The organism is Rhodococcus sp. 1163 (assembly GCF_002091985.1).
Classification (GTDB): Bacteria; Actinomycetota; Actinomycetes; order Mycobacteriales; family Mycobacteriaceae; genus Rhodococcoides.
Genome location: NZ_MKKX01000028.1, coordinates 57,672 through 114,617 on the forward strand (window position 1 = coordinate 57,672; position 56,946 = coordinate 114,617).

Consider the following 56,946-nt stretch of genomic DNA (forward strand, 5'->3'; position numbering starts at 1 on the left):
GGATGCATTGGTAGAGCTTGAAATCGGTGGACATATCAGTCTGCTTTCTGTTCGAAGTCGATCTTCTCTCGCACGCCGCAGTCCGGGCACGGCCAGTCTTCGGCAATGTCGGTCCACGGGGTGCCGGCCGGAAATCCTTCACGCGGTGCGCCGACGGTCTCGTCGTAGACGAAGTTGCACACGGGGCATTGGTAACTGGCCATCACTGCGCCTCTGGAGTCGCACCGTAGCGAGCAAGGATCTTCGCGCGCTTGCTCGGTTCGATGTTGACGTTGGTGATGTCACCGAGGTAGTGCTCCATCACCCTGTGGTCCATCACCTTTCGCCAGATGGGCGGGAAGTAGGCGAGGGCGATCATGCTTGCGTAACCGCTCGGGAGGTTCGGTGCGCCTTCCATGCTGCGCAAGGTCTGGTACCTGCGGGTCGGGTTCGCGTGGTGATCGCTGTGCCGCTGAAGGTGATAAAGGAAGATATTGGTGACGATGTGATCGGAGTTCCAACTGTGCTCCGGCGCGCACCGCTCGTATCGGCCGGAGGCCGTCTTACCGCGTAGCAGCCCGTAATGTTCCAGGTAGTTGACGGTTTCGAGGAGCGCGAATCCGTAGACGGCCTGCAGAATCAGGTAGGGCGCGATACCGATGCCGAACACGGCGATGAGTCCGCCGAACAACACGACCGACATCAACCATGCGTTGAGGACATCGTTGCGGATGTTCCACGTGGACTTACCGAGTCGATCCATGCGCGTCTTCTCCAGCTCCCACGACGAGCGCAGGCTTCCCCACACGCTGCGGGGGAGGAAGCGCCAGAAGCTTTCGCCGAACTTCGAGCTCGCCGGGTCTTCCGGTGTTGCGACCCGAACGTGGTGACCGCGGTTGTGCTCGATGAAGAAGTGCCCGTAGAACGTTTGCGCCAGTGTGACTTTGGACAGCCAGCGTTCGAGGCTCGGCTTCTTGTGTCCCATTTCGTGTGCCGTGTTGATTCCGACGCCGCCCACGACGCCGATGCTGATGGCGAGTCCGATCTTGGAGGCGAGTCCGAGGCCGCCGTCGATCCCGAGCCAGCTGAGGTTCTCTGCTGTCCACAGGTAGCAGGCGAAGACGAGGCTCGCGAGCTGGAAGGGGATGTAGATGTACGTGCAGTAGCGGTAGTACTTGTCGTTCTCCAGGCGCTCCATGACCTCGTCGGGCGGATTCTGACCGTCCGGACCGAAGAACAGATCGAGCACCGGCAAGAGTCCGTAGACGAGGATCGGCCCGATCCACCACAGCACGGGGGAGACCGCGGACCAGCCGAGTTGGTTGAAGACCCAGATCATCGCGGTGGCGAAGAAGACGGCGGTGGGCGGGACGAGTCCCATCAGCCATAGGTAACGCTTCTTGTCGTGCCACTCCTCCATGGGGGTGCTCGACTGGGGACTCATCTGGGTTGCCACGACGCAAACTCCTCATCTGACGCGGATCGCAAGTGGTGCATGTCACTTAGTAGATGACAATACAGCAGATATGTAAACCCGGTGGACAAATGGGGAGATTTGTCGACGCAGCGAAATTCTCGTCTCAGTCCTCGATCGGCACTCCGAGATGCCGGGCGAGCTTGCGCATCGTGTCGACGATCTGCTCCTCCTTCACTCGCGGAAACCCGGCAACCCTGCGGAACTCCGGATCGGTGACGCGTGACCAGTCGTAGACCTGGGTGAGCGCGGTCCGATCGTCGGTAACAGCGTCGAGCTCCCACGACCAGCGGGTTCCGCGTGGCTCCATGCCCTTCCGGTTGGGGATCCACCCGATCCGGCGATCCTGCTCGAAGACGAACACGGTGTTTTCCATGACGTACTCACCGATCGCAGGCTGATACATCTCCATGGCGAACATCTCGCCCACAGCAGTCAGGGGCATCGGGTCGATTGCGCCCTGCAACATCTCCGATCCATCCAGCTCGGCCTGTAGTTCCGGATTCGCCAGGGCCGCGAAAATCGATGCTGCGGGGGCGTCGATCACGCGTCGGACCGTCAGTTGTTCGGTCAAAGGGAGCTCGCTTCCAGTCTTGTGGCGTTACCTCTCGCGCACGTATGTACCCGAAGCGATCGAGCATATTCCTCTCAGGCCGATTTCAGCCCTGCAACAGCGTTGGAGTTTTCCGGCCTGGGGAGTCCGTAATGCCCGCGCAGAGTGTCCGCGGTGTACTCGGTACGGAACAAACCCCGAGCCTGCAGGATCGGCACGACGTGGTCGACGAAGAGGTCCAGCCCCGACGGCAGGACGGGCGGCATGATGTTGAAACCGTCTGCAGCGCCGCTGACGAACCACGACTCGAGTGCATCGGCGACCTGGTCGGGAGTCCCGGTGAACGTACGGTGACCACGTCCACCACCGAGCCGGCCGATCAGTTGGCGGACGGTCAGCTTCTCGCGACGAGCGAGATCGACGATCAAGGTGTAGCGACTCTTGGCACCCTCGATAGCGTCCTCGGGTAGCAGGTCGGACGGTAGTTGCTCGTCGAGAGGCAAGTCTGCGATCGGGACCTTCAGCAGATCCGCGAGTTGGCCATGGGCGAATTCGTGGACGATGTAGCTCTCCAATTCAGCAGCCTTGGCCTCGGCTTCTGCTTCGGTGCTCCCGAGTACCGGGACGATGCCGGGGAGCACCTTGATGGCGTCCGGATCGCGTCCGAAAGTCGCCGTCTGCGCTTTGATGTCGGCGTAGAACTCCTGCGCGTCGGCGAGCGTCTGTTGAGCGGTGAAGATGGCCTCGGCGTACTGCGCGGCGAAGGCACGTCCATCGGCGGAAGATCCCGCTTGCACGAGCAGCGGATAGCCCTGTGGGCTACGAGCGACGTTGAGCGCACCGTCCACGGAATAGAATTCACCGTGGTGGTGTGGTGGGTGGATCTTCGTTGCGTCACCCCAGATGCCCGACGCCTTGTCGGCCACCTGCACGTCGTCTTCCCAACTGTCCCAGAGCTTTTGGGCTATCTCGACGAATTCTCTTGCGCGACGATAGCGTTCGGCGTGCGAAGGTTGGTCCGCGAGACCGAAATTACGAGCTGCGTCGCCGCCGGCAGTGGTGACGATGTTCCATCCCGCGCGTCCACCGCTGAGATGATCGATGGAGGCGAACCTGCGCGCCAGGTTGTACGGGCTGTTGTACGACGTCGACGCCGTCGCAATGAGACCGATCTTGTCGCTGACCACGGCCAATGCCGACAGCAGGGTCAGCGGTTCGAAACCGCCGGATGGGCGGCGGCCGACATCGGCATACAGGACCGGGCCGTCTGCGAAGAATATGGAATCGAACAGGCCACGCTCGGCCGTCCGCGTCAGTCGAACGTAATGCTCGAGGCTTCCGTTGGCGTCGGGATCGCTCTCGGGTAGACGCCACGAGGCCTCGTGATGGCCGGTGGACATCAGAAATGCGTTCAGATGCAGCTGCTTGGTCATGCGGACACCTCGATGGAATCGACGACACCCAGGGCAGCGAGCAGCTCGTCGCGATAGGTGCCGAACAGCGGATTTTTTCGGTCACGGGGGCGGTCGAGTTCGATGGCGAGATCGAGTCCGATTCGGCCGTCTTCGAGCACCAGTACGCGGTCGGCGAGCGATACTGCCTCGTCGACATCGTGGGTGACGAGGAGAACGGTGGGGCGGTGTCGTTGGCACAGTTCTCGGATCAATTTGTGCATCCGGATGCGGGTCAGGGCGTCGAGTGCTCCGAAAGGTTCGTCGGCGAGCAGGAGCTGGGGGTCCCACACCAGTGATCGTGCCAGCGCAGCGCGTTGGGCCTCGCCGCCGGACAGCTCCGACGGCCATGTGCGCTCCCGCCCGCCGAGTCCGACCTCGGAGAGGGCGGCGACTCCGCGTGCACGAACCCCGCTCCCGGGTGCGCCGAGCAGCACGTTGTCGAGGACACGCTTCCAGGGCAGAAGCCGAGAGTCTTGAAACACCATGGAGATTCGATCAGGGGTGGTGATGGTGCCGGAACCGAGAACATCGTCGTCCAGTTCGGCGACTGCGCGGAGTAGCGTGCTCTTTCCTGATCCGCTACGGCCTAGCAGGGCGACGAATTGCCCTGCCGGAATGTCGATGTCGAGGTGGTCGAGCACGGTCCGAGTGCCGAACTCTCGCACCAATCCTCTGATCTTCAATCCGAGTTGCCCAGTTTCGAGTTGCCCAGGGGTCTCTAGTGCAGTCCGCGACGCCATGACAGTGCCTTCCTTTCGATCGTTCGAATGATGGTGTCGGTGACGAATCCGAACACTCCGTAGATGACGAGCCCGACCACGATGACGTCCATCTGGCCGTAGTTCTGCGCTTGGAACATCATGTAGCCGAGTCCGCTCGTGGCATTGATCTGTTCGAGTACGACGAGCGAGAGCCAGGAGATGTTGACCGCCAATCGAAGTCCGATGAACAACCCTGGAAGCGCGCCGGGGAATACCACCTGCCGAACGAACTGGGTTCGGTTCAGTCGAAGAACCTGCGCGAGTTCGACATAGCGGTGATCGATACCCTGCAGTGCTGCAACGAGATTGATGTAGATCGGCACGAACACGCTCAACGCGATGATGACGATCTTGAAGCTTTCACCGATTCCGAGCCACAGGATGAGCAGCGGAATGAGGCCGAGCGTGGGAATCGCGCGCTTGAGCTGGACCGTGCCGTCGATCAAGGTGTCGCCGACTCGGGTGAGACCGGCCAGCAACGACAGCACCAGCGCGAATGCGAGACCGAGACCGAACCCGATCGCTGCCCGTTGCAACGAGGTCGCGATGTCACCCACGAGGGTGCCGGTCGTCCACAGGTCGAGAAAGGTTCCGGCGATGGTCCACGGGGCAGGCAACATACGAGTGTCGATCAACTCGTAGGTCGAGGAGATGCTCCAGAGCCCGAGAATCAGGACCGGGCCGGCAATCGGTGCCCACCGCGGGGATCGTCTCGGCACCAGTCGTTTTCGGCGAGCGGTCGGGGGCGTAGGGATGGCGGTCGGAGCAGCTTGTTCGGTGGTGGCGCGGGTGGGGCGTAGCGAAAGTGTTGTCATATCAGCTCCGGTACTCGGTGTCGATCGCGTCGGCGAGGATGTTCTCGAATCGCCGGTCGAACAGTGTCTCGGCGTCGAACGAATCGACGAAGCCCGCAGCGGAGAGCAGTTCGATGTTCTTCTGCTGCCATTCGATGGCCTCGTCCCAGGTGGGCGGGTAGATGGGCCGGTTGGCCAGCGCGACCACTGCTCGAGCGTCGGCCGGCCCCAGATTCTGAGTTTCGACGTAGAACTTCTGAGCCCAGATCTCCGGGTTCTCCCAGATCCAGATGTTCGCGCGCGCCCAGATGGGGATGTAGGACGTGAGTGCCGCCGCCTTGTCGCCGTCTTCGAGCACGGTGGTCGGTGCCCACAGGATGCTGAGCAGATCGACCACGTCCGTTGTGATGACCCTGGCGCCGTCGGCTCGGTACTGCTCCAGATACTTGGGCACCTGGGAGTTGCCCAGCACTGCCACGTCGACCTGTCCGGACTGCAATGCGGTGAGAAACTGATTGCTGGTCAGATTTGTCAGCGTCACATCCGACTGGGCGATCCCGGCTTCTTCCAAAGCACGCAGCAGGACTGCGCCTTGGGCTTGTCCCTGTGAGAACGCTAGCGTCTTTCCGGCGAAGTCCTTCACGGTCTCGATGTCGGACCCCGGCTTGGTTGCAAAGGCGTAGTTGGGAGTTCGCGTCAACTGCACGGCCACGATTTTCGCATCGAGTCCCTGATACTCGGCTTGGATCGGAGGTAGTCCGGCATTGGTTGCGACATCGAGGGACTTGGAGCGGAAGGCATTGATGACGTCGGGTCCTGCAGTGATGTTGGGCCACTCCGGAACCTGGAAGCGCAGTTCGTCTTTCAGCGAAGACAAGCCCAACGCCAGGGCCACCGAACCCAGCGGGGACGAGATCTTCAACGCGGTATCGGGCGCGAAATCGGTGGGGATGGTGCTTTCGCTCGTGAGAACTGTTGCAGGGCGGGCAGTTCCAGTGCAACCCGCGAGTCCGAGTGCGGCGGCACCACCGATCAGCCCACGAATGAACAATCGTCTGTCGAGCGTTGCCGAAGAATGGGTATGGAGAGACATGAGAAGTCCTTACTGGTTTTCCGGACATGGCCGGACAACTGGCGATAGGCGCCGAACGAGAATCAGCGAGAGTGGATGACGGGAATCGACCCGAGACAACACTCGGCCCTAGCGGAGCATCCGGCGGCGCACACTGCGCTGCGTCCGTACCTGAGCGTCTTCACCGAATCGAGAGTAGGGGGAGGGCGCAGGCGCAGGAAGCTATGAAATCGCGGTGATCGAAAGTCTGGAGCTCGTTCCCGATCTGGCATTCGAATGGGCCAGGTACGATCGGATAAACCACCCCGCCCACAAGCAGAGGATTCATGGACAGCGATAGACCCGGGCCGGACGCGGCTCCACGCACGATGTCGACAATGTGCGAGGCGGTGTCCGGCGAATGAGCGAAGTGCTCACCCTCCTGCTCGGTATCCTCGTCGTCTTCCTCATCACGGTCGTCACCGGCTATTTCGTGGCGCAGGAATTCGCTTACATGACGGTCGACCGCTCTCGACTCAAAGCTCGCGCCGAGGCCGGCGACACGGGCGCGCGGCGCACGCTCGAGGTCACCAAACGCACGTCGTTCATGCTTTCCGGCGCGCAACTCGGGATCACGGTGACCGGACTTCTCGTCGGTTACGTGGCAGAGCCGCTCATCGGACAATCCCTGGGCGCAATGCTCGGAGGGGTCGGTATTCCGACCGCGGTCGGAATAGGTATCGGTGCCGTAGTAGCGCTGCTCTTCTCGACGTTCGTCCAGATGTTGTTCGGCGAGCTGTTTCCCAAGAACTTCGCGATCGCCCGGCCCGAGCCGGTCGCACGCTGGCTGTCCTTGTCGACAACGATGTATCTCAAGCTTTTCGGATGGCTGATCACCATCTTCGACCAGGCATCGAATCTGCTGCTGAAAGCGCTGAAGATCGAGCCGGTGCACGACGTCGAACACTCTGCGACGCTTCGTGACCTCGAACATATCGTTGCCGAGTCGCGAGGTTCCGGTGATCTGCCCGACGAACTGTCAGATCTCCTCGATCGCATCCTCGACTTCCCGACGCGAACCGTCGAGCATGCGATGATTCCGCGATCGCGTGCTGCGACCGTGCGTGCCCACGATTCGCTGGCAAGTGTCACGGCATCGATGGGTCACGAACATTCTCGCTATCCAGTGCTGGACGAGGACGACGGCATCGTGGGTGTGGTGCATCTGCAGGACATTCTGATCGCCGTCGATCGGCCGGACGCCGAAGTCCGCGAGTTCGTTCGCCCGGCCTTGATTCTGCCGGAGACACAGTCACTTCCCGACGCTGTGCTCGAATTACAGTCTTCGAACAACGAGCTCGCCTGTGTGATCGATGAATACGGCGGTTTGACCGGTGTCATCACCATCGAGGACCTGGCCGAGGAGCTCGTCGGGGAGATCACCGACGAGCACGACAGTGATGAGGTCGATCCGACTCCGATTGCAGCCGAGGACGGTACTTGGACGATGAGCGGTGAGGTTCACATCGACGAGGTCGAACGCTCCATCGATCACGATCTGCCCGGCGGTGACTACGAGACCATCGCCGGTTTGATCATCTCCCATCATGGAGCTTTGCCCAGCGTCGGAACCATAGTGGAGGTCGAGTTGCCAGCCGATTCGGCCGACCTGGTGAACGACGACGACGAAGTGCCCGAGCGATACGTGGTGCTCGAGGTGCGCAAGATCGACAACTACGTCCCATCGGTGGTCAGCCTTCAGCTGAGACAACGTGATTCGCGTAGCGGCGATGCCGACTGCTTCGATGACAGAGAAAAGGATTCCCACCGATGAGTGATCCGTGGATCGTACTGGCGGTCACTGTCGGTCTGATCGCTGCAAGTGCCTTCTTCGTCGCCGTCGAGTTCGCGCTGCTTGCGGCAAAACGCCACCGGCTCGAGGATGCGGCGAGCACCAGCAGGTCGGCACGTGCGGCCCTGCGTAGTTCGAGTGAACTGACGGTGCTGCTGGCAGGTTCACAGCTCGGCATCACCCTGTGCACGTTGGCACTCGGCGCCACCACCAAACCAGCCGTTCACCATTGGCTCACACCAGCTTTCGAGTCCTGGGGAATCGCGTACTGGGTGTCGGACGTGGCCGGTTTCGTGCTTGCGCTCATCATCGTCACCTTTCTTCATCTGGTGGTCGGCGAAATGGCCCCGAAGTCGTGGGCCATCGCGCATCCGGAACGGTCCGCGACGTTGCTGGCAATTCCGATGCGAGGATTCATGTGGCTGACTCGCCCGATGCTTCTCGCTCTCAACGGTATGGCGAACTGGTGCCTGCGCAAGGTCGGCGTCGAACCATCGGGACAGCTCGCCTCGGGACAGAACGCCGAGGACCTGCGCCAGTTGGTGGAACACTCCGTCAACGTCGGAGCGCTGGACAGCAGTTACTCGGCGCAGATTTCCGGCGCGCTGGATCTGCAGAAGCTGGTGGTTCGTGACCTTCTGATGTCGCCGGGTCTGCCCGTGTCGGTGTCCTCGGCAGCGACGATCGCGGACGTCCGAGCAGCGTCGATCGAGTCGGGACACCTCCGCATTCTCGTGCGCGACAGTGAGATCGTCAGCGGAGTGGTTCATGTTCGCGACACTCTCAACGGCGATGTCACCCTCTCCGAAATCACTCGCCCGGTACTCACCTTGCAGGTCGACACTCCGGTGTACGTCGCACTGGCTTCGATGCGCGAAACGAGCAATCATCTTGCGCTCGTCGTCGAAGGAGGGCAGACACTAGGGGTGGTGACGCTCTCCGATGTCCTCTCTCGGCTGTTGCCGACTGCTACTTCGCCCGTCTGAAGACGACTCCCGAAGGCATGAGAACACAAAAGAACTCGGCCCTCGCTGGAATATCTCCCGCGAGGGCCGAGTGGTTGTTTCTCGAGCGTGTCAGATTGGATTGATGACCAGCAGCGTTGCCCAATAGGTTGCAACGTCGTGGCCGACCTGGGGGAGTAACAGGTCATACAGAAGGTAGGACATCATCTCGCTCGAGCTCCTCGTTGTTCGCGGCACAGGCGCCACTTCAGGGGTTAACGCTCTACATGGTTCACGAGCCTCGCCGGAAGGTCAATCACCCCGGTGGAATCCGCCCGTCGGGCGAGTTTCCAGAGGATGGGAGCCGATAGATGAAGGACGTCGCGTTCGAGCTGAGTGAGCTCCCCGTCCATCGCGTCGGCGAGCCACTTGTCGCGCTGGGCACGGTCCGCTGCGACGAGGGTCGTTCCTGCGGCGGTCATGACGATCAACAATCTTCGCCGATCGGTGGTGTCCGGGGTGCGGGTCACCAAACCCTCGGCTTCGAGGGCGTTGAGATTACTCGTCAGCGACTGGATACGCACGCCCTGCATCGCAGCGAGGTCGACGGGGGCGCTCGATCCGCCGCTTCGCTCGACGTCGCCGAGAATCTGCATCTGACTCGGCGTCAGGTAATGCACCGGCCGCTGCTTGCGCAACCTTCTCGTCAAAGCGAGCATCGCCTCGCTGAACTCCGAGGTGCTCATCTATCCGCCTGCTGCACGCAATCGGTACGCATGTCGGTAGCTTAATCGCCGCTGGACCTGCGTGAATACAACTACGTTCTCGCGCTCGGGTGCCGAGCGCGAGAACGTAGCGTTCATCGTGAAACCTGTGCTGAGATCAGGTCAGCCGATGCAGCCCTGCAGGGTGGTGAAGCTCCCGGCGATGCCGGGTCCCTGGCATACGGCCCCGGTGGGGGTCAGTGTGATGGTGGCACCCGGGCCGGCAATCGCGATGGACAGCCCCAGCCCGGCGGCCGAGTTGTCCGCGACGCTGCCCGGTCCGAATGCGATCGCGGCCGGTCCTCCGCCTGCCGCGCCGTCCGCCACCGCGGTGCCGCCGTTGAATCCGAGAGCGAGTGCTGCTGCGTTCGCCATGGCGGTGGCAGATCCCCAGCCCTCGAAACCGTATCCGGCTGCCGCGCTGGTGGCGTCGGCCTGACTGTCGCACTGGGAGTTTCCGACCAGCGACGCTTCAGCATTGCCACCCGGTGCGGTCGTACATCCGACCGGTGCGGCGGACGCCGTCGCGGGAACGAGTGCGGCGAACGCCAGTGCTGTGCCGATGGCTGCTACGCCGCCCAGACTTCTCTTCACTGCTGTCATGCTGGCTGTGGACATGTCGAGCCTCCCGATAGGTCGTTGGTAAAGGCGGGCTGCGTGGAACTGGTGTCCTCGCAGCACCTCCCTCTACGGTCCTCTCTCTGGGACACAGCCAACCCAAGCGACCATTACGTATCGGTCACGCAATGGTCACGAAAAGGTCACGACGGCAGGATCTCGAAGTCTGCAGAGGTCCCCGTGAACGGTCTGAGCCGGCCATCGATCGAGCGGGAATCACCGAAATACACGATGCGGTAGCGCCCGGTCTGCTGCGAAGCCGGAACATCCCACGCGATCGTGGTCTCGGTGATCGGCCCGGAGTTGTCGAAAACGATGGTGGTGTACCAGTCGCTGTCGTCGTACTCTCGAACCCAGTTCGCGCCGTCGGCTCGCTCCACGGCCAAGTAGGTGTCGTCGCGTCGCAAGTTCGAGTTGGGGTTCGCACCGCAAAACCGCACTGCGACATGTGCGCCGACGTCGTACTGCGGGGCCGGCTGACTCAGGACGTCACCGAATGCCCTGCCAGGGGCCGGAAGGTCGACGAACGCGATTCCGCTGGGAGAGTTCGGTATCGCGCCGGTCAGGTCCGGCTGCGAAGTGCCGTTGTCGACGGCCCGCCCATCGCGCATGGCGGCTGCGAGGTCGACGGCGATTTGGACGGTTGCCGGCAATTGCCAACGACCGAACGGTGTCGCGCCGCCTTCGTAATCCTGCTGGTCGTATTCCTCGGGCGTGGTCAGATAGTGGCCGTAGCCGTTGGTGTATCCCTGCACGACGATCTGCCCGGAGTCGATGTTGAGTGTGTCGGCCAGGGCTGTCCGCAAGCGTGAGCCTGCGACGATGGTCGGCTCGAACGGGCACGAGAACAGGAAGAACCCGCCCAGCCGCGCGAGATGAAAAGGAAGCTGCTGCTGCACGATTCCCGGTATCAATCCGACTGGGAGAAGGATGTCCTTCGGAGCATGAGCATCGCGTAGCCACTGCGGCATCACCACCGCACTGAGAGCTGCCAGTGCGGGATTGCCGCCGCGTTCGCCCTCTTGAAGGCCGAGCTCCGGTAGTCCGCCGCCATCTTCCTGGCTCGACGCCGCGAAGGCGGCACCGAGCGCTGCGGGGCTGGTGGTGTGGGTGCGGCCATCGCCGGTGAACTCCGGCCGGACGGTGAAACCTGAGAAGTCTGCATACATCCACCGGACATCGATGCCGTTGCCGACGGCGCTCGCAGAGGACTCGGTTTGCGCACGCGCAGTATCGAATTGGCGCAGGCCGATGATGCGGGTGTTCTCGAACTCATCCGTTGTCGGACCGGTGCCGGGCTGTCTGTCCAGGTTGGGTGTGATGTCGCCGGGGGTGCTTTGGCAGAAGGCAGCGACGAAGGTGGGGTTGCGGTAGTCGACCTTCTCGACCTCACGCTCCCAGTGCCAGGCCGCGTATCCCTTGTTGTCGGTGCTGACCAATGTGTTCGTGGCCTTCATCGACGTGCCGTGGGTAGCGAACCAGTTGATGACGCCCGCCAGTTCGCCGTCCCGCATCACCTGAAGGTTGACCGATCGCGGATCGATCTTGCCCGGGAATCGAGAGGTGTCGGAGATCGGATCTCGGTCGAACGCCTTGGGAGAGCGATTGACTCCGGCATCGGTCAAGGACCCGGTGGTGATCGAGACCTGGCCGGGTTGCACGTCTTCGTGCGCTCGCGCGATCGCGTCCACGATGCCCGCGACGTTGGACTCGAAGGTGATCGGCCGGAAGCCCAGCGTGGTGATGTCCACCAAGAGGTGGCCGTCGGTTCCCCCGGGGGCGGCATGAGTGTGCGTAGCCGAGAGCAAGACGTTCCCTCGGTGGTAGAGATCGCCGAATCGAGCGGAAAGCCGCCGGAGCACTTCTTCGAGGATGCTTTCGAACATGAGGCCGACCTCGCACGTCACATGCACGAGTCGCTGCGCGGAGGCAGCGTCGACGAACACGAACGCCCGCGCACGCTGCCGCAGGTGTAGGCCTGCCGATGACTGCTCCAGCACTGCGTACCCGTTCATTCCGGCACCGAGCGGTTCACCCGTCATGTCACCGATGCCTCGGCCGACCTCGAGACCCCCCGGTGCCGCCCACGCCCGCCCCGCAGTCCCGAGGGTCGCACTACCGAAGGTCGCAGCACCGAGGGCCGCGACCCCGGTGGCAGCGAGAAACGATCGTCTACCGAGTCCTGAATTCACTACGATTGCCCCCATGCTCGTCGATTCGAACTGCACGGTAACACCGTCTCAGCGGATGGAGCGTCGCTCTGGGCGAGTGAGTTGTCGTGCTGACTTGTCTCCGCTTCCGATGGTGAGGGCCGCGACGAGGATCCCGATCAGGACACCGATGAGGGTGTCGCCGATGCGACTGATCGCGACGGCGGGGGACAGCTGTCCGGCTATCCCGGTCAGGAGCAACGCCATCGGGGTGATGGCGATCGTGGTGAGGGCGTAGTTCCTCATGACGAGGAGTTCGGCAACGATCTGCAGAGCGATGATGGTCACCGTTGTCGGCCAGTATCCGAGCGCACCTGCAATCAAGGCGGCGGCGATCACCGCGCCGCCGACATTGCCGAGTAACCGCTGAATACCGCGCTCGACCGTCGTGTGAAAAGTGATGCCCTGCATGGCGGCCATTGCGCCCATGGTCGCCCACAACGGATGCTCGAAGCCGAAAGCAGTTGCGCACCATGCTGCCAGCAACGAGGCGAGAACGATGCGGGCCGCGTTGACCACCAGGGCGCGTGATGTCAACGAGCGCACGCCGACGGCAAAGAAGTTCTCAGGCGTAGCGGCGAGCTCGGCAGCGCGCATCGGCAACGTGTCGTACCTGCGCATCTTTCGCAGTGCGCGCTCGTGAGCGAGGAGTTCGGCTGCATGAGAGGGATCTTCGCCACGTGCCCAGGCATCGAGCAGGTTCTCGGCGTCGTCGAGGAGAGTGGTCAGCCCGAGGCTGTGTGCACGCGGCCCCTGCCGTGCGTTGAGTGCAACGATCAGGCGAGCGCGTTCGAGCGCTGCTCGGGCGGTGCCGTCTTGCCTCGAGTCGGTGGCCGCGAGAGCGCGGGCGACCGCGAGTTGCGCGGGCCCGACCGGATGCAGCAAGGCCGGGAGCATTGCTGCCACCCATCCGATGGCAGCGCCGATGGACACCGAAACGAACACTTCGGCCACGTCCCCGGCGGCATCCGCGAACCCGACGGCAGCGGTCGACGCGAACACGAGGATGACCGGGCCCGGTCCGGTTATCGAGAAGGCCGACAGGACAAGTGCCGCGATGCCGGCCGTCAGGGAGATTGCGACTATCTCGAGGGCAGAGGAGTCCGTCATCGTGCCGAGCGCGGCGCCCACTGTCGCCCAGAGAACTATCGAGCCACCGACCAGCGCCAACTTTCCTGCGCGCCGTGGGTACGGCTCGTGTCGCGCGAAGGCGCTGCACAGGGCACCCAGCGCAGCGAAGCCGGCGAGTTCGGGCCTGCCGAGAATGCCTCCACCGATGAGAACGACGGCGATGGCTGCGCCGACCCGCAGGGCCGGCGCGATAGTCGCATCGGCCTGCCCGAGCGTCATCGCCTGGCGCCAGGCCGCTCGCGAAGCGGCGTGGGCGAGCGCAGAACGGGTGCGGGCGATTCGGGTAATGGAAACAGGCACCCCGATACTTTATAAGTATTTTACTAGTGAAGTAAATACTGCCGCCCGTGACCAGGGCCGTAAGGTGGATGTCATGACCTCGGTGCAGAAATCTGGCGGAGACTTCGTCGATCAGGTCCGCCGCGAGTGGGTCGCCCTTTTTCCGGACACCGACACTTCGCCGATCGAAGTTCTCGCGCGAATCGGCAGGATCGCTGCCCAGGCCAACCACCTACTCGATTCCACCCTCGCGCCGAGCGGAGTGTCGCGGGCCGAGTTCGACGTTTTGAGCGCGCTGCGCCGAGCCGGAAGACCACTACGAGCGAGCGAAGTGACCTCGGTGACGATGCTCAGTGGGGCATCCACCACCAAGATCTCGGAACGTCTGGTGAAGGAAGGGTTGGTCGAGCGACTCCGCCTGGACCGCGACGCGCGAGTTGTGCTGTTGCAACTCACCGCTACCGGAATCGAATTGGTCGACACCGTCTTTCCGCTGCGACTCGCACGTGATCGCGAACTGCTCGTCGGGCTGAGTCAGGATGAAACCGAGGCATTGGCACACCTACTACGAAAGGTCGCGCTCGAGGTCGAGTAGCGCGACTCTTCGCATGTGAGTGGAAAGCCCTCGCCGAGAGCTGATTCCACTCACATGCGAATTCCTAGACGGTGCAGAGGGGCTGTATGCCCGCCGCTCCGCCCGGTGTCGGCGAGGTGAGTATCAGGCACGAGTTGTAGCCGAGCGATTCGGCGACGGCACGGATTTCACGGAACTTCTCCGGGCTCGCTTCGGATGAGCGGGAGAGGACGAAACCCGAAGTCCGGAACGGATCTCCGACGAATGCCCAGGAGTAGTCGTCCGCGATGTAGGCGACGATGTAGTTGGTCGGCCCTTCGGGGTTCTCCTGGGTCGGTACGCCCGGAAAGCTCACGTGCAGCTGGGCATTCGTCACCGTGTCGTTGACGCGGGCGTTGCCGAGAATGTAGTTCTGCTCCCCGTTCCAGGTGGTACACGTGTTCTCCACGCGCACGTTCGCCGGATCGATCAGCGTGTACTTGGCTTGTGTGTCGCGCGCGCATTCGAGGTTGAACGGCTGCGGTACGGCGGCAATTTGATTCCAGGTGCCCTGGTATTCAGCGACATCGAGGGATGGGATGGGGGCGAGGGGTTCGAATCCAGCCGAACCCGACGGGGCAGGTGCTGCCTGCGCGATTCCGCCGGCGAGCAGCATCCCCGTGGCGCACGCACCGGCAACGAGTGCGCGTGTGAGCATCGAATGTACCTTCATGGATTTCACTCCTTTTGTCCCACCAGTTCGATACTGCTGGAATCGAATGTGTTCGGCCACCATATCCCCGGGCCGATGAGGGTGAACAGGGCTGGAATGACCAACGTGCGCACCACGAAGGTGTCCAGCAGAATGCCGAGGCCGACGATGATGCCGAGCTGAGTCAGTGTGATGAGCGGAAGGACGCCGAGCACGCAGAACACTGCGGCCAGCACGATGCCTGCACTCGTGATGACACCACCCGTTGCTCCCACCGCGCGCACGATGGCCGCCCGAGTGCCGTGGCCGGGCGTCTCCTCCCTGGTACGCGTGACGAGGAAGATCGTGTAATCGACGCCGAGGGCGACCAGGAACAGGAAGGCGAACAGCGGAACGTTGTCGTCGAGAGCCGGGAACCCGAAGATGTGCAGGCTCACCCAGCTACCGATGCCCAGGGCCGCGAGCGCGCTGAGAACCGTAGTGCCGACGAGTACCAGCGGCGCGACGACGGCACGAAGCAGCACGAGCAGCACGGCGAGAACGACGATCAGGATGGCGGGCACGACGACGAGCCGGTCCCTGGCGGCGGCGTCACTGGTGTCGAGGGCTTGGGCGTCACTGCCGCCGACGAGCGCCTCGGCATCGGGAAGGTCCTTCAGCGAACCGCGTAGGTCCTCGATGACGGCGAATGCTTCCTCGGATGCGGGCGGCGAGTCGGATACGACGGACCATCGAGTCAGGCCGGTACCGGAGTCGGCGCCACGGGTGAACGAGGTGACGGCGTCGTTTGCTGCCAGTACGGACTCGATCTCGGCAGCCGAATCGGTCTTCCCGATCACTGTCGTCGGATCTGCCAGACCTGCGGGGAAGTGCTCGGAGAGTGTTTCGAAGCCTTCGACGGATTCGGCGGATACCCGGAACTGCTCGGTCTGCGACAGGCCGATTCCGGTTCCGAAAAGCGCGCCGGCACAGGCGAGGAGCGCAACGATCGTGATCGATGCCGTGCGGGCAGGATGTCGTGACACTGCTGCCGCGATCGAGAACCACGCCCCGGAGGTGGCGGTGTCGCGATCGTCAGGGCCTGGGATGAAGGGCCAGAACAACTTCCGTCCGAACAGTGCCAGTAGGGGAGGGAGGACGAGGAGGACGAACACGGCTGCGACGACGAGGCCTGCGGCTGCGAGTGCACCCAGGCTGCGGGTACTGGGCAGGATTGCCAGTAGAAGCGTCAGCAATGCCAGCACGACGGTGGCGTTGCTGGCGAGAATTGCAGGCCCGGCGTGACGGACGGCCCTGGCAAGTGCGCGTCGATGGTCGGGCTCGGCGCGCAACTCTTCCCGATATCTCGAAATCAACAGCAACGCGTAATTCGTACCCGCTCCGAAGACCAGAACGCTGGTGATTCCGGAGGTGGAACCGTCGAACGACAGGCCGGTCACCTCGGCTAGTGCTGTTCCGACGGAGGTGGCGACGCGATCGCCGAAGCCGATGACGAGGAGCGGAACCAGCCACAGGACAGGCGATCTGTACGTCACGATGAGAAGGATCGCGACCACGAGTGCGGTGACCGCGAGAAGGGTGAAGTTGGCGCCGGAGAACGAGTTCGCAATGTCGGCGCCGAATGCCGGCCCGCCGGTCACCTGCGCGTCGAGGCCGTCGGGAAGGCCGTCGACGGCAGCGGTGCGAAGCGAGGTGACGAGGTCGTCGAGTGTGAACCCGGACAGCGAACTGTCTATCGGAACCAGGCCGAGCGTTGCCTTGCCGTCGGGTGCCGGCACGAGCGGAGGCGAACCGGTGTCGGTGCCTGCGGCGGCCGCGGTCCGATCGAGGGCTTGTTGTGCGGCCGCCAGGTCGGCTTCGGACAACGCTTCGCCATCGGATCGACTGACAACGAGTATCGCCGGTGCGGTGTCTGCGCCGGGGAATTGGGTCAGCAACTCGGTGACCTGGGCGGACTCAGCTGCGGGTGGCACCGAGGACGGTGCGCTCCCGGCCGAGTCGTTCTCGCCGACGAGGGCCATGAACCCTAGCGAGAGCACCAGGACGGCAAGCGCGACTGCCCACGACCGGCGTGAGGTGACAATCCGGGCGAATCCGATCCAGAAGCCGTCGTCACGGCGTGAGCTGTCCACAGGCAAACAATCTCACTAACTGAGACATTAATCAACCGGCAAGATCAGCCGTCGGGCGTGCGGATAGTCTGAGCGCATCTTCGAAGAGAGAGGACCGCAGTGGCCGATCGAAGCGAGTTGGAATCGAAAATCTCCTCCGACGTACGTGCGCTGTCCGCTGTCTCCGAGGAGATCGGGCGGGCCTTCGGAGCGCAACACGAACTGCGACACAACGATTTTCGTGCACTGCTCCTGATCATGGTCGCCGACGTCGAAGGCACGCCGCTGACGACGGGCGAACTCGGCGCTCGGCTCGGGTTGTCGTCCGCAGCCATGACGTACTTGGTCGAGCGGATGATCGAGTCGGGTCATATACGACGAGAAAAAGACGAACGTGACCGTCGAAAAGTGATTCTCCGCTATGCCGACCACGGCATGGCCGTCGCACGTGAATTCTTCGGTCCACTCGGTATGCGTACCAATTCCGCGCTTGCCGATGTGCCCGACTCGGATCTTGCTGCGGCTCATCGAGTTTTCGTCGCTTTGATCGGCTCGATGCGTGCGCATCACGAGGAACTGCTTCCGCGAATCACCTGAGATCTCGGTGTTCGATTCGCCTTCACTATGCGGGACGGCCCGAGTAACGTAGGGTTGATCGAGGTTGAGCTAACAGCCGTTGTCGGGGGAGACGCCCTGGCTGTCTCAGCCGTTAGCGGAACTGATGTTCACATTCGACTGTCACCGCTCTCGTACCGTTTCCCTCCCGATCGAAAAGACGATGGGATGGCTATGACTGTTACTCCACGCGGTGTCGAAGACGACGCAACCGCACACAACCAGGCCGCAATGAATACTCATGCCACAGCAGACACCTCGGTATCCGTGGCTGCTACCGCCGCAATCTTTCGAGCCGTACCGTTCGGCTCGGCTGCGCTCGTTGTCAGCGTGCACGGCGACATCGATATCCGTAGTGCACCGATGCTGACCGAGTTCGCATCCACCCGCATCGACGCTCACCGGCATCTCGTACTCGACCTGTCCGATGTCGGCTTCTTCGGCATCGCCGGCCTTACCGTCTTCAGTGCGCTCGACAGTGCGACCGAAGAAGCAGGGTCGAGCTGGTCGCTCGTAGAAGGACACCCGGTACATCGGTTGTTGGAGGCTGCGTCTCTTCAACCTGCCGTGCAGGTCTTCGATCGAGTTGCCGACGCCGTCGAAGCAGCATCGAAGCGCTAACGTTCCTCTCGATCTCGGGTGACCAGCTCCAGTAAGGAGCTGGTCACCTTTTTTCGTATCCGGCCTAGCGGGCCCTGCTGACCCAATGCCGCTCGCGCAGCGTTCATCCCAGCTGCTCCGTGAACTCCTCCTCCAGGATGCGCAGAAGAGCTACCGAGGAACAGTCCCTCGACGACGGTTTCCGAACGTCCGAGTCCGGGTGTCGGGCGAAAGATCAACTGCTGCTGCAACTGTGCGGTTCCGCCGTTGACCGCGCCGCCGTAGAGATTGCCGTTCTCGGCCATCAGATCGGACGGACGCTGGACCACCTCGGCGATGATCGACCCACTGAACCCTGGTGCGTGTTCTTCGAGCACATCGCGTACCCGGTCGGCGACCGTATCGGCCGACGCGTCGTCGCTCACTCCGCGCGGCAAATGCGTGTACGCCCAGGCGCTCTCGGTGCCCGCCGGCGATCTGGAGGCGTCTGCCGTGGTCATCTGCCCGAACAGCATGAACGGACGTTCCGGGAGCACCCCGGTGGTCAGATCGGCCAACCATCGGACCAGGCCGTCGTCGTCGGCGCCCAGATGCACGGTCCCGGCACCCGAGAGGCTTGCCGAGCGCCACGGGATGGGTCGGTCGAGGGCGTAGTTGACCTTCACCACCGGGGTGTCCCATTCGAAGTTGCGGAGATCCTCGTGCACCCGCCGGGGTACCGCGTCGGCCGGAAGCAAGGAACCGTAGAGCATCGGTGCGGAGACGTCGGCGATCACGGCCCGACGGACGAACACCGTGTCTCCACCCTTCGTATGAACCGCTGACACACGTCCGCCCGCGACATCGATGCGATCGACCGGGCTGCCGCAACGCAGTTCCGCCTTGCCTGCACGGCTCACGAGCGCGCCGGCGAGCTTGCTCGCGCCACCCGTCGGCACTGGATATCCGACGTCCTGGGCCAACATCGTCAGCAGATACCCCATCGCACCGCTGACGGGCGCGTCGGAAGGGGCGTCACCGTGCATGGCATTGCCCAGCAAGAGGCACCTGGCGGCCTCACTCCGGAAGAGTTCGTGCGCCATGATGCGTGCTGGTAGAGCCATGAACCGCCCGAACCGCAGTGTGTCCGCGGCACCCAAGGTTCTCGCCAACGACGCAGCGGCGCGCACCGGCGGAAATGGTCCGAAGAAGGCATCGAGCATCGGTTTTCGGATCTTCGTCCACTGATCGAACAGGTCGAACCAGGCATCACCGTCGCGACGGTCGTATTCGGCCAGAGCTGCGGCGGTATCGGCGACGTCGTTGTGGACGACGGGGGCGGACTCGTCCATCGAGGAGCGTGCGTGGCCGTAGACGGTGGGCGAACGCGACCACCGCAGGCCGTGATGCTCGAGGTCGAGTGAGGTCATCACGGGCGACGCGGCCCCCAACGGATAGAAGGCACTGAAGAGATCACTGCTGAATCCTGGTATGAGCTCGGCACTGCGGACAGCGCCACCGGCTTCGGGGCCTGCCTCCAGAATCACTACGTCCCAGCCTGCGTCTGCCAGCGCAGCCGCGGCTACGAGTCCGTTGTGTCCGGCGCCGATCACCACGGCGTCCGCGGAGCGAAGTGTCATGAGTCCTACGGTACGTCTCGGTGCAGACACTACGGTCGTGATGTTTGGCGCTCGGAGACCTGGGCACCCCCTTCAGATGTCGACGAGCAGTGAGCGCGAGCATATGCAGACGGATTCGGTGAACGATGCGGTATCCGCAGGGGCGCCTGTCGAGGCTGCGCGGGACGCGTCGGACCTGGAGTCGGGGGCCGAGCCGACCGAGGCCCGGTTCGTCGGTGTTCCGAGAGTGGACACCGAACCCGATCCGCTCGACGATGCAGGACCTTACGTTGTCGTATCGGTGGATCAACGAGGCGCCGATATCGACACTTTCGATGCCCGGGGCGTCGCGACGAGTTCGGTGACGGTCGAGTCCGACACTCCGCCACGACGCCGCGCAGGTGAGAAGACCGTCGCCGAGATCGTCGCCGAGATGTACGACACGAAGACGGTCGAGCAAATTTTCGTGGTGGGCGTACTCCCCGTGCGTCCACAGCTCGTGCAGAGCTTGCCCGCGCGAGTGCTGAACGACGTCATCGAGCTCGAAATCGGTTCGAGGGCAGACGGATCCGACTCCGATCTGATCCGCTCGGCCGTGCAGGAAGTACGAGATCGACAGGCGCTACTTGCGCGAGAGCTATGAGCGAAGCGCGTGGGCGCCATGAAACCTGGGTGCGATGAAAGCAGTGGAAGGCACCCATGTTTCGAAGCATCTTGCTCGCCGCCAGGCCGTCACATGAGCTTGGTCGACTCGAGTTCGCGCAACAGGTTCTTGTTGTAATCCATCAACGGCCGCCGAAGCACGAACCCCAGCAGCAGTATCGGCACGATGAACAGTACGAGCCAACCCAACGCCATCCAGTAGTCACCGTCGTAGACCCCTGCGATGGCTGAGCGGATCGCGTCGACGGCATGCGTCCCCGGTAGGAACGGGCTGATGTTCGGGAACCACTGTGGGAGCACCTGCAATGGGTATGCGCCCCCGGAACCGGCGATCTGGAAGACGAGTAGAAGTACCGACAGCGCTTTGCCCGCATTGCCGAATGCTACGACGAACGTGTACGTGATCAGCGTGAACACGAGGGAGCTCACCCAGGCGGCAAGTATCAGCAGCCACGGGTGTGCGGGCTCCACCTGGACGAACAGGATCAAGCCGATGCTGACGAGTGTGCTCTGCGCGAACCCGACGAGTGCGAAGATCCCGTACCGCCCGATGTAGGTCTGATCGGGAGTCAACGACTCTCCTTGCGGCAGCGCGCCCACCGGCACATCGACGCGGATCGCCACCGACGCCAGTAACGCGCCGACCCACAATCCGAGCATCAAGTACAGCGGGGTCATCGCACTACCGAAGCTGGCCACGGCGAACACCGGCACCCGCTCGAGCTGCACGGGTTTCGACAACGAGGTGGCCAGCATCCCCGGGTCGTTGCCGATTGCGTCGGTGAGTGCGCGGAGGTCTCCCGTGTCGATGGCCTCCGCCAACGCCATGGACAGTCCGTCGAAGCGGTCGGCCGCATCCGTGAGGGAATCAGAGACCGACGAGGTCGTCGACTGTGCCTGTGCGAGACGATCGAGAAGTTTGTCCGTACCGCCGGAGAGTGTCGCCGTAGCAGTGGACAGGTCGTTGCCGACCGTCGCTATGCCGTCGTCGATCGAGGACAGTGTGGAGCCGAGGGCCTCCAGCTTCGGCCTCAGGCTGGTGTCGTAGGCATTCTTGGCGCTCTCGATGGCCTCCCTCGCGTCAGCCACCAGGCCGAGTGCCTCCTGGCGGGCGGCGCCCGTGTCGGCGTTGTTGTTGCGCAGTTGCAACGCCGCGTTCTCGAGGCCGTCCCGCAGCGCCTGCTGGCGCGCGATGGCGTTGTCGAGCCGTGAGACTACGAGGTCGAAAGCGCCCCTGGCGATGTCGGGGATCAGCGGCGCGACCGTGGCCACGGCACTGTCACGCGCGCGGACATATTGATCGACCTGCGTCTGTACCCGTGCTGCCAACGCCTCGACGGTGTCCGCGCTGCTGCTCGATTGGTCATCGAGTGATGCATAGACGTCGTCGATGCGGTCCGACACCGCTTGATAGCTCGCGTCGCTCGCCGACAGCGCGCCGCCGAGCGAACCTGCCGCCGAGGTCAAAGTCGACGTCAGCGAACGTGCGGCATCTGCACCGCCGCTGATGGCGTCGGAGGCCTGCTGCAGCGCGCGTCCCGAAGACGCGGCCAGGTCCGAGGCGCTTGTCACCAGTGGGACGCTCGATGAGATCAGTGCGGTGAAAATATCCGCGGTGCCTGCGCCCGACCGGAGCTGCGCCGCGATCTGACCGACTCCCGCCTCGAGGCGGGACAAGGCGGCCTGGGTGTCGGGGTCGTTCAGTTCCTCGGAGAGCGAGGAGATGATCCGTAGTCCTACTTCACCGAGCGTGGCGGCGAAGGCCTCGTTGATGTTCGTCGACACCTCGGTCGCGCCCTGTTCGGTGATGTTGGGGGCGAGCGCGTTCTTCTTCTCGTTGGTGTAGTACTCGATCGCGGTCCGCTGACCGCCGTCCTCGTAGAACGTCATCATGTCGGTGCTGAACTCCGGCGGTAGCACGAGGGCGGCGTAATACTCGCCCGACCTCGTGCCTTCGATCGCGTCGTCCCGTGAGGTGATCACCCAGTTCAGATCGTTGTTCGCCCGCAGCGCGGAGATTGCCTGCTCGCCGATGTTCACCCGTAGCGGGATGAGAGCACTCTGGTACCCCTCGTCGGTGTTGGCCACCGCGACCGTGAGGTTCTTGGTGTTGCCGAACGGGTCCCAGGTGGCAATGACGTTGAACCACGTGAACAGCGAGGGGATCATGACCAGCCCTGCCAGGACGATGATCGCCATCACGTTGGTGGTGCTGCGACGCAGGTCGCGGCGAACGAGCGTCCAGGCGTTCCTCACTCGCGCTCACCCCGTTCGACTCGCTCGTCGGAATCCACGTCGGGTGTCTCCCTCTCCTCATCCATCTTCGATGTACTCGGGAACGTCGCATCGTGCCCGGTGCCGGTACGCACGAGCACGCGGCGCAGTTCGGTGTCGGACATCTCACCCAGTTCTTCGGCGAAGCCGATACTCTGCTCGATGTATTCGAGCGTCACGAGGAAGCCGATGACGAGCAGAGAGAACAGCACCCAGAGGCCGAGGAGCGGGGCCTTACCGCCGGGGATCAGCCACGCGAGGAGTCCGAGGGACAGCATGACCATGAGGGTGACGGCGAAGGTGGCCCGCAGCACAGTTGGATAGTTCTGCCTGAAGCGACGTGCCCTGGCCCTGACGACCCGCCGGTATCGTCCCCCGTTCGACAGTGCATGGATGATCTGCGGCAGCTGGTAGCGGCGCCCGGTGATGTGAACGTCCTCGGTCACGAACAGCTGCGTGGTGGCGATCCTGCGGCTGAACAGTAAAGCGAAGTTGCCGAGCCGGATACGGAGGACGAGCCCGAGGAGGAACGACAGGGCGACGAACCCCGCCAGAGCTGCCATGTTCTTCCAGTAGTGGTCACCGTAGAAGCCGCTGATCGTCTCCCGCATGGCGTCGATACCGTAGGTGAACGGGAGAGCGGGGTACAGGGCGCGGAAGAACCCCGGCATCAGTTCGATCGGATACAGGCCCGCAGCGCCGGGGATCTGCACGATGACGAGCAGGATGCACAGCCCCTTGCCCACATATCCGAGGGCGACCGAGAGCGCGTAGATGATGCTCAGGTACGCCGACCCGATGAGCACGCTGGTGGCCACGAACGCGAGAGCACCGACCGTCTCCACGCCGATGACGAGGTTGCCGATCGAGAGGACCAACGCTTGGACGACGCCCATCGCGGCGAGCAGCATCCACCGCCCGAGATAGGCCTGCCTGACCGTCAGCCCGTCGATCGACTCTTCATCGACTTCGAGCTTGAAGATGACCACGAGCACGAACGCGCCGATCCAGAGCGAGAGGTTCGCGAACAGGGGTGCCATCGCAGAGCCGTAGGCCGCGACCGGGAACACCGGGTGTTCGTCCACCTCTACGGGCGATGCCATGAACTGCGCGATCTGTTCGGCATCGAGTCCTGTCAGTGTGCGGAGCGTGTCCCAGGCGTCCGCCGTGCTGAGCGCGACCACATCCGTCCGCACACGATCGAGTCCGGCCTCCACCCCGGCGAGATTGCCGTCGAGCGAGTCGAGTGCCGTCGACGTCGCATCGAGTTGGACGCCGAGACTCGTGAGCAGATTCTGCGCCTGCCCCAGCTGTGCGCGCTGTGAGTCGATCGCCGAGGACAGGGCCCCCGCGCTTGCCGACAGTCGCGACATCGCGCCGTTGAGTTCCGGCCCTGTCAGCAACAGAACGTCGCGGACGGACCGCGCCGAGGAACCCGCAGCCTGCGCGGCGGTGTCGATGGCGTCCGCCGAGCTCCGGATCGCCGTCGTCGCCTCGGCCACGACGGAGTTGAGTTGCTGCACGCGGGCGAGGATGTTCTGGTCGTCGGGGATGCGGTCCTGCAGCGCGGTGACAGCCTCGCTCAACCGAGCGGACAGCTCGGAATTCGGAACCGTCGCGGCCAGCAGCGCCTGGACTTCACCGAGTGCTTCGCCGGTTCTGGCGACGACCTCGTCGGCATCGTCCAGCCCGGAGCCGACTGCGACGCCTGCGCGCTCGAGCCCCGACGTCACCCTCGCGACCGACCCGTTCAGCGTCGACGCGGCGTCGGCCAGGAGCGTGGCGCCCGAGACGTAGGCGGTCGTCAACGAGCCGGTGAAGTCGGCCAGTTCCTGCTGCGCCTCGTCTGCGATCTCTCGAGCCTGGCCGACGGCGGTCTGTACCTCGCCCAGTGTGGCGTCGACCGTGCCGAGCGTGTCTCCCGCAGAACCGAGACCGCCCCGGGCGCTGGACAGCCCCTCCTTGATATCTCCGATCCGCTCGCGCGCCGACGCAACCGTGCCGACCGCTCGATCGAGCACGTCGACGGTGTTGTTCTGGGCGTCTTTCAGCCTGCGTTCGACATCGTCGCCGGTGTCGGTCAACTCCTCGGCGACCGCCTTGGCGACGACCGAGACGAAAGTGCTGTTGACCTGCGTGTCGAGGGTGGTTGCGCCGACGTCGGTGATTTTCGGAGCGACCGCGTTCGCCTTCTCGTTCACGTAGTACGTGAGGGTGGGGGGCGTGAAGGCGCCGGAGGTGATACTGAGGAGATCACGGGTGAAATCCGGTGGGATGATGATGGCGGCGTAGCTCGATCCGCTCCGGACCGCCTCCATCGCGTCGTTCTCGTCCATGAACTGCCACCCGAGTCGATCGTTCACTTCGAGTTGGTCGATCAGCTGACTGCCGACGTCGACATCACCCGTTGCGGTCGAGGTGCCACCCTCGTCCTGGTTCACGACCGCGACGCTGACGTTCGCAGTTTCCGAGAACGGATCCCAGAACGCCGCGATATTGACCCAGGCGTACAGCGATGGGGTGATCATGACGCCGAGGATGACGATCCACGCTTTGCGCACGAGCGCGAGCCGTCTGACATCTCGCGAGAACACGCGAAAGACGTTGCGCATCTATATCTCCCTGCGGGTCACGTCTCGGGGCCGAACGGCGATGCCGGACTGCCGGGGGAGTCGGTCTGGGCGGGTCGATCCTCTCGAACTGTAACCCTTACCGGTGGAGACGACATTTCGTTCGCCTACACCGGGCGAGCAGGCACGATGGGCGTCACTGTCGACTTTGGCGGGGCCGGTAACGAGAATCCGCCGAAGCGCGCTCGATCAGGTGATGCCGGTGGTGAGCAGCGCGGCCAGTTCGGCATAAGCCTGCGAGTCTTCGAGCCCGGTGCGCTCGGCCACCTCGCGGCTCTGGATTCGAGCCATCGTCGTTGCAGTTACATCGGCAACGAAGACGGCGTGGACTCCGCGGACGTCCCCGGCCGAAGTGCCTTCGTCGATCAGTTGCTGCACGCGTTCGGCAGCAATAGCGGTGTTCTGCTCGTAGACCTCGCGGGCGGGGGGGAAGGCTGCGAGATCGTCCATGAACTGCGCCGACGCGGGTTGCAGTGCGACGCCGACCGCCGACAGGTACTCGGTCAGTCGCGCGCCGGTCCCGTCGACGGTGGCGATGGATGCCTCGACCCGGTCGGTTGCGCCACGGAAGAAGTGAATGGTCGCGGTCCGCACGAGCTCGTCCTTGCTCCCCGCCAATGTGTACAGCGTCGACTTGCTGCAGCGCAGGCGTGCCGCGATGTCCTCGAGCGTCAGGTGCGCGAATCCTTCGTCGAGGAACAGTGCGACCAGTTGGTCGAAGAGCTGGGCGCGCCGGACAGTCGCGTGAGCTGCGGTCATACCGCGAAATGGTACTGCACTCGACGCCGCAGTACTGTATGCAGTACCGTGAGCGTGATTGCAGTACTGTCCGTGGTTTCGTGAGGAGTGCCCAGTGCCCGTCGATCGCCTGCTGCCCACCGAGGAAGCCAAAGATCTCATCCAGCTCACCCGTGACGTCGCGGACAAAGTGCTCGCCCCGATCGTCGACGCACACGAGAAAGCCGAGACGTACCCGGACGGCGTGTTCGCTCAGCTCGGTGAGGCAGGGTTGCTCAGCCTGCCGTTCCCCGAGGAATGGGGTGGCGGAGCGCAGCCGTACGAGGTCTACCTCCAGGTCCTCGAAGAGTTGGCGTCGAGATGGGCCGCGGTTGCCGTAGCCGTCAGCGTGCACAGCCTCGCCTGCTCGCCGCTACTGGCATTCGGAACCGAAGAGCAGAAGCAACGCTGGTTGCCGGAGATGCTCGGTGGCTCGCAGATCGGTGCCTACTCCCTGTCCGAGCCGCAGGCAGGATCCGACGCCGCCGCCCTTACCTGCAAGGCGGTGCCATCCGGCGACGGATACTCCGTCACGGGAGCGAAAGCGTGGATCACCCACGGCGGCATCGCCGACTTCTACAATCTCTTCGCACGCACTGGTGAGGGATCGAAGGGCATCTCCTGCTTCCTGGTGCCCAAGAACCTCGACGGGCTCACCTTCGGCAAACCCGAGGAGAAGATGGGACTGCACTCGGTACCGACGACATCGGCGCACTACGACGGCGCCTACCTTCCAGCCGAACGCCGCATCGGTACCGAAGGGCAGGGCCTGCAGATCGCCTTCAGCGCACTCGATTCCGGCCGTCTCGGTATTGCCGCGGTCGCCGTCGGAATCGCCCAAGCGGCCCTCGACGACGCGGTGGCCTACGCGAACGAACGCACGACGTTCGGCAAGAAGATCGTCGACCATCAAGGCCTCGGATTCCTGCTGGCCGACATGGCAGCCGCCGTCGACTCTGCCCGAGCTACATATATCGACGCCGCCCGACGCCGCGACAGCGGGCTCGACTACTCGCGAAGCGCATCCGTCGCCAAGCTCATAGCCACCGATGCCGCGATGAAGGTGACAACCGACGCCGTCCAGGTGTTCGGCGGATACGGATATACCCGAGACTTCCGTGTCGAGCGGTACATGCGGGATGCAAAGATCACGCAGATCTTCGAGGGCACCAACCAGATTCAGCGTCTCGTCATCGCGCGGGGCCTACGTTCGGCGGGTTAACCTCGGATATGGCCGACATTCAGCTCGAGACTCCAGCAGGTCCTGTTTCCGCTGCACTGGAAGTGCCCACTGGGGAAGGGCCGTGGCCCGGTGTCGTGATCGTGCACGACGCATTCGGACTGAACGAGGACGCCAGAAATATCGCGCGCCGGTTCGCCGATCAGGGCTACCTTGCGCTGGCTCCCGACTTGTACAGCCGGGGCGGAATGCGTAAGTGCGTCGTCGGGGTCTTCCGTGCGCTTCTCGGACAGAGCGGCGCCGCCGTGGACGATCTGCTCGGGGCTCGGGAGTATCTGCTCGCGCGTGAGGATGTGACCGACAGCGTCGGGATCGTCGGGTTCTGCATGGGAGGTGGATTTGCTCTGCTGTTGGCGCCGAGGGGTTTCAGGGCGAGCGCGCCGTTCTACGGCGTCTCGCCGAAAGATATGGAGAAAGCACTCGACGGTGCATGCCCGATCGTCGCTTCGTACGGAAAGAACGATCCGAGCTTGATCGGTGCCGGCAAGAAGCTCGAAAAAGTGTTGTCCGACAAGGGAATCCCGCATGATGTGAAGACGTATCCAGGCGCAGGTCATGGTTTCGCGAACGCGCTGCCCGGCAACAGGAAAGCTGCGGTTCTACGACGGATCAGCGGTCTCGGCTTCAAAGAAGAGCAGGCCGAAGACGCCTTTGCCCGGGTGTTCGATTTCTTCGATCGACACCTTCACTGAAGCTCGGACACGGGCTGCTTCCCTTTGAGCCAGCGATTGGGGAGCCGTCCGACCAGTTCGCCGAGCGGATTGACGGCAGCGGAAAGTATCTCGACCGAATCCTGCAGGATGTCGACACTGACCCCCATGCGTTCCAGGTTCGGGGCAAGCGAAGCCAACGTCTCGGACAGGCTGACGAGCTGATCGAGGGGACCGCCCTTGGCCGTCAGGCGTTCGATGGCACCGCCCTCGGAGAGCAGTTGTTCGAGCAGGCCGCCCTCCTCGAGTGCGCGCTCGATGGCCCCGCCCTCCCTCGTGAGCCGATCGAGAAGACCATCCCCGGCCAGTAGACGTTCGAGGGGGCCGTCCTCGGCGAGCAACCTGTCGAGTGGCCCGCCTGTGGCGGTGACTCGATCGACGGGGCCGCCGTCGGCCAGCAGTCGTTCCAGCGTGCCTTCCTCCGCAGTCAATCGGTCGACGACACCACCGGGCGCGAGGAGTCGATCCAGCGGCCCACCTTCGCGAAGGGCGTTGCCGAAGGCGCGATCTTCCGAGGTCAGTTGCCCGAGTTGGGTGAGCAACTGCATGGTCCCACCCCGAGGATTGGCAAGGGAAGCGAGGTTCGACGGTTGGGCCGCGCCGGACTCCAGCACGAATCGGGTCGTGGAGAGGACCGTGCTGGTCACTTGCAGCGCAGTTTCCGTCATCGCGATCCCGGCACGCGCAGGGAATGTGATCGCCGACACCCAGTTCATGGTTTTACTGTAACCGCTGGAGACATCATGAAAGGACCTTCAAGCCGACCACACAGCCGACGATGCCCATCAGCAGCGCGACCTTGATCCACGACGCGGCCTCGTCGCCGGTGATCATTGCGTAGGTCACGGTGAGCGCGGCGCCGATCGCAACCCAGACCGCGTAGGCGGTGCCGGTCGGTAGCGTGCGCATCGCGAGCGCGAGACCGCCCATGCTGATCACGAGAGCGACCGCGAACACGATCGTCGGACCAAGTTTGGAGAATCCGTCGGACTTGCCGAGGGCCGTTGCCCAGACGGCTTCGAAGGCGCCGGAGACGACCAAAATCAACCAAGCCATGCGTACAACACTCCCATGCACCGTCTTGTCGCAGGCCGGGTACGGTGCGCTCGTCCGCTCGTCACAAAAGACTGGCACGACCGTACCGCAACGTACAGGTTCACAGGAACATCACAGCGAGCGTCCAGCGAGTGCGCAGGCGTCCGGTTCATGATGGTGGTGTGAGCCATCCTCCGCACGCTCGTGTACTGGTTGTCGACGACGAACCGACGATTCGGGAACTGCTGTCGGTCAGTCTCCGATTCCAAGGCTTCGAGGTCCAGACTGCCGCTTCGGGTCCGGAAGGTCTGGACAAGGCGAGAACTTTTCGCCCCGACGCGGTGATCCTCGACGTCATGATGCCGGGCATGGACGGCTTCGGGCTTCTTCGTCGATTACGGGCAGACGGCGTCGACGCACCAGCGCTGTTTCTCACCGCCCGTGATTCCGTCGAGGACAAGGTGAGCGGACTGACTCTCGGTGCCGACGACTACGTCACCAAGCCGTTCAGCCTCGAAGAGGTCGTTGCTCGCCTGCGCGTCATTCTTCGGCGGTCGGGAAAGACGGAAGAGACGCCGCCGTCGCGAATCTCTTTCGCGGACATCGAACTCGACGACGACACTCACGAAGTGTGGAAGGCAGGCGAACCGGTTTCGCTCTCACCCACCGAGTTCACACTCCTGCGTTACTTCATGGTCAATGCGGGCACGGTGCTCAGCAAGCCGCGGATTCTCGATCACGTGTGGCACTACGACTTCGGCGGTGAGGTCGGGGTCGTCGAATCGTACGTGTCCTACCTGCGTCGCAAAGTCGACACCGGGGCCCAGCCTCTCATCCACACCCTTCGGGGCGTCGGCTACGTCATGCGGCAGCCGCGGTGAGACTTCGCAACATTCCACTGCGATTCACTCTGGTGGCGGCGCTGCTTCTACTCGTCGCTGCCGGCCTTCTGGCGTCGGGACTCGCTGTGACGTCGACACTCGAGACCTCGCTGGTCCGACGTGTCGATCAGTCTCTCGTCGAGGCATCCCGCACCTGGGCCGAACCGCGGGGTCTCGACGGCCCGCCGCCGCCGCCGCCGTCGGCGTCGAAAGGTCGACCGCCGAGCGACTTCTACGTCGACGTGACCGACCCTGCGGGGCAGTCGAGATTCGTGCTGACACCGGATGCAGACATCGGCGTTCCCGACACCGACGGTGTCCCGATCGGAACTCCGGTTACCGTGGGGTCGAAAGGCGGCGGCACCGAATGGCGTGTGCTGACGATCAGCAACCAGAACGGTTCGACTCTGGTCGCACAGCCGCTCATCGCGGTCGAAACTACCGTAGACAGATTGATCGTGCTCCAAACGATCATCGGCGCAGTGGTTCTCGCAGTGCTTGCCGTCGTCGCATACTTCGTCGTTCGCCGCAGTCTGCGGCCGCTCGTCGAGGTCGAGGAGACTGCCGCCGCGATCGCGGCCGGTGACCTGCACCAGCGCGTTCCCGAACGCAGTGAGCGCACTGAGATCGGCAAACTGTCGGCGGCCCTGAACGGAATGCTGACACAGATCCAGCGTGCCTTCGCGGCCAGTGCAGCATCGGAGGAGGCGGCACGCGCCTCGGAGGACAAGATGCGACGCTTCGTCGCCGACGCGAGCCATGAGCTGCGAACGCCGTTGACGACGATCAGAGGATTCGCCGAGCTCTACCGCCAAGGCGCCATGAGCGATATCACGTTGCTGATGAACAGGATCGAGGGTGAAGCGGCCAGGATGGGCCTGCTCGTCGAGGATCTGCTGATGTTGGCGCGGTTGGATGCTCAGCGGCCCCTCGAGATGAACACCGTCGATCTGCTGTCCGTGGCGACCGACGCAGTCCTCGATGCCAAAGCCGTATCTCCGGAACGCACAATTTCCATGAAAATGCTTCCTGGGCCTGGTATTCCAGAGGTCAGCGGCGACGATGCCCGGCTGCGTCAAGTGCTGGGAAACTTGATGAGCAATGCGATCCGGCACACCCCCGCGGAAGCCGAGATCGCGGTCTGCGTCGGAACCATCGACACGACTGCACTGGTGGAAGTACGCGACACCGGTCCTGGACTGTCGGCAGAAGAATCCGCGCACGTCTTCGAACGGTTCTATCGCGCCGATTCCTCACGCACACGCGAAAGCGGTGGCAGCGGACTCGGATTGTCGATCGTAGCCGCATTGGTCAGCGCACACGGCGGGACCGTGACCGTCGACAGCACACCGGGCCAGGGCGCGACCTTCCGCGTCGAACTACCGCGCGTCGACGGGTAGGGCCGCGCTACTTCTTCTTTCCCCTGCAGAGCAGCACGACCAGGGCGCCCGCTACCGATACCGAGGACGTGAACAGGACTGCGGAGTTCCAGCCTTCGACGAGCGCGGTAGGAGAACTCGTTCCTCGCGGCACCGCCAACACCGCAACCACGGTCACCCCTACCGCAGATCCGACATAGCGGGCGGTGTTGTTCGCGCCGCTGCCCATCCCGGCACGTCCGGCCGGGACGCTCGCGACCGCTTCACGTCCGAGTGCTGCGTTCAATACTCCGCTCGCGACACCTGCGAACAGCAGGCCCGGGAGAAGACGAAGCCAGGTCGAGTCGACCGAGAGACCGAGCAGTGCGAGTTGTCCGATCGCAACGCCGATCAGACCTGCTGCCAGTTGCACACTGCCGGTGACGCGGGCTGGAATATGTCGTGCGAGAAGGGCTGTCACGACGGACGTAGCAGACCAGGCGAAGAGCAACAGGGCCGCGCCCAACGCATCGATGTTGTAGGCGTTACCGAGAAATCCGGACATGAACGACATCAGCGCGATAATCCCGGCACCGGTGACGACAGCCGCGACAGTAGCTGCGACGAACGCCGGTTGGGTGAACAGTTTCAGATCGAGCATTGCTGCGCGACTTCGGTGTTCGACGACGACGAAGACGATCAACAGCACCGCCGATACCGCGAAGAGACTCAACGGCAGAGGCCGCGCCCATCCTTGGCGCCCTTCGACAAGGGCAGCGAGAAGAGCACTCAACCCGAACGCCAGCAGAAGCGCGCCGGTGGGATCGAGTCCACGAGGGGTATCCGACGTCGACTCCCGCACGAGTCGATTCGCGGCGACGGCGAGCAGAGCCGCTACGACCGCGACGAGCCAATACGCGTCGCGCCACGTTGCCAGCCGATCGAGCGTCGCGACCAGGAGCGGGCCGAGTGCGATTCCGGCGCCGAGGCTGGCGCCCCAGACACCACTGGCGTGTGCCCGTCGTGGACCTGCCGGGTGAGTATGCGCAATGATTCCAAGGCTCGACGCGATCACGGCGGCGCCGCCCAGCCCTTGCAGCACGCGAGCAAGAACGAAGATCACCGTATTCGGCGACACGGCGCACATCACCGACGCGACGGCCAGCACGAGCGTGCCGAGAACGAACGTGCGACGCCTCCCGAAATCGTCGGCCATCGTTCCGGTGGTGAGCAGTGCTGCACTGAGCCCGATGCTCATGGAACTGAGAATCCAGGTCTTACCGGCGGTGTCGCTGCCGAGTGTGGCGGCGGTGGAGTTGATCGTCGCAAGCGGCGCGGTGAATGCGACGAGAGTGAGCAGGGTGCCGAGGGCGGCGATCGAGAGAGACCGTCGTTGGTCGACGGCAGAGTCGGTCAGGGTCACGATGTGTGCTCGGCCGATCAGGTAGGAACGTTGGCGCCGTGGCCACACTCGCGGAGCGCGGCACGCAGCTTCTCCGCGGCCTCGTCCTGCGACTGCGGTGACGGGTTCGGGTCTGCTCCGGAGATGTCGAAGTTGCGCATGTCGTACGCAGGGAACACGTGCAGGTGTAGGTGCGGAACCTCGAGCCCGGCAATCAACAGACCGGCCCTCGGTGCATCGAACGCCGACCGCACCGCTGTGCCGATGATCTGGGCGACTGCCGTGATCTTGGCGAAGGTGGCGCCGTCGACGTCCTGCCACTGGTCGATTTCCTCGCGAGGAACGACGAGCGTGTGACCTGGAGTGACCGGGGCAATAGTCAGAAACGCCACGACATCCTCGTCCTGCCACACGAATCGTCCCGGAATCTCACCGCTGATTATCTTGCTGAAGACCGATGCCATAGTTGCAAGGATAGGCGGATCACAGCTGATTGCCAGCTCGGTGGCAGGGACGTCGCAGGTCGAGGCCCGAACCTGGTGCCATGACATCGAACTCACTACTTCGAGCCGGATGGAACGAAGAATACGGCCGAGAGTCGAACTCGACGGCCACCGCCACACTCGAGGTGGTCATTCCCGTGTACAACGAGGAAGACGATCTCGAACAATGCGTTCGACGGCTACACGAACATCTCGATGCGAACATTCCCTTTCGCGCCCAGATCACGATCGCCGACAACGCCAGCACAGACCGGACCCTCGCCGTCGCACATTCCCTGGCCGCAGACATCGACGGAGTCCGCGTCCATCACCTGAACGACCGGGGACGCGGGCGTGCGCTGAAGGCAGCGTGGTCGGCGTCCGAAGCTGACGTCGTGGCCTACATGGACGTGGACCTCTCCACCGATCTCAATGCGTTGATGCCGCTCATCGCACCGCTCGTGTCCGGACACTCCGACCTCGCGATCGGATCTCGACTCAACCGATCCTCGCGGGTGGTGCGTGGCGCGAAACGCGAAATGATCTCACGGAGTTACAACCTGATTCTGCGCACATCGCTACGCGCACGTTTCTCGGATGCGCAGTGCGGATTCAAAGCCATCCGGGCGGACGTCGCCCACGAGCTACTGCCGCTCGTTCAGGACACCGGTTGGTTCTTCGACACCGAACTGCTCGTCATCGCCGAGAAGGTCGGACTTCGTATTCACGAAGTTCCGGTGGATTGGGTCGACGACCCCGACAGCAGCGTCGACATTCTCGACACTGCAATCAAGGATCTGCAGGGGTGCTGGCGGGTCGGGAGAGCCCTCGCCTCCGGCGCCCTGCCGATCGCCGAGTTGCGCACAAGCCTCGGACGGGAGCCTCTGGTACGAGGTGTGCCGCACGGCATGGTCGGACAGCTGGTCAGGTTCGGCATCATCGGGGTGTCGAGCACCGCAGCGTACGCACTGCTGTATCTGATCCTGCATCCACTGATCGGTGCGCAGGCCGCGAACTTCTTCGGCCTACTGATCACCGCAGTGTTCAACACTGCGGCAAATCGAGCCTTCACGTTCGGGATTCGTGGCTCCAAAAGCGCAGGCAAGCATCAGATTCAGGGATTGATCGTCTTCGCCTTCGCCCTACTCCTGACCAGTGGTGCACTGGCGTTACTGCACGCGTGGGTACCAGGAGCATCCCGGCACCTCGAACTTGCCGTTCTCGTGGTGGCGAATCTCGTCGCAACGGTATGCCGATTCGTCGCCCTCCGTTGGGTTTTCCGTACCGGCGGAGAGGCGGCACAGTGAGGGCGTCGAGTCGCCGCTGGGAGTGGATCGGTCTCGGCGCGCTCCTCGTCGGCACTGCCGTCGCCTACATCTGGGGCCTCGGAGCGTCCGGCTGGGCCAATTCGTTCTACTCCGCTGCGATACAGGCAGGGTCGGTGTCCTGGAAGGCGTTCTTCTTCGGCTCTTCCGACGCGGCGAACTCGATCACCGTCGACAAACCACCGATGTCACTGTGGCTGATGTCGCTGTCGGTTCGAATTTTCGGACTCGATTCGTGGGCGATGCTGATTCCACAGGCGTTGCTCGGTGTCGGTTCCGTGGCGTTGCTGTGGGCAACGATTCGAAGACAATTCGGTTCTGCAGCAGGGCTTCTCGCAGGTCTGACGCTGGCGGTCACTCCCGTTGCTGCCCTGATGTTCCGCTTCAACAACCCCGACGCGCTGCTCGTACTACTGATGGTCGCGGCGGTGTGGGCGTCGATGCGTGCAGTCGAGGACGGCCGTACTCGATGGCTCGTGCTCACCGGCGTATTCGTCGGCTTCGGATTCTTGACCAAACAGTTGCAAGTGATGCTCGTGATCCCGCCGATCGCGCTGGTCTACCTGTTCGCAGGCCCACCGAAGCTCGGTCGGCGGCTCCTACAGTTGTTCGCCGCTCTCGGTGCCGCGATCGTCTCCGCCGGCTGGTGGCTCCTGATCGTCGAGCTGTGGCCCGCGTCGTCGAGGCCGTGGATCGGTGGCTCACAGAACAATTCGATCCTCGAACTCACCTTGGGTTACAACGGACTCGGTCGCCTGAGTGGTAACGAGACCGGCAGTGTGACTCCGGGCGGTGCAGCAGGTCCCGGGACCGGCGGCGCAGGCGGCGGTATGTGGGGTGAAACCGGCATCACCCGCATGTTCGACGCCTCTCAGGGAGGTCAGATCGCGTGGCTGATTCCGTCCGCACTGATTCTTGTCGTACTGGGAATTATTCTGCGCGGCAAAGTCGGTCGAGAAGATCCGCAGCGCGCAGCGCTGGCAGTATGGGGACTGTGGTTGCTGGTGACCGGATTGACGTTCAGCTTCATGGCCGGCATCTTTCACTCGTATTACACAGTTGCACTTGCCCCAGCGATCGCCGCCTCGATCGGCGCAGGCAGTGTGCTCGCATGGTGCAATCGCGATCGGTACTGGGTCCGGATCGGCATGGCGGTGGCCACCCTCGCCGCGGTAGTGATGGCATGGGTTCTGTTGGGGCGCAGCGCCGACTTCCAGCCGTGGCTTCGCTGGACGATCCTCGGCGTCGGCATCTCAGGAGCAGTGCTCGTACTGATTCCGGCCATGACACGCGGAAAGCTGGCGCTCGCCTCGATTCTCGCCGTGGTGTTCGCAGGACTGGCAGGTCCCACCGCCTACACCGTCGACACTCTCGCAACCCCGCACACCGGTTCCATCGTCTCCGCCGGACCCGATGCCGGCGGGATGGGAGGCTTCGGTGGCGGTATGCGCGGTGACCGCGACATGCGTGAGGGTGACCCAGCCAGACAACCCCCGGGCGCTTTTCCGGGCGCTTTTCCGGGCGCGGAAGCATTTCCCGGCGGCGGGGGAGGTGGTTTGCTGTCGGCGAGCACACCGACCGAGGCCATCATCTCGCTTCTCGATGCCGAGGCGCAGTCTTACACCTGGGTCGCGGCAGCAGTCGGCTCCAATACTGCCTCCGGCTACCAACTGGCCACCGAGGACCCGGTCATGGCGATCGGTGGATTCAACGGCAGCGACCCGTCGCCGACGCTCGCCGAATTCCAGCAGTACGTTGCCGACGGCGATATCCACTACTTCATCGCAGGCGGCGGTATGGGTGGCAACAGCACCGGAACTTCGTCCGAGATAGCGGAATGGGTGGCGGCCAACTACACCGCGACCACGGTGGACAGCGTCACGTTGTACGACCTGAGTAGCTGAGTTTTCGCTCCGAGCGGGTCGAGCCGATACTCTTGTCCACTGTGCGCGTACTCGTCATAGGTTCCGGTGCTCGTGAGCACGCCCTCCTCCTTGCTCTGAGCAAGGACCCCAAGGTCAGCAAGCTGCTGGTCGCTCCAGGTAATGCAGGGACGGCGAAGCTCGCCGAGCAACACCCCGTCGATGTCGCCTCGGGTGCGGCGGTCACCGAACTGGCTCGCACCCTCGAAGCGGATCTGGTCGTCATCGGCCCGGAAGTTCCGCTCGTGCTGGGTGTCGCCGACGCATTGCGCGAGGCCGGGATCGCCACCTTCGGACCATCTGCAGCAGCTGCTCGTATCGAAGGCTCGAAGGCGTTCGCCAAAGACGTCATGGCTGTGGCGGGCGTCCGAACAGCGCACAGTGAGATCGTCGATTCACCCGCGAAGCTCGATGCGGCACTCGACCGATTCGGACCCAACTGGGTTGTCAAGGACGATGGGCTCGCGGCAGGCAAGGGCGTCGTGGTCACCACCGATCGGCTCGTCGCCCGCGATCACGCCGCCGAACTCCTCGAAACCGGACACCCCGTTTTGCTCGAATCCTTCCTCGACGGACCCGAGGTGTCGCTGTTCTGCCTCGTCGACGGCGAGACGGTGGTGCCACTGTTGCCGGCGCAAGACCACAAGCGTGTCGGCGACGGTGACACCGGACCTAACACCGGCGGCATGGGGGCGTACACCCCGCTTCCGTGGCTTCCACAGGCCGTCGTGGACCAGATCGTCAGCGAGGTCGTCGAGCCCGTCGCCGCCGAGATGGTCAAGCGCGGCTGCCCGTTCTCCGGTCTGCTGTACGCGGGCCTCGCGATCGGCGTCGACGGCCCCGCAGTGGTCGAGTTCAACTGTCGCTTCGGTGATCCCGAGACGCAGGCAGTTCTCGAATTGCTCGATTCTCCTCTCGGTGAGGCGTTGAACGCGACAGCTACCGGGACGCTGGCCTCCTTGGCGCCTTTGCAATGGAAAGACGGCGCCGCGGTCACCGTCGTCCTGGCTGCGGAGAACTACCCCGGCCGTCCGCGCACCGGAGATGCGATCACCGGGGCCGAGGGCCGTGGCGTTTTCCACGCAGGTACCGCCTCGCACGAGGGCAAGGTCGTCTCCGCAGGTGGCCGGGTGCTCAGCGTAGTGGGTTCCGGCGCCGATCTCGCTGCTGCCCGGGCGGATGCGTACTCGAAGATCGAGTCGATCCGGTTGCCGGGTAGCCACTTTCGCACCGATATCGGCCTCACAGCCCTCGAGGGGCGCATCTCTTTGTGAGGCCCGTGAATTTTGCTCCACTATTGCGCGAAATTTCCCGATTTCGGTAGATTTCGCACAATAGTGGAGCTTCATGCACCCCTGCTCTTTCTACGGCGCCGCACCACCGCGGTTATTTGATCGGCAACTCGATCCAGATCGCGGTTCACCGTCGCTGCAGAGAACCTCAGCACCAACCAGCCGTCCAGCACCAGCGTGTTCTGCCGTACGCGGTCGTTGTCGAATGCCCGCGGATCTATGTGGAACTGGCGCCCATCGATTTCGACGATCACCCGCGCCGGCCGACAGGCCAAGTCGACGATGTATCGGCCCAACGCCGTGTTGATCTCCATCCGAATACCGCGTGCCAACACAGCCCGCGCCACCAGGCGCTCTGGCTCCGACCAGGTTCCCGGACAACATTTCTCGAGCTGCCGACGAACCTCTCGCATGCCCGTCATTCCTTTGGCGGACTCACAGTGGTCGGTGACATCTCTCCACGACACACGTGAGGAGATGCACCGGTCGAAGAACTGTTCCAAAGGCAGACCCTGCATCGCGGCGGCCACATCGACGAAGCACTGCACCGCCGATACGACCTGGAATCCTCGGTGCTCTTCGGGCGACACCGAGCGTCGGTGTACTTTCAGCCAGCCCGGCCCGTTGATCCGCGAGTCCCTGGACAGAGTCACATGAACGACTGTGGGCTCGGTGTCGAGTAGATCCCACAACCACGCGGCACTGAGGTGGCTCAACACTGCATCTTCGCGCCATAGAGTCGTCGCCAGACACAGGTCGTAGTACGACGGTTCCGGGTCCGAATAGATGCCAGGCAGCAACCGGATCATGCTGCCGCTACGCATCCGTCGGGTGATACCGGATCGACCGATACCCGATTCTTCGAGCTGCATGCGTGTGTACACCCCCATGCCAAAGAACGGTGCACCGTTTTCGACACTGGCGGGGGCTCGAAACGAGATCTGTGGATAACAGCCCTGCCTGTGGATGGGGCTAGAGCATCAACGGTTCGACAATGGCCGAACGCATGTCGTCCGGGGTCACCGAAGCCAACGCGTCGAGATAGGCGACGGCGAAAGTGCCTGGGCCGCAGGCGTTTTCTGCTGCCAGTTCCGATGCGACCGCCACGTGTGCGTGTGCCGACGTCATTCCGATCAACGGTGTCGGTGACACGCTGAGGTACGCGGCCACGAGCGCTGCGAGCGAACATCCAGTAGCGGTGACCTTGGTCAGAAGTGGGCTACCTCCACCGACCTTCACACCAACGGGCCCGGCGTCGCTTCGTCCGACGATGTAGTCGACCGGACCGGACGCCGACACCACCAGCGCGAACTCGAGCAGCGCCACTGCTGCTGGAACCGCGGCCTCGGAATCGGAAGCACTGTCGACTCCGCGCGCGAAGTTGCCGAGCCCCGCAAGTGCGATGATCTCCGACGCGTTCCCGCGAATTGCGGTGGGTTCGAGCGTCAAGAGTCCGGCGGCGAGTTCGGTCCGCCACGGTAGTCCGCCGACGCCCACCGGATCTAGGACCCACGGCGTGCCTGCGGCCCGGGCAGCCTCCGCTGCCAGCGTGAAGGCGGCAGCGGTTCCATCGTCGGGGGTGCCCAAGTTGACGAGAACTCCGGAAGCTACCGAGGCGAATCCCGCAGCCTCGTGGACGTTGTCGATGTGCGCGTTGCTGGCCCCGGCGGCGAGCAGAACATTGGTGACGAAGTTGGCGGACACCACGTTGGTCAGTGATTGCACCAGCGGAGTCGACGAGCGGAGTGCATCGAGGGCATTCGCTACGTCGGTCACAGTGGGGCAGGTCGTCGATTCCGGCATTCGTAGAGTCTTTCACTGGGTGCTTTTCACCGCGGGCTAGCCTCGAAGTGTGCGCACAGAGTCGAACAGATCCAAGATCGAGCCGTTTCACGTGATGGACGTTTTCAAGGCCGCTGCCCTGCGAGCGCGCACGCACGGCGACGTACTCTCCCTGGCCGCCGGGCAACCGTCGACGTCGGCGCCAGCTCCGGTACTTCGGGCGGCACGGGAGGCCCTCGACACGCATGTACTCGGGTACACCGAGACACTCGGCATCCTGCCGCTGCGCGAAGCCATCGCCCGGCATCACGCGCACGAGGCAGGCGTCCCGGTACATGCCGACGACGTCGTAGTGACGACTGGCTCGTCGGGGGCGTTCACGCTGCTGTTTCTGGCGGCCTTCGACGCCGGCGACACCGTGGTCATGGCTCGGCCCGGGTACCCGGCCTACCGCAATACTCTCGCTGCGCTCGGGTGTCGGGTCGTGGAATTGGACTGCGGGATCGAGTCCAGATTTCAGCCGACGGTCGCGATGCTCGACGCGCTGCCGGAACCGCCCGCAGGGTTGATCATCGCCAGTCCCGCCAATCCGACGGGCACCATCATCGACGCCGACGAACTCGCCGCGATCGCACGCTGGTGTGACGAGCACGAAACGTTGCTGATCTCCGACGAGATCTATCACGGCATCTCCTACGGTGATGCTCGGACGTCGAGTGCCTGGGAGACGTCGAGGGAATCGGTAGTGATCGGCTCGGTGTCCAAGTACTTTTCGATGACGGGCTGGCGGCTGGGCTGGATGCTGTTGCCGCGGACCTTGCACCGGGCGGTGGAGCGACTGGCATCGAACATGACCGTCTGCCCGCCCGCGATCTCACAGGTAGCGGCCATTGCCGCGTTCACCGAGGAATCACGCACCGAACTCGACGCTCACGTGCGCCGCTACGCCGTCAACCGCACGATCCTGCTCGACGGTTTGGCTGCCGGCGGGATCACCGATCTCGCGCCTGCGGACGGGGCGTTCTACGCGTACGCCGACATCGGGCACCTGACCCAGGACTCACGGGCGTGGTGCGAGAACGTGCTCGCGACGACGGGTGTGGCACTTGCCCCCGGCGTCGACTTCGACACCGTGGCGGGGCACCACACCGTTCGATTCTCGTTCGCAGGTACCACCGAGCACATGCGGGAGGCATTGGCGCGCCTGGCGCCGGCCTTACGCGCGCAGAGCCGGTAGACGTGAGAGGGCGTCGCTGATATCGGCGTCGGACACGTCGCGATGCGTCACGAATCGGACTTTGCCCGCAACGGTGACGGCGCCGATGCCCTTCTCGGCAAGCTCGGAGACGCTTGCGACGGGGTCGGCCGACGCCGCGAGCACGATGTTCGTATCAGGGTCCATCACATCCCAACCCCGCTCCCGTAGCCCCTCTGCCAGCAGTCGAGCGTTGTCGTGGTCGGCGGCGAGCGAAGCGAGGTTGTCCAGCGCCACCAGCCCTGCCGCTGCGAGAATTCCGCCCTGACGAACGCCGCCGCCGAGCATCTTGCGGACGCGTCGAGCCTCGGTGATGCGGGCCGAATCGGATACGAGCATCGACCCGACGGGTGCGCCGAGGCCCTTGCTCAGGCACACCTGGACGGTATCGGCGCCAATGGTCAATTCGCGGGGGTGCACACCCTGCGCGACGGCCGCATTCCACACGCGCGCCCCGTCGAGATGCACGAGCAGGCCCGCGTTGCGAGCCGCGGCCAGCAGCGCATTCCACTCCTCCGGTCCGAACACTGCACCGCCGGCAAAGTTATGGGAGTTCTCCAGGCACAACAGCGTGGTGTTCAGGGTGAAGTACGGCCCAGGTCCGCCTGCCGACGCTGTCACGGTCGCAGGCGTCGGACGCCCGGGACCGCCATCGTGTGGCAGCGCCGACGGCATTCCCTGCGCCAACCACGCTGCCGTCCCCAGCTCGGACCCGAGAACATGAGAATGCTCCGGCGCCAGAAAGGCATCACCACGTCGCAAGTGCAGCATCAGCGCGATGATGTTGCCCATCGAACCGCTCGGGACCCACAACGCGGCCTCGTACCCGAGCATCGACGCGACGCGTTCTTCCAACCGCGCCATCGTCGGGTCGTGGTCGAGGACATCGTCACCGACCTCGGCGTCTGCCATCGCAGCCCGCATGGCCGCATCCGGACGAGTCACCGTATCGGAGCGAAGGTCGATAGTTCTGTGTTGCATGAAGTTCACGATTCCACACGATCGAATGGCCCGTTTGCCCCAGCGGAGAAGCCCATGCCTGGCACGATGGCTTTCAAATGCCAGAAGCACCTGCAGGGCCAACAATCAAGGTGTCGGGCGCAACCCCGAAAGGGGAGCGTCGACGACACGCATTGGCGTCTGCCGCCGCTGAACTCCTGGTAGAGGGCGGATTCGACGCGGTGCGCCACCGCGCGGTCGCAACCCGCGCCGATCTTCCGCTCGCATCGACGACGTACTACTTCCACTCGCTCGCCGACCTCATCGCCTGCGCGGTGGAAATACTGGGCAACCGCGAACTCGAAGTGATGAGGGGACGGATCGACGAACTCGGGAATCTCGATCAAGACGTCGAGTCGACAGTCGAACTGATCGTCGACCTGCTCATCGGGCCGGAAGACGACTCGATCGAAGGACGCGAACGGCTCATCGCCCGCTACGAACGATTCATCGCCTCGGCGCGACATCCCGAACTGAGGGAAGTGCAACTGCGGCTGCGCGCCCAGATCGACGACCTGCTCACCGACGTCCTGCGACGCTCCGGACGCACCGTAGACGAACTGCAACTACGACGGATCGTGGCAGTCGTCGACGGCGTCGTGGTCGGCGCTCTCGGGGAAGTCGACCCGGAACCCCGAACGATGGCACGGAGCATGCTGCTCCGAGTCATCGACGTCGTGGCCCCCGCGCAATGAACGCACGTACACCCAACTGAACTACCTGGTCGTTCCGCAGGCTCCACTCCTGCCCACCTGGTCGTGCCGCAGGCTCCACTCCTGCCCACCTGGTCGTTCCGCAGGCTCCACTCCTGCGTAAACTTGCCTCTCGTGACTATTCCGAATGTCCTGGCCACCCGTTATGCGAGCAAAGAACTGGTGAACCTGTGGTCTCCGGAGCACAAGATCGTCCTCGAGCGCCAGCTGTGGTTGGCCGTTCTCAAAGCGCAGGCCACGCTCGGTGTCGATGTGCCCACTGCCGCGATCAACGACTACGAGAACGTGATCGGCACCGTCGACCTCGCGTCGATCGCTGCCCGTGAGCGTGTCACCCGCCACGACGTCAAGGCCCGTATCGAGGAGTTCAACGCACTCGCGGGCCACGAGCACATCCACAAAGGTTTGACTTCTCGTGACCTGACCGAGAACGTCGAGCAGCTGCAGATTCTTCGCTCGATGGAACACGTCCACAGTCACGGCGTGGCGGTTGCTGCCCGGCTCGCCGAACGCGCCGCGGAATACTCCTCCCTCGTGATGGCAGGGCGTAGTCACAATGTTGCCGCACAGGCAACGACCCTCGGCAAACGCTTCGCGTCGGCGGCGGACGAACTGTTGATCGGCCTCGCTCGAATGCAGGAGCTGATCGCGCGTTACCCCCTTCGCGGTATCAAGGGCCCGATGGGCACTTCGCAGGACATGCTGGATCTGTTCGGGGGAGACGCCTCGAAGTTGACCGCACTCGAGCGCATCGTCGCCGATCACCTCGGGTTCCGGCACGTGCTCACCAGCGTCGGTCAGGTCTACCCTCGCTCGCTCGACCACGACGTCGTGTCCGCGCTCGTTCAGATCGGAGCCGCACCTTCCTCGTTCGCGCATACGGTTCGGCTGATGGCAGGCCACGAGCTCGTGACCGAGGGCTTCCAGCCCGGTCAGGTCGGCTCTTCGGCGATGCCCCACAAGATGAACACGCGTTCGTGTGAACGCGTCAACGGCCTGCAGGTGGTGTTGCGCGGTTACGGATCGATGGCGGCAGAACTCGCAGGCGCTCAGTGGAACGAGGGCGACGTCTTCTGTTCGGTCGTCCGCCGCGTCGCGCTACCGGATGCGTTCTTCGCGATAGACGGCATGATCGAGACCTTCCTGACGGTGCTCGACGAGTTCGGTGCGTATCCGGCCGTCATCGCCAAGGAACTCACGCGCTACCTGCCGTTCCTCGCCACGACGAAGGTCCTCATGGCTTCGGTTCGCGCCGGGGTCGGTCGCGAAACGGCACACGAGGCCATCAAGGAACACGCTGTCGCTGTCGCACTCGCGATGCGGGAGCAGGGGCAGGATCCGGATCTGCTGGATCGCCTCGCCGCCGATGACCGCATCCCGCTCGATCGCCCTGCTCTCGACGCCGCTCTTGCCGACAAGTCGGCGTTCATCGGCTCGGCGGAATCGCAGGTCGCGGCCGTCGTCTCGGACGTCGAGACGCTGATCGCGCAGTTCCCGGAGGCTGCGAAGTACTCCCCGTCACCGATTCTCTAGTAGCTCCGGCAGATCGGCCACCGAACCGATGATGTGATTCGGCTGCATGCCGAACTCGTTCTTGGCTCGGCGGTCGAGGGTGTCCTGGCGGAACTTTCCGGTGCGGACCAGGACACCGGTCATGCCGACGACCTGGGCTGCGAGTACGTCGTTGTCGATGTCGTCACCGACCATGACGACGTCGACCGGGTCGGCGCCCATTCTTTCTGCCGCGGTCTGAAAGCCAAGTGGCGCAGGCTTTCCGATGGCCTGTGCAGTATGCCCGGATGCTTTCTCCATGCCGACGAGATACATTCCGGTGTCGATGCGAAGTCCGGCACCTGTGGTCCACATGAGACTTCGGTGCATTGCGACGACAGGGATGCCCCGGCACATCCAGTCGTAGACCCGGCTCAGGCGCTCATGGGTGAATTCGGGTCCGGCTCCGCCGACGACGACGACGTCGGGATCGTTCGTCGACGACTCGTCGACGAACTCGATTCCCGGCATGTCGACCGCGATATCGCCGTTGTTGACGAGTACCACGGAAGCGTCCGGGTAGGTTTCGCGCAGGTGGTCCGCGGTGAGGCTTGCAGCGGTGACGATGTCGTCCGCATGGACCGGCAGACCTACTCCCGACAACGACTCCGCGATCTGTGTGCGAGTTTTCGAGGTGGTGTTCGTCAGAAAGGCTCGGGCGATGTCCTTGCGGTCGAGATAGTCGAGAGTCTCGCGGGCACCCGGGATCGGCTTCCACGAGGTGACGAGCACCCCGTCGATGTCGAACAGAACTCCGCCCAAGATACTCATGGTCAGACTTTAGTCGCAGCACCGTTCTGGTGCAGTTCTAGACTGTCTCTTTGTGAACCCTTATACGATCTTTGCCGAAATCATTGCAGGGAACGCGGAATCGTCTCGCGTCTACGAGGACGACGTGGTCATCGCGTTCATGGACATCCGGCCGGTCACGCGTGGGCACGTTCTGGTGGTCCCGAAGAAGCAGGCTCGCTCGTTGGCGGAGTTGGAGCCGGACACCGGCGGTCATCTGTTCGTCGTCGGGCAGAAGATCGCGGCGGCGCTACGAGCGAGCGACCCTCGGTGCGCGGGGGTGAACCTTTTTCTTGCGGACGGTGAAATCGCGGGCCAGGAAATCTTCCATGTCCATCTTCATGTCATTCCGCGTACCTCGGGTGACGGGTTCGGTCTTCGTGCCCGACCGACTTCTCCAGAACGCGCCGAGCTCGACACCCAGGCTGCACATATCGCGAACGCTCTGGGGTAACTGATCCATGCCTGCGGCAACGAAGACCGATGAGGCCGACAGGCTCGAACAATCCGGTGGGCTCGCCGAGACGAACTCGCGCCGCGCTCTCGGCCTTCTCGTTCTGCTCGGCGTTCTTGCCGCGATCTGTCTGCTCAGCATCGCGGTCGGCACCAAGTACATTCCGCCGAGCGAGGTCTGGGATGCTGTGTTCCACTTCGACGAGTCGAGCAACCACGTCATCATCCGCGAGATTCGCGTTCCGCGGACCGTGCTGGGGTTGATCGTCGGTGTCGCTCTCGGTGTCAGCGGCGCGCTCATTCAGGCTATGACGCGTAACCCGTTGGCGGACCCGGGCATCCTCGGAGTCAACGCCGGTGCGGCCTTCTTCGTCGCACTCGCGGTCGGCATGCTCGGATTCACCGGGATCTGGTCCTACATCTGGTTCGCGTTCCTCGGCGCCATCCTCGCGACGGTAGCGGTGTATGCACTCGGGTCCATGTCACGAGCCGGCGCGACTCCGATCAGGCTCACGCTGTCCGGAATTGCGTTGTCCGCGGTGCTCGGGGGTATCACCTCCGGCATGCTGCTGCTCGATCCCGATGCGTTCGACAAGATGCGCTTGTGGGGCGCTGGTTCGCTGGCAGGCCGCGGACTCGACATTTCGTTTGCTATCTTGCCGTTCGTCATCGTCGGTTCGGTGCTCGCACTCGTCATTGCGCGACCCCTCAACGCACTTGCGCTCGGTGACGACCTCGCTCGGTCGCTGGGTGCGAAGGTGAACAGCACCCGGGTGATCGGCGTCGTTGCAGTCACTCTTCTGGCCGGTGCTGCGACGGCGGCCGCAGGTCCGATCGGCTTCGTCGGCTTGATGATTCCGCACATGGTTCGGTGGTTCGTCGGACCCGATCAGCGGTGGATCCTGCTGTACACAGTGGCGGCGGCGCCGTGCCTGCTGCTGCTGTCCGACATCGTCGGGCGCCTGGTCATCAGGCCTGGCGAACTGCAGGTCGGGATCGTGACCGCATTCGTCGGAGCGCCGGTGCTCATCTTTCTAGTGCGCCGCAAGAAAGTCAGTGGGCTGTGACGACCGAGACCGAGGTCGACTTCGGTCGCCGAGTCCGCATCCTTCGCGTTGCCGGCGACAAGCTCAGCGGGCGGGTAGACATCCGCACCGTGGTGGTCTGCGGCATTCTGGCGCTCGTATCGCTCGCCGTCGCGGTCCTCGCGCTCGGCACCGGTGACTACTACATCCCGCCGGGCGAAGTACTGGCCGCGGTGTTTTCCGATGCCGGGCGGTTCACCGAACTGATCGTCATGCAGTGGCGATTCCCGCGGGTGGCCCTGGCTTTGCTTCTCGGTGGCGCGCTGGGTGTGTCGGGTGCGATATTCCAATCGCTGACACGAAATCCGTTGGGAAGCCCTGACATCATCGGCTTCGACACCGGCTCGTACACCGGTGCGCTGATCGTGATCCTCGCGCTGGGAGGCGGCTACTATCCGACCGGTGTGGGCGCCTTCGTCGGTGGGATCTCTACCGCCGCAGTGGTGTACGTCCTCGCTTTCAAACGTGGGGTGCAAGGATTTCGGCTGATCATCGTCGGAATTGCGATCAGCGCGATCCTGGCGTCGGTCAACACGTGGTTGATCGTCAAAGCCGATCTCTCCGATGCCCTGGCCGCAGCGGTGTGGGGCGCGGGGACTCTCAACGGTCTCAGCTGGGGGCAGGTATTTCCGGTGGTGATCGTGTTGATCGTTCTCACACCGCTGCTGGCCATCTTCGCGGGGCGCCTACGGATGCTCGAGATGGGCGACGACGCCGCGAAAGCGCTCGGTATCCGGGCGGAGCCGACGCGGCTGATTCTCATCGTTCTCGGGGTGGCGCTGACCGCGCTCGTCACGGCAGTGGCCGGTCCGATCTCGTTCATCTCACTCGCTGCGCCGCAGCTGGCACGACGGTTGACCAAGACCGCGGGTGTCGCGCTGATTCCGTCGGCGGTGATGGGTGCATTGCTACTGCTCGTCAGTGACTATGCCGCGCAGCGCATATTCGCGCCGACGCAGTTGCCGGTCGGTGTCGTGACAGTGTCCATCGGTGGCGCATATTTCGTGTGGTTGTTGGCTCGGGAAGGTAGAAAACAGTGACCGGAAAGAAGCCGCGCTTGCATGCGGACGAAGTCACGATCGGATACGACAAGCGCATCGTCAGTGAGGGGCTGACCGTGGAGATTCCGGACGGTAAGTTCACCGTTATCGTCGGTCCCAATGCGAGTGGCAAATCGACGCTGCTGCGAGCACTGTCGCGGTTGTTGAAACCGACGGTCGGGACAGTACTTCTGGACGGCAAGGCGATCTCCTCGTATCCGGCCAAGGAAGTTGCCCGACGCCTCGGGCTGCTACCGCAGACGTCCATCGCGCCGGATGGTATCTCGGTTGCGGATCTCGTTGCACGCGGCCGTTATCCGCATCAGAGGCTGATCAGGCAGTGGTCGCGGGATGACGAAGCTGCTGTCGTGTTCGCGATGAACGCGACCGGGGTGAGCGACCTCTCTGGGCGGCTGGTCGACGAGTTGTCCGGGGGGCAGCGTCAGCGAGTCTGGGTGGCAATGGTTCTCGCCCAGCAAACCCCGTTGATGTTGCTCGACGAACCGACGACGTTCCTCGACATCGCGCATCAGATAGACCTTCTCGATCTGTGCGCGCAACTCAATCGAGATCAGGGCACCACGATGGTCGCTGTGCTGCACGATCTCAATCACGCGTGCCGCTATGCCGATCACATCATCGCGATGAAGGACGGCGCGGTGGTCACTCGCGGTAATCCTGCGGAGGTCATCACCGCAGAGCTGGTGGAGGCGGTCTTCGGGTTGCCGTGTCGCATCATCGAAGATCCGGAGTCGCTCACGCCATTGGTCATTCCGCTCGCGCGCTCACGACCGTCGTGATGGATGCCGGTCATGCTCGCAGCGTGGCGCCGCCGTCGACGTAGAGCGACTGCATGGTGATGTGGCGGGCTCGATCCGACAGCAGGAACTCGACAGCGTCGGCGATGTCCTCTGGAGAGGCTATGCGGCCCAGCGGGATTCCGTTCTTGTAGGTCGCGAGATCACCGTCGATGACGGGCCGTGCATAGGACATGTCGGTCGGGTCCGCCCACATCGAGCGTTGCATGTCGGTATCGGTCGAACCGGGAGCGACGATGTTCGCGCGAATTCCGTACGGGGCCAATTCCAAGCCGAGTACGCGGGTCAGCATGGTGGACGCTGCTTTCGAGGAACCGTAGGCGCCCATCGACATGCGCGGTACACCCGCAGCGTTGGATCCGACTACGACGATGGAACCGGCCCGTCGCTCACGCATCGATCGGCCGACGGCTCGGACGACGTTGAGCAGCCCGAACACGTTGACCTCGAACATGGCCCGCCAGTCTTCGACATCGGAGTCCAAGATGGATCCGGTGTCGAGAATGCCTGCAACATGGGCGAGTGCGGTGATCGGCCCGGCGGACTCTTCGATCGCAGTGACCGCCGCGAGGACGGCGTCGGCGTCGCGCACGTCTACTACATGGGTGGTGGCCACCCCGGCGATCTGCGACGCCGTCTGCGTCATACCGTCTGCGTCGATATCGATCAGTGCCAGGTCGTGGCCTGCCTGCGCGAGCGATATCGCGACAGCGCGGCCGATTCCGTTGCCCGCTCCGACCACGACCGCGACAGTCACAGTGCCACCCCGAGAGCGCCGAGGAGAGTTCCGAACTTGGTTACCGTCTCTCGCAATTCGGTGTCCGGGTCCGATTCGGCGACGATTCCTCCACCTGCATAGGCCGTCAAACGTTTTCGATCGCTGCTGATCTCGGCGCAACGGATGGCCACCATCCATTCGCCGTCCCCGTCCGCAGTGCACCACCCGACGGTGCCTGCGTAGAAGCCACGCTCACCCTCGAGTTCCTCGATCGTGCGGTACGCGAGGTCGGTGGGTGTCCCACACACAGCGGGTGTGGGATGCAGTGCGCGTGCGAGATCGAGTGCAGTAGTGGATGGATCACGAAGTTCGCCGCGTATCGGAGTGCCCAGGTGCCAGAGTTGCGGGGTGTGCGCCAGGGTCGGCTCCGGCGGTATGTCCAGCTCGCTGCAGAAGGGGGCGAGCGAGTCCCTGATTGCATCGACGACGAAGGCGTGTTCGCGTCGGTCCTTGTTCGACTCGGTCAGACTGCGCCCGTTCTCGCGATCGCGCGCCGCGTCCGGGTGGCGAGGGGCAGATCCAGCCAGTGGGTGACACGTGACCACCGTCCCCCGACGGCGAACAAGGACCTCCGGGCTCGATCCGACGAGGGTTCTGCCTACGTAGGGGCCGCCGGCGGCGCTCAGGTCGACGCAATATCCGTTGCGGTCGGGTGTCCCCGCTATCAGGGCCGCCAGAACAGTGGTCGGATCGACTGTGCCGTCTGCGATCAGGGTCAGCGTACGTGCCAGGACCACCTTCTGCAGGGGCGTCGAAGGCTCTCGGAGGACGTCGAGTGCGGTTCGGACTCGGTCGGTGTGCTCGCTGTCATCGAGAGGGGAGGCGAGGACGAACGTTGGCAGAGAGGAGTATTCGGACTTCGGACTCCACGGCTGCTGCGTCACGGTGAACACTTCCGGTGCGTACAGCGCGCAGTGTGCCTGCTTCGAAAAGGGGAGCGCGCCGACGATCGCCGGGACTTCTCCCGAGCGCAGCGCAGCTTCGGCCGCGGCAACGCTGTCGTACTGGGCGCGCAGTCCCTGAGCTGAGGCCGAGCTGTGTGGGCGTGAGAGAACGAACCGTCCGGTGGTGGTGTGGACGGCGGTGCGAGAGCCCATTCGCGTACCTCTTTTTCTTGTCGCTTGGATCCGTCGACTCGCGGACCGGTTGGGTATGCGTAGCCTAAACTTATCTGCCGACAATAGGTTAGGCTACGTTCACTCCGACCCGATAAAGGATGACTGGAACCACATGGCGAACACCCTTCCCGACGTAGTAGACATCCTCGGAGTCGGCTATGGACCGTCCAACTTGGGACTTGCGATAGCGCTGGAGGAACGTAACGCGCGGGTGCCCGCAGGTGACCGCCTCACCTCGATGTTCGTGGAGAGACAACCCGGTTTCACCTGGCATCCCGGCATGCTGCTGCCCGGCGCGACCATGCAGATCTCGTTTCTGAAGGATCTGGCGACGCAGCGCAACACCGGTAGTGAGTACACGTTTCTCGAATACCTCTCGCAGCGTGGTCGTTTGACCCATTTCATCAACCTGCAGACGTTCTTTCCCTCCCGACTGGAGTTCCACGACTACCTGACCTGGGCGGCGGACAAAGTAGCCGCCGACGTGCTGTACGGCTCGTCGGCCACCGGAGTTGCATGGACGGGTGAGCATTTCGAGGTCACCGTCGACACATCCGAAGGGGAGAGCCGCACGCTGCGTTCGCGCGACGTCGTCCTTGCAGGCGGGCTCACCCCGAAACTCCCCGCGGGCGTCGTGACGGGGGAACGCGTTTTCCACAATCACCGGGTACTCGATCATCTCGAGGGATTGCCAGCGATACGTCATCAGCGATTCGTCGTGGTCGGTGCAGGCCAGAGCGCCGCCGAGGTGCTCGCGCACCTCCACGAGCGGTACCCCGGCGCGGAGGTCCACGCGGTGTTCGGCAAGTACGGGTACAGCCCCGCCGACGACAGTCCCTACGCCAACCGCGTTTTCGATCCGGAAGCCGTCGACGACTTCTATACTTCCTCCCCGCAGCTTCGCGAACAATTGATCGCCTACCACCGCAGCACCAACTACTCCGCCGTCGATCTGCCGTTGATCGAGGAACTTTACGAGCGTGAGTACGGGGAACGAGTATCCGGCGATCGCAGGCTGTTCGTGCACGGTGCATCCGAAGTGTCGACGCCACGCGAGACCGGGGCCGGGGTAGAGGTATCGGTGCATCATCGACCGACGGGCCGCAAGAACACATTGCTTTGTGACGCAGTGATTTTCGCGACCGGCTTTCAACCGCTGGATCTGCGTGCCATCCTGGGGTCGCTTGCGCAAGACTGCAGATTCGCCGCGGACGGAACTCCCGAGGTCCATCGCGACTATCGACTGCGCACCGCGGAGAACGTCACCGGCGGGATCTACCTCCAGGGCGGAACAGAGCACTCGCACGGGCTGACCTCTTCGTTGCTGTCGAACATCGCGGTGCGATCCGGAGAACTCGTGGACTCACTCGCTTCCAGAGCCATGCTCGACGCCGTGCTGACGCGATGAAACTGCCGATCCTCTTCGACGCGCCTGCCACACCGCTTCCGACCACCGACATCTCGATCACGTCATCGACGACGCCACGTCAGCTGACGCTACGAATCATGTTCGCGGCGAAGAAGTACACGATCCCGGCAGGGGTGCTGATGATCGTCCATCAGCTCTGCGCTGCACTGGTACCCGTCATCATGGGACTGGCGATCGACCGCGCGATCAGCGCGCGTGACCCTCGGCAGATGGTCCTGTGGATCGCGGTACTGGCGCTCGACTATGCCTTCGTGTCGTTCACCTTCCGATTCGGTGGACGCATCGGATTCCTCGGCATGAATTCCATTGCGCATCAGGTGCGTACGAAGATCACCGACCGTATCCTCGACGCACGCGGCATGGCCGGACCTGCACGTCAACCCGGAATGTTGCTGAGTATCGCCACCTCCGACGCGCGTGCCCTGGCAACGTCGGTCGCAATCGTCATCTACCCCCTCGGCGAGTTCGCAGCCGTCCTTTTCGCGGCAGCGATTCTGCTGTATATTTCCTGGCCGCTGGGGTTGGCCATCCTCGTCGCGACGCCGCTGATGCTGTGGCTGATGGACAGGGCCGGGTCACCACTGCGCCGCAGAAGTGTTCAGCAGCAACAGGTCGCCGGTGAGGCTGCCGGGACTGCCTCCGACCTGGTCGGAGGATTCCGGATCATCAAGGGGATCGGTGCAGAGCACGCCGCAGGTCGGCGTTACCAGGCGGCCAGCGAGCGTGCCCTGCAGGGAACGTTGAAGGCGAACGTCGCTCGGGCCGGCTACCTCGGTTCGATGGAGACAGTGTCCGGGTTGTTCATCGCAGGCGTTGCAGTCGCGGCAGGTCTGATGGCGGTCGGTGGTGCGATGACAGTCGGTCAGCTCATCACCGTGGTCGCAGTGACGCAGTTCGTCCTGGGCCCGCTGCAGGCCTTCGCATCCAATTTCGGCACCATCTGGGCTGGGGCTCTTGCCTCGGCGGAACGAGTAGCGAGCGTTCTCGATGCCGAGTACGCGAGCGAGCATCCGGCCAACCGCGGGGTTGCAGCCGGTTTCGAGGTGAACTTCGTCGGTACCGAATGCGGCGGTGCACGCGCGGTGAATTGGCGAGTGCCGGAGGGAGAGTTCGTTGCCGTGCAGGCCGACCCGGTCACCACGGCCGCGCTTGCTGCGGTACTCGGCGGACTCGCCCGACCCGAAGCAGGTTCGGTCGCCGTCGGCGGAATCGACGTCGACGAGCTGCAGCGATCAGAGCGCAGGAAGACCCTGCTGGTTGCTCCGCACCACAGCGACCTGTTCGAGGGGACGGTCCTCGACAACATCGAGGCCGCAGGTCTGGTCACCGACGAAGCAGTGACACGGGCAGTGTTCGCTGCCGCCTGCGACGACGTCGCCTTGGCCCTACCCGACGGACTCGACACCGACGTCGGCGAGGCAGGTCGGCTGTTGTCCGGTGGCCAGCGTCAACGTGTCTGCCTTGCACGGGCGTTGGCTGCAGATCCGGCAGTGCTGGTTCTTCTCGATCCGACGATCGCGGTCGATTCGGTCACCGAAGCCGTGGTGGCAGAACGCATCGTTCGGGAGCGAAGCGGTCGCACCACCATCGTGTTCACCTCGGCGCCTGCTCTGTTGGCTGCGGCCTCGCGGGTGTTGACGGTCGAGACCGTGTCCACCGGCCCCTCGAAAGTGTTGGAGTACAAGTGAAGCTACCGATAGCGGACGCGCGCGCCGTCCGCGCCGAGGTGCGGCGTTCGCTGGCCGGACAGGGTGGACCTCTGGTCGCCGTCGTGGCAACCATGGTCATCGGTGCCGCTCTTGGGCTCGTTGCGCCGTGGGCTCTCGGACGAATGGTCGACGTCGTCATCGACGAGGGCGCCTCCGATCGAATCTGGATGCTCGGCATCGTGATGGTGTGTGCAGCATTGGGATTTGCCGGCTTCACCGCCCTCGGGGTCGTATTGTCTTCGCGGTTGTTCGAAACGGCACTTGCTCGATTGCGTGAGCGGATGTTCGCCACCAGTCTGTCGCTACCGATCGAACGGGTCGAACGAGCCGGAAGCGGAGATCTCCTTTCCCGCGCTACCGACGACGTCGACGAGGTCTCGTCGGCAATCGAGAACGTCGTTCCCGCCCTGTCGACTTCGCTGTTCACGGTGATCCTGACCGCCGTCGGTTTGACGGCGTTGGATTGGCGATTCCTCGGTGCGCTGGTGCTGGTAGTCCCGATCTATGTCCTGGCAGTGCGGTGGTATCTGCGACATGCGCCGGGGATCTACGCCGCCGAGCGGGCCGCGATGGGCTTGCGTGCACAACAGGTACTCGGGTCCATCCGCGGGCTCAGGACGGTGCACGAATTCGATCTGGCACCGAAACTGTCGAGCCGCATCGGGTTTCACTCGTGGGAGGTCGTCCGCTGGACGATGCGAGCGCGCATCGTCCAGAACCGGTTCTACGGACGGCTCAACACGGCTCAGTTCGTCGCGATGGCAGCCCTGCTGGTCATCGGATACTTTCTCGTCGGCGCCGATGCGTTGACGGTCGGCGCGACGACGACGGCAATGCTGCTCTTCCTTCGATTGTTCGATCCGATCGATGCACTCCTGCTCGTCATCGACGAATTGCAATCGGCCCTTGCATCGCTGGCTCGCATCGTCGGGGTCATCGACCTCGGTGATGCAGTTCTCGCGTCGCGAGAAGAGTCGATCGCGTTGCCGGCCACCGGGGTACTCGAGGCCAGGCACATGAGCTTCGGTTACTCGGCGTCGTCCCCGGTGTTGGACGAAGTCGACATCAGCATCGCGATCGGCGAGACCGTAGCGCTCGTGGGTTCGTCCGGGGCAGGTAAGAGCACTCTTGCGGCTTTGCTGGCCGGGGTGTTCTCACCCGATAGCGGGCGGGTGAGCTTCGGCTCGGTCTCCTTGCTCGATGCACCCGAAGTGCAACGAGCGCAACGGATCGTGCTCGTCTCGCAAGAGGTACACGTCTTCACCGGGACGCTGCGCGAAGATCTGGCGCTGGCGGATCCGAACGCTGACGACGCGGCGATGGAGTCGGCGCTCGGAAAGGTTCTCGCAGGTGACTGGTTCGACCTGCTACCCGACGGCCTCGATACCCGAGTGGGAGACGGCGGGCATCGGTTGACACCGATGCAGGCTCAACAGCTCGCCCTCGCACGAGTGGTGCTTCTCGATCCTCCGGTCGTCATTCTCGACGAAGCGACCGCGGATGCAGGTAGTGCCGGCGCGTCGCTGTTGGAACGATCTGCGGAGGCCGCGATCGAGGGCCGCAGTGCGCTGATCGTCGCGCACCGCTTGAGCCAGGCCCGTCGCGCAAACCGAATCATGTTGATGGACAAAGGGAAGATCGTCGAGACGGGGACACACGAGTATCTGCTCCAGCGGGCAGGCCGGTATGCGGAACTGTGGGCGGCCTGGAGCCGTCACCGCTGACCGGAGAAACGAAACCGAGCGAGAGGAACCAAAAATGGCGATACCGCGAATTGCGAGCTACACGATGCCCACCCGCGAGGAGATTCCAGCCAACGCGGTCGACTGGGAGCTCGACCCGAGCAGGGCAGCACTCCTCGTCCACGACATGCAGAACTACTTCATCGACGCGTACCGTGACGCCCCCGAATTGATCACCTCGGTGACCGAGAACATCGCCGCAATTCGGACGTTGGCCACGGAGCTGGATATCCCCGTGGTGTTCACGATGCAACCAGGTGACCAACACCCCTCCCGTCGGGGGATTCTGGCGGACTTCTGGGGCCCGGGTCTGGGGTCCGGTCGCGATACCGAGGTCATCGAGGCACTGCGACCGCAGCGCGGTGACATCGAGGTCACCAAGTGGCGGTACTCGGCGTTTCAGCGGACCGATCTGCGTGAACTGCTCGGTCATCATGGGCGAGATCAACTCATCATCACCGGCGTCTACGCGCACATGGGGTGCATGCTCAGCGCGGCCGAGGCCTTCATGTCCGATGTGTGCCCGTTCCTCGTCCTCGACGCGACCGCGGACTTCTCCCGCGACGAGCACCTCATGGCAGCGACCTATGCGGCCAAACGATGCGGTGCGGTCGTCACCACCGACGCGGTCACCGAATCACTTCGCCACGCGCCCGCTGCCTCTGCGGCTGCGGCTGGGGCTGGGGCGAGAAGTTGACCGTCGAGCCGCTGCTGCTCGACGGCGTCGTCGGCTATCCGGACGATCTCGCTGCCGAGTACCGCAGCAAGGGGTACTGGATCGATCGGACTCACTCGGACCTGTTGTCGCTCAGTGTCGCCGCACATTCCACTCGCGTTGCGGTGGTCGATGATTCGCGCAGCCTGACGTACACGGAGTTGGGGCACCGCGTGGCAGTGGTCGCGGCCGAACTCGATGCACGTGGGATTGGTCGCGGCGACCGAGTGATCGTGCACATGCCGAATGCGACAGAGTACGTCGAGGTGGTCTTCGCGCTCTTCGAACTGGGCGCACTGCCGGTGTTCGCGCTGGCCGCCCATCGTGCCGGGGACATCGCTCAGTTCTGTGCTGCGACGACCGCGGCCGGATACGTCTGCGTCGATCGTTTCGGCATGACCGACTTCGGTGCCATCGCGGCAGAGATCGGTGCGGCCTTCCCCGATCTGATCACGGTGGTGGTGCCCCACGGTGACGCCGAGTGGGCCGGCGGCTCACCGCTGCCGCGGCAGAATCGTTCCCTCGCATCCGATATCGCGTTTCTTCAGCTGTCCGGTGGCACGACCGGAACCCCCAAACTCATTCCCCGCACACACGAGGACTACCTGTACTCCGTTCGCGAGAGTGCCCGAATCTGTCATCTTCGACCATCCTCGGTGATGCTTGCGGCGCTGCCTGTTTCACACAATTTCACGATGAGTTCGCCCGGTCTGCTGGGAATCCTGGCGGTCGGCGGATGTGTGGTCATGGCGCCCGATCCCAGCCCGGACACCTGCTTCGCTCTCGTAGAGCGTTATTCGGTGACACATGTGGCCCTTGTGCCACCGCTGCTTGTCGCCTGGCTGAACTCGTCGTTGCTCGGTGGTAGCGATATTTCGTCCTTGATCGGCCTGTGGGTCGGCGGCGCCACACTGTCGGACGAGGTC

53 protein-coding genes and 1 riboswitch (2 of these 54 running past the window's edge) are annotated in these 56,946 nt (G+C 63.7%); of the genes, 25 read left to right on the forward strand and 28 right to left on the reverse strand.

Annotated features, from left to right (window positions below; all coding sequences use genetic code 11):
• From BJD99_RS11670 to BJD99_RS11705, 8 genes are all read right to left on the reverse strand, one after another.
• Positions 1-34, reverse strand: partial view of a rubredoxin gene (locus BJD99_RS11670; RefSeq protein WP_084347010.1) — the 5' end (the start) only. It extends 152 nt beyond the left edge of the window; only the first 34 of its 186 coding nucleotides appear in the window; it begins with the start codon at positions 32-34; its stop codon lies beyond the left edge, outside the window.
• 1 nt (position 35) lies between these two features.
• Positions 36-203, reverse strand: coding sequence for a rubredoxin (locus BJD99_RS11675; RefSeq protein WP_084347011.1), 168 nt, complete (start codon positions 201-203; stop codon positions 36-38).
• Entirely contained in the window at positions 203-1,423 is a 1,221-nt protein-coding gene (locus tag BJD99_RS11680) for an alkane 1-monooxygenase (RefSeq protein ID WP_084347012.1), read from the reverse strand. Before BJD99_RS11680 ends, BJD99_RS11675 begins: the two co-directional genes overlap by 1 nt.
• Before the next feature lie 136 nt (positions 1,424-1,559).
• A complete protein-coding gene (locus BJD99_RS11685) occupies positions 1,560-2,027 on the reverse strand; it encodes an SRPBCC domain-containing protein (RefSeq protein ID WP_143542132.1) in 468 nt (155 codons plus the stop codon).
• A gap of 74 nt (positions 2,028-2,101) precedes the next feature.
• The gene (locus BJD99_RS11690; RefSeq protein ID WP_084347014.1) at positions 2,102-3,439 is read right to left on the reverse strand and encodes an LLM class flavin-dependent oxidoreductase; all 1,338 of its coding nucleotides are present in this window, start codon (positions 3,437-3,439) and stop codon (positions 2,102-2,104) included.
• A complete protein-coding gene (locus BJD99_RS11695) occupies positions 3,436-4,200 on the reverse strand; it encodes an ABC transporter ATP-binding protein (protein WP_084347015.1) in 765 nt (254 codons plus the stop codon). The genes BJD99_RS11690 and BJD99_RS11695 overlap by 4 nt, the downstream gene beginning before the upstream one ends.
• Complete coding sequence (locus BJD99_RS11700; protein WP_084347016.1) at positions 4,179-5,036, reverse strand: ABC transporter permease; 858 nt, start codon at positions 5,034-5,036, stop codon at positions 4,179-4,181. The genes BJD99_RS11695 and BJD99_RS11700 overlap by 22 nt, the downstream gene beginning before the upstream one ends.
• Before the next feature lies 1 nt (position 5,037).
• Positions 5,038-6,108, reverse strand: coding sequence for an ABC transporter substrate-binding protein (locus BJD99_RS11705; protein ID WP_084347017.1), 1,071 nt, complete (start codon positions 6,106-6,108; stop codon positions 5,038-5,040).
• A 379-nt stretch (positions 6,109-6,487) separates the two neighbouring features.
• Between BJD99_RS11705 and BJD99_RS11710 the strand changes: the two genes are divergently transcribed.
• Positions 6,488-7,900 (forward strand): hemolysin family protein, encoded by a 1,413-nt coding sequence (locus BJD99_RS11710; RefSeq protein WP_084347018.1) that lies wholly within the window; start codon positions 6,488-6,490, stop codon positions 7,898-7,900.
• Entirely contained in the window at positions 7,897-8,904 is a 1,008-nt protein-coding gene (locus tag BJD99_RS11715) for a hemolysin family protein (RefSeq protein WP_084347019.1), read from the forward strand. Before BJD99_RS11710 ends, BJD99_RS11715 begins: the two co-directional genes overlap by 4 nt.
• Before the next feature lie 233 nt (positions 8,905-9,137).
• On the opposite strand, the gene BJD99_RS11720 is transcribed toward BJD99_RS11715, so the two are convergent.
• From BJD99_RS11720 to BJD99_RS11735, 4 genes are all read right to left on the reverse strand, one after another.
• Positions 9,138-9,608 carry a MarR family winged helix-turn-helix transcriptional regulator gene (locus BJD99_RS11720; RefSeq protein WP_084347020.1) on the reverse strand — a complete coding sequence of 157 codons (471 nt, stop codon included), beginning with the start codon at positions 9,606-9,608 and terminating at the stop codon, positions 9,138-9,140.
• A gap of 141 nt (positions 9,609-9,749) precedes the next feature.
• A complete protein-coding gene (locus BJD99_RS11725; RefSeq protein WP_256895625.1) occupies positions 9,750-10,244 on the reverse strand; it encodes a DUF6764 family protein in 495 nt (164 codons plus the stop codon).
• Positions 10,245-10,387: 143 nt separating this feature from the next.
• Positions 10,388-12,451 (reverse strand): neutral/alkaline non-lysosomal ceramidase N-terminal domain-containing protein, encoded by a 2,064-nt coding sequence (locus BJD99_RS11730; protein ID WP_084347022.1) that lies wholly within the window; start codon positions 12,449-12,451, stop codon positions 10,388-10,390.
• Positions 12,452-12,484: 33 nt separating this feature from the next.
• The gene (locus BJD99_RS11735) at positions 12,485-13,885 is read right to left on the reverse strand and encodes an FUSC family protein (protein ID WP_256895626.1); all 1,401 of its coding nucleotides are present in this window, start codon (positions 13,883-13,885) and stop codon (positions 12,485-12,487) included.
• Between the two features lie 73 nt (positions 13,886-13,958).
• Here BJD99_RS11735 and BJD99_RS11740 point away from each other — a divergent pair, with 73 nt between their 5' ends.
• Positions 13,959-14,459 carry a MarR family winged helix-turn-helix transcriptional regulator gene (locus BJD99_RS11740; RefSeq protein WP_084347111.1) on the forward strand — a complete coding sequence of 167 codons (501 nt, stop codon included), beginning with the start codon at positions 13,959-13,961 and terminating at the stop codon, positions 14,457-14,459.
• Positions 14,460-14,523: 64 nt separating this feature from the next.
• Here the strand turns inward: BJD99_RS11740 and BJD99_RS11745 are convergent, their stop codons facing one another.
• Positions 14,524-15,150 carry a lipocalin family protein gene (locus tag BJD99_RS11745; protein WP_179142304.1) on the reverse strand — a complete coding sequence of 209 codons (627 nt, stop codon included), beginning with the start codon at positions 15,148-15,150 and terminating at the stop codon, positions 14,524-14,526.
• Positions 15,151-15,155: 5 nt separating this feature from the next.
• Positions 15,156-17,150, reverse strand: coding sequence for an MMPL family transporter (locus tag BJD99_RS11750; RefSeq protein ID WP_084347112.1), 1,995 nt, complete (start codon positions 17,148-17,150; stop codon positions 15,156-15,158).
• A 210-nt stretch (positions 17,151-17,360) separates the two neighbouring features.
• Between BJD99_RS11750 and BJD99_RS11755 the strand changes: the two genes are divergently transcribed.
• Together BJD99_RS11755 and BJD99_RS11760 are read left to right on the forward strand one after the other, a co-directional pair.
• A complete protein-coding gene (locus BJD99_RS11755; RefSeq protein ID WP_084347025.1) occupies positions 17,361-17,837 on the forward strand; it encodes a MarR family winged helix-turn-helix transcriptional regulator in 477 nt (158 codons plus the stop codon).
• A gap of 192 nt (positions 17,838-18,029) precedes the next feature.
• Complete coding sequence (locus BJD99_RS11760) at positions 18,030-18,476, forward strand: STAS domain-containing protein (protein ID WP_256895627.1); 447 nt, start codon at positions 18,030-18,032, stop codon at positions 18,474-18,476.
• Here the strand turns inward: BJD99_RS11760 and BJD99_RS11765 are convergent.
• The gene (locus tag BJD99_RS11765) at positions 18,473-20,074 is read right to left on the reverse strand and encodes an NAD(P)/FAD-dependent oxidoreductase (protein WP_084347026.1); all 1,602 of its coding nucleotides are present in this window, start codon (positions 20,072-20,074) and stop codon (positions 18,473-18,475) included. The two genes, BJD99_RS11760 and BJD99_RS11765, sit on opposite strands and share 4 nt — an antisense overlap.
• Positions 20,075-20,150: 76 nt before the next feature.
• On the opposite strand from BJD99_RS11765, the gene BJD99_RS11770 reads away from it, so the two are divergent.
• Positions 20,151-20,696: a hypothetical protein gene (locus tag BJD99_RS11770; protein ID WP_143542133.1), complete on the forward strand. Its 546-nt coding sequence runs from the start codon at positions 20,151-20,153 to the stop codon at positions 20,694-20,696.
• Between the two features lie 89 nt (positions 20,697-20,785).
• Here BJD99_RS11770 and BJD99_RS11775 read toward each other — a convergent pair whose 3' ends face one another.
• The 3 genes from BJD99_RS11775 to BJD99_RS11785 form a co-directional block, all read right to left on the reverse strand.
• Entirely contained in the window at positions 20,786-22,972 is a 2,187-nt protein-coding gene (locus BJD99_RS11775; protein ID WP_084347028.1) for a YhgE/Pip domain-containing protein, read from the reverse strand.
• A complete protein-coding gene (locus tag BJD99_RS11780) occupies positions 22,969-25,602 on the reverse strand; it encodes a YhgE/Pip domain-containing protein (protein WP_084347029.1) in 2,634 nt (877 codons plus the stop codon). Before BJD99_RS11780 ends, BJD99_RS11775 begins: the two co-directional genes overlap by 4 nt.
• Positions 25,603-25,809: 207 nt before the next feature.
• Positions 25,810-26,379: a TetR/AcrR family transcriptional regulator gene (locus BJD99_RS11785; protein ID WP_084347030.1), complete on the reverse strand. Its 570-nt coding sequence runs from the start codon at positions 26,377-26,379 to the stop codon at positions 25,810-25,812.
• 94 nt (positions 26,380-26,473) lie between these two features.
• On the opposite strand from BJD99_RS11785, the gene BJD99_RS11790 reads away from it, so the two are divergent.
• Positions 26,474-27,619 (forward strand): acyl-CoA dehydrogenase family protein, encoded by a 1,146-nt coding sequence (locus BJD99_RS11790; protein WP_084347031.1) that lies wholly within the window; start codon positions 26,474-26,476, stop codon positions 27,617-27,619.
• A gap of 8 nt (positions 27,620-27,627) precedes the next feature.
• Complete coding sequence (locus tag BJD99_RS11795) at positions 27,628-28,329, forward strand: dienelactone hydrolase family protein (RefSeq protein ID WP_084347032.1); 702 nt, start codon at positions 27,628-27,630, stop codon at positions 28,327-28,329.
• On the opposite strand, the gene BJD99_RS11800 is transcribed toward BJD99_RS11795, so the two are convergent.
• Positions 28,323-29,063 carry an ABC transporter gene (locus BJD99_RS11800; protein ID WP_084347033.1) on the reverse strand — a complete coding sequence of 247 codons (741 nt, stop codon included), beginning with the start codon at positions 29,061-29,063 and terminating at the stop codon, positions 28,323-28,325. The genes BJD99_RS11795 and BJD99_RS11800 overlap by 7 nt on opposite strands.
• Positions 29,064-29,088: 25 nt before the next feature.
• The gene (locus BJD99_RS11805) at positions 29,089-29,403 is read right to left on the reverse strand and encodes a multidrug efflux SMR transporter (protein WP_084347034.1); all 315 of its coding nucleotides are present in this window, start codon (positions 29,401-29,403) and stop codon (positions 29,089-29,091) included.
• Between the two features lie 14 nt (positions 29,404-29,417).
• Positions 29,418-29,484, reverse strand: a riboswitch (guanidine-III (ykkC-III) riboswitch).
• Positions 29,485-29,564: 80 nt separating this feature from the next.
• On the opposite strand from BJD99_RS11805, the gene BJD99_RS11810 reads away from it, so the two are divergent.
• A complete protein-coding gene (locus tag BJD99_RS11810; protein ID WP_084347035.1) occupies positions 29,565-30,263 on the forward strand; it encodes a response regulator transcription factor in 699 nt (232 codons plus the stop codon).
• On the forward strand, positions 30,260-31,663 hold the full coding sequence (locus tag BJD99_RS11815) for a HAMP domain-containing sensor histidine kinase (RefSeq protein WP_256895628.1): 1,404 nt from the start codon (positions 30,260-30,262) through the stop codon (positions 31,661-31,663). The genes BJD99_RS11810 and BJD99_RS11815 overlap by 4 nt, the downstream gene beginning before the upstream one ends.
• A gap of 7 nt (positions 31,664-31,670) precedes the next feature.
• Here the strand turns inward: BJD99_RS11815 and BJD99_RS11820 are convergent, their stop codons facing one another.
• Together BJD99_RS11820 and BJD99_RS11825 are read right to left on the reverse strand one after the other, a co-directional pair.
• Positions 31,671-33,044: an MFS transporter gene (locus BJD99_RS11820; RefSeq protein ID WP_084347115.1), complete on the reverse strand. Its 1,374-nt coding sequence runs from the start codon at positions 33,042-33,044 to the stop codon at positions 31,671-31,673.
• A 17-nt stretch (positions 33,045-33,061) separates the two neighbouring features.
• Entirely contained in the window at positions 33,062-33,487 is a 426-nt protein-coding gene (locus BJD99_RS11825) for an HIT family protein (protein ID WP_084347116.1), read from the reverse strand.
• Positions 33,488-33,567: 80 nt separating this feature from the next.
• On the opposite strand from BJD99_RS11825, the gene BJD99_RS11830 reads away from it, so the two are divergent.
• The 3 genes from BJD99_RS11830 to purD are packed head-to-tail and all read left to right on the forward strand — an operon-like array spanning position 33,568 to position 38,026.
• Positions 33,568-34,812 carry a bifunctional glycosyltransferase family 2/GtrA family protein gene (locus BJD99_RS11830; protein ID WP_084347036.1) on the forward strand — a complete coding sequence of 415 codons (1,245 nt, stop codon included), beginning with the start codon at positions 33,568-33,570 and terminating at the stop codon, positions 34,810-34,812.
• Entirely contained in the window at positions 34,755-36,734 is a 1,980-nt protein-coding gene (locus BJD99_RS11835; protein WP_084347037.1) for a glycosyltransferase family 39 protein, read from the forward strand. Before BJD99_RS11830 ends, BJD99_RS11835 begins: the two co-directional genes overlap by 58 nt.
• A 41-nt stretch (positions 36,735-36,775) precedes the next feature.
• Positions 36,776-38,026 (forward strand): phosphoribosylamine--glycine ligase, encoded by a 1,251-nt coding sequence (purD, locus tag BJD99_RS11840; RefSeq protein WP_084347038.1) that lies wholly within the window; start codon positions 36,776-36,778, stop codon positions 38,024-38,026.
• Between the two features lie 71 nt (positions 38,027-38,097).
• Here purD and BJD99_RS11845 read toward each other — a convergent pair whose 3' ends face one another.
• Together BJD99_RS11845 and thiM are read right to left on the reverse strand one after the other, a co-directional pair.
• Positions 38,098-38,934 carry a DUF559 domain-containing protein gene (locus tag BJD99_RS11845; protein WP_084347039.1) on the reverse strand — a complete coding sequence of 279 codons (837 nt, stop codon included), beginning with the start codon at positions 38,932-38,934 and terminating at the stop codon, positions 38,098-38,100.
• An 82-nt stretch (positions 38,935-39,016) separates the two neighbouring features.
• Positions 39,017-39,847: a hydroxyethylthiazole kinase gene (gene thiM / locus BJD99_RS11850; RefSeq protein ID WP_084347040.1), complete on the reverse strand. Its 831-nt coding sequence runs from the start codon at positions 39,845-39,847 to the stop codon at positions 39,017-39,019.
• A 94-nt stretch (positions 39,848-39,941) separates the two neighbouring features.
• Between thiM and BJD99_RS11855 the strand changes: the two genes are divergently transcribed.
• Complete coding sequence (locus BJD99_RS11855; RefSeq protein ID WP_179142309.1) at positions 39,942-41,063, forward strand: pyridoxal phosphate-dependent aminotransferase; 1,122 nt, start codon at positions 39,942-39,944, stop codon at positions 41,061-41,063.
• Here the strand turns inward: BJD99_RS11855 and BJD99_RS11860 are convergent.
• A complete protein-coding gene (locus tag BJD99_RS11860; RefSeq protein WP_084347117.1) occupies positions 41,043-42,062 on the reverse strand; it encodes a low specificity L-threonine aldolase in 1,020 nt (339 codons plus the stop codon). The genes BJD99_RS11855 and BJD99_RS11860 overlap by 21 nt on opposite strands.
• A 77-nt stretch (positions 42,063-42,139) precedes the next feature.
• On the opposite strand from BJD99_RS11860, the gene BJD99_RS11865 reads away from it, so the two are divergent.
• Both BJD99_RS11865 and purB read left to right on the forward strand, forming a co-directional pair.
• A complete protein-coding gene (locus tag BJD99_RS11865; RefSeq protein ID WP_084347042.1) occupies positions 42,140-42,775 on the forward strand; it encodes a TetR/AcrR family transcriptional regulator in 636 nt (211 codons plus the stop codon).
• Positions 42,776-42,907: 132 nt separating this feature from the next.
• Complete coding sequence (gene purB, locus BJD99_RS11870) at positions 42,908-44,326, forward strand: adenylosuccinate lyase (RefSeq protein ID WP_373270537.1); 1,419 nt, start codon at positions 42,908-42,910, stop codon at positions 44,324-44,326.
• On the opposite strand, the gene BJD99_RS11875 is transcribed toward purB, so the two are convergent.
• A complete protein-coding gene (locus BJD99_RS11875) occupies positions 44,312-45,115 on the reverse strand; it encodes an HAD-IIA family hydrolase (protein WP_084347044.1) in 804 nt (267 codons plus the stop codon). The genes purB and BJD99_RS11875 overlap by 15 nt on opposite strands.
• 52 nt (positions 45,116-45,167) lie before the next feature.
• Here BJD99_RS11875 and BJD99_RS11880 point away from each other — a divergent pair, with 52 nt between their 5' ends.
• The 4 genes from BJD99_RS11880 to BJD99_RS11895 are packed head-to-tail and all read left to right on the forward strand — an operon-like array spanning position 45,168 to position 48,511.
• Positions 45,168-45,587, forward strand: a complete 420-nt coding sequence (locus tag BJD99_RS11880) for an HIT family protein (RefSeq protein ID WP_084347045.1) — start codon at positions 45,168-45,170, stop codon at positions 45,585-45,587.
• Positions 45,588-45,594: 7 nt separating this feature from the next.
• On the forward strand, positions 45,595-46,653 hold the full coding sequence (locus tag BJD99_RS11885; RefSeq protein ID WP_084347046.1) for an iron ABC transporter permease: 1,059 nt from the start codon (positions 45,595-45,597) through the stop codon (positions 46,651-46,653).
• A complete protein-coding gene (locus BJD99_RS11890; protein ID WP_084347047.1) occupies positions 46,650-47,711 on the forward strand; it encodes an iron chelate uptake ABC transporter family permease subunit in 1,062 nt (353 codons plus the stop codon). The genes BJD99_RS11885 and BJD99_RS11890 overlap by 4 nt, the downstream gene beginning before the upstream one ends.
• Positions 47,708-48,511, forward strand: a complete 804-nt coding sequence (locus BJD99_RS11895) for an ABC transporter ATP-binding protein (protein WP_084347048.1) — start codon at positions 47,708-47,710, stop codon at positions 48,509-48,511. Before BJD99_RS11890 ends, BJD99_RS11895 begins: the two co-directional genes overlap by 4 nt.
• A gap of 10 nt (positions 48,512-48,521) precedes the next feature.
• On the opposite strand, the gene BJD99_RS11900 is transcribed toward BJD99_RS11895, so the two are convergent.
• On the reverse strand, positions 48,522-49,286 hold the full coding sequence (locus tag BJD99_RS11900; protein WP_084347049.1) for a 2,3-dihydro-2,3-dihydroxybenzoate dehydrogenase: 765 nt from the start codon (positions 49,284-49,286) through the stop codon (positions 48,522-48,524).
• Positions 49,283-50,404, reverse strand: a complete 1,122-nt coding sequence (locus BJD99_RS11905; RefSeq protein ID WP_084347050.1) for an isochorismate synthase MenF — start codon at positions 50,402-50,404, stop codon at positions 49,283-49,285. The genes BJD99_RS11900 and BJD99_RS11905 overlap by 4 nt, the downstream gene beginning before the upstream one ends.
• Positions 50,405-50,537: 133 nt before the next feature.
• On the opposite strand from BJD99_RS11905, the gene BJD99_RS11910 reads away from it, so the two are divergent.
• The 5 genes in view from BJD99_RS11910 to BJD99_RS11930 are tightly spaced (at most 34 nt apart) and all read left to right on the forward strand, a layout consistent with a single transcriptional unit that may run on beyond the window.
• Entirely contained in the window at positions 50,538-51,833 is a 1,296-nt protein-coding gene (locus BJD99_RS11910) for a lysine N(6)-hydroxylase/L-ornithine N(5)-oxygenase family protein (protein ID WP_084347051.1), read from the forward strand.
• Entirely contained in the window at positions 51,830-53,542 is a 1,713-nt protein-coding gene (locus BJD99_RS11915) for an ABC transporter ATP-binding protein (RefSeq protein ID WP_084347052.1), read from the forward strand. The genes BJD99_RS11910 and BJD99_RS11915 overlap by 4 nt, the downstream gene beginning before the upstream one ends.
• A complete protein-coding gene (locus BJD99_RS11920; protein ID WP_084347053.1) occupies positions 53,539-55,287 on the forward strand; it encodes an ABC transporter ATP-binding protein in 1,749 nt (582 codons plus the stop codon). Before BJD99_RS11915 ends, BJD99_RS11920 begins: the two co-directional genes overlap by 4 nt.
• A 34-nt stretch (positions 55,288-55,321) precedes the next feature.
• A complete protein-coding gene (locus tag BJD99_RS11925) occupies positions 55,322-56,002 on the forward strand; it encodes an isochorismatase family protein (protein ID WP_084347054.1) in 681 nt (226 codons plus the stop codon).
• Positions 55,999-56,946, forward strand: the 5' portion of a protein-coding gene (locus tag BJD99_RS11930) for a (2,3-dihydroxybenzoyl)adenylate synthase (protein ID WP_256895631.1). 648 nt of this gene lie beyond the right edge of the window; the window shows 948 of its 1,596 coding nt (coding positions 1-948); it begins with the start codon at positions 55,999-56,001; its stop codon lies beyond the right edge, outside the window. The genes BJD99_RS11925 and BJD99_RS11930 overlap by 4 nt, the downstream gene beginning before the upstream one ends.

Excerpts from the sequence above, each read along its gene's own strand:
- BJD99_RS11675 (WP_084347011.1), bottom strand. The coding sequence starts at position 203 with ATGGCCAGTTACCAATGCCCCGTGTGCAACTTCGTCTACGACGAGACC.
- BJD99_RS11680 (WP_084347012.1), bottom strand. The coding sequence starts at position 1,423 with ATGAGTCCCCAGTCGAGCACCCCCATGGAGGAGTGGCACGACAAGAAG.
- BJD99_RS11690 (WP_084347014.1), bottom strand. The coding sequence starts at position 3,439 with ATGACCAAGCAGCTGCATCTGAACGCATTTCTGATGTCCACCGGCCAT.
- BJD99_RS11695 (WP_084347015.1), bottom strand. The coding sequence starts at position 4,200 with ATGGCGTCGCGGACTGCACTAGAGACCCCTGGGCAACTCGAAACTGGG.
- BJD99_RS11700 (WP_084347016.1), bottom strand. The coding sequence starts at position 5,036 with ATGACAACACTTTCGCTACGCCCCACCCGCGCCACCACCGAACAAGCT.
- BJD99_RS11705 (WP_084347017.1), bottom strand. The coding sequence starts at position 6,108 with ATGTCTCTCCATACCCATTCTTCGGCAACGCTCGACAGACGATTGTTC.
- BJD99_RS11710 (WP_084347018.1), top strand. The coding sequence starts at position 6,488 with ATGAGCGAAGTGCTCACCCTCCTGCTCGGTATCCTCGTCGTCTTCCTC.
- BJD99_RS11715 (WP_084347019.1), top strand. The coding sequence starts at position 7,897 with ATGAGTGATCCGTGGATCGTACTGGCGGTCACTGTCGGTCTGATCGCT.
- BJD99_RS11720 (WP_084347020.1), bottom strand. The coding sequence starts at position 9,608 with ATGAGCACCTCGGAGTTCAGCGAGGCGATGCTCGCTTTGACGAGAAGG.
- BJD99_RS11725 (WP_256895625.1), bottom strand. The coding sequence starts at position 10,244 with ATGTCCACAGCCAGCATGACAGCAGTGAAGAGAAGTCTGGGCGGCGTA.
- BJD99_RS11730 (WP_084347022.1), bottom strand. The coding sequence starts at position 12,451 with ATGGGGGCAATCGTAGTGAATTCAGGACTCGGTAGACGATCGTTTCTC.
- BJD99_RS11740 (WP_084347111.1), top strand. The coding sequence starts at position 13,959 with ATGACCTCGGTGCAGAAATCTGGCGGAGACTTCGTCGATCAGGTCCGC.
- BJD99_RS11745 (WP_179142304.1), bottom strand. The coding sequence starts at position 15,150 with ATGAAGGTACATTCGATGCTCACACGCGCACTCGTTGCCGGTGCGTGC.
- BJD99_RS11750 (WP_084347112.1), bottom strand. The coding sequence starts at position 17,150 with ATGGCCCTCGTCGGCGAGAACGACTCGGCCGGGAGCGCACCGTCCTCG.
- BJD99_RS11760 (WP_256895627.1), top strand. The coding sequence starts at position 18,030 with ATGACTGTTACTCCACGCGGTGTCGAAGACGACGCAACCGCACACAAC.
- BJD99_RS11765 (WP_084347026.1), bottom strand. The coding sequence starts at position 20,074 with ATGACACTTCGCTCCGCGGACGCCGTGGTGATCGGCGCCGGACACAAC.
- BJD99_RS11770 (WP_143542133.1), top strand. The coding sequence starts at position 20,151 with ATGTCGACGAGCAGTGAGCGCGAGCATATGCAGACGGATTCGGTGAAC.
- BJD99_RS11780 (WP_084347029.1), bottom strand. The coding sequence starts at position 25,602 with ATGCGCAACGTCTTTCGCGTGTTCTCGCGAGATGTCAGACGGCTCGCG.
- BJD99_RS11785 (WP_084347030.1), bottom strand. The coding sequence starts at position 26,379 with ATGACCGCAGCTCACGCGACTGTCCGGCGCGCCCAGCTCTTCGACCAA.
- BJD99_RS11795 (WP_084347032.1), top strand. The coding sequence starts at position 27,628 with ATGGCCGACATTCAGCTCGAGACTCCAGCAGGTCCTGTTTCCGCTGCA.
- BJD99_RS11800 (WP_084347033.1), bottom strand. The coding sequence starts at position 29,063 with ATGAACTGGGTGTCGGCGATCACATTCCCTGCGCGTGCCGGGATCGCG.
- BJD99_RS11805 (WP_084347034.1), bottom strand. The coding sequence starts at position 29,403 with ATGGCTTGGTTGATTTTGGTCGTCTCCGGCGCCTTCGAAGCCGTCTGG.
- BJD99_RS11825 (WP_084347116.1), bottom strand. The coding sequence starts at position 33,487 with ATGGCATCGGTCTTCAGCAAGATAATCAGCGGTGAGATTCCGGGACGA.
- BJD99_RS11830 (WP_084347036.1), top strand. The coding sequence starts at position 33,568 with ATGACATCGAACTCACTACTTCGAGCCGGATGGAACGAAGAATACGGC.
- BJD99_RS11835 (WP_084347037.1), top strand. The coding sequence starts at position 34,755 with ATGCCGATTCGTCGCCCTCCGTTGGGTTTTCCGTACCGGCGGAGAGGC.
- BJD99_RS11845 (WP_084347039.1), bottom strand. The coding sequence starts at position 38,934 with ATGGGGGTGTACACACGCATGCAGCTCGAAGAATCGGGTATCGGTCGA.
- thiM (WP_084347040.1), bottom strand. The coding sequence starts at position 39,847 with ATGCCGGAATCGACGACCTGCCCCACTGTGACCGACGTAGCGAATGCC.
- BJD99_RS11855 (WP_179142309.1), top strand. The coding sequence starts at position 39,942 with ATGGACGTTTTCAAGGCCGCTGCCCTGCGAGCGCGCACGCACGGCGAC.
- BJD99_RS11860 (WP_084347117.1), bottom strand. The coding sequence starts at position 42,062 with ATGCAACACAGAACTATCGACCTTCGCTCCGATACGGTGACTCGTCCG.
- BJD99_RS11865 (WP_084347042.1), top strand. The coding sequence starts at position 42,140 with ATGCCAGAAGCACCTGCAGGGCCAACAATCAAGGTGTCGGGCGCAACC.
- BJD99_RS11875 (WP_084347044.1), bottom strand. The coding sequence starts at position 45,115 with ATGAGTATCTTGGGCGGAGTTCTGTTCGACATCGACGGGGTGCTCGTC.
- BJD99_RS11885 (WP_084347046.1), top strand. The coding sequence starts at position 45,595 with ATGCCTGCGGCAACGAAGACCGATGAGGCCGACAGGCTCGAACAATCC.
- BJD99_RS11905 (WP_084347050.1), bottom strand. The coding sequence starts at position 50,404 with ATGGGCTCTCGCACCGCCGTCCACACCACCACCGGACGGTTCGTTCTC.
- BJD99_RS11910 (WP_084347051.1), top strand. The coding sequence starts at position 50,538 with ATGGCGAACACCCTTCCCGACGTAGTAGACATCCTCGGAGTCGGCTAT.
- BJD99_RS11915 (WP_084347052.1), top strand. The coding sequence starts at position 51,830 with ATGAAACTGCCGATCCTCTTCGACGCGCCTGCCACACCGCTTCCGACC.
- BJD99_RS11925 (WP_084347054.1), top strand. The coding sequence starts at position 55,322 with ATGGCGATACCGCGAATTGCGAGCTACACGATGCCCACCCGCGAGGAG.